Source organism: Chryseobacterium sp. TB1-D10, assembly GCF_059803555.1.
In genome coordinates this window covers 1-57,671 of the sequence record NZ_JAPFHB010000005.1, presented here as the reverse complement: position 1 = coordinate 57,671, position 57,671 = coordinate 1, and the positions used below count along the sequence as shown (strand labels likewise).

Here is a 57,671-nt window from a genome sequence, read left to right as displayed (position 1 = left end):
CCGTAGGTGAAATAATATCCTGAGGGCAGCTTTATTTGTTGTTCAAGTCTGCTTTGAATATCATCGACTACACTTTCTACATCCCGACCTTTGACATTAAAACCTACAACTATTCTTCGTTTCCCTTCTTCTCGACTGATCTGTGCCGGGCCGAGTTTATAGCCGATATTAGCCACTTGAGAAAGTGGGATCTGGTTTCCTGTATTGGTGGATATCATCAGATTATTGACATCATCGATATTGGTTCGCTGAAGACTGTCGAGTCTGACTACCAGATCAAAACGTCTTTCGTTCTCAAAAACCTGACCAGCAGATTTTCCTGCAAAAGCTGTACTTAAAGTATTGTTAACATCCTCAATACTTAATCCATAGTTTGCCATTCTTGTACGGTCGTACTCTACATTGATCTGTGGCAGCCCGCTGATGCGTTCAATTTGTGGAGCAGTAACCCCATCAACAAATTGAATGACTTTGCCAACCTTATCTGCGTAAATTGCAAGGGAATCCAAATTTTCACCAAAGATTTTCACCGCCACATCCTGACGGATTCCAGTCATCAGCTCATTAAAGCGCATTTGTATAGGCTGGTTTTTCTCGAAAAATACACCGGGAATCAATTCTAGTTGTTCTGAAATTTCGTCCGCTAATTCATCATAAGATTTATCACTTTTCCATTCTTTTTGTGGCTTTAAAACAATGATCAGATCTGTAGCTTCAAAAGGCATTGGGTCGGTAGGTACTTCGGCAGCCCCTGTTTTTCCCACCACCATTTTTACCTCATCAAATTTTTTGATAATTCTAGAAGCCTGCATTGAAGTCTCAATGCTTTGCGACAGGGAGCTTCCTTGAGGCAAGATGCAATGAAAAGCAAAATCGCCTTCCTGTAACTGTGGGATAAATTCGCCACCCATTCGACTGAATAAAAATAGGCTCACTGCAAATAAAAGTACCGTAACGGAAACAATTATACCCTTGATTTTGATAGCTCTTTTTAGTAATGGCTGATAGACACCCTGTAGTTTATTCATCAGCTTATCTGAAAAAGTTTCCTTTCGTGATATTTTTTTTGATAAAAATAATGCGCTCATCATCGGGATATAAGTCAGCGATAGGATCAAAGCTCCCAAAATAGCAAACCCTACTGTTTTTGCCATCGGTGTAAACATTTTCCCTTCAACACCGACCAAAGTTAAAATAGGAATGTAAACGATCAGAATGATGATCTCGCCAAATGCCGCACTATTTCTGATTTTTGAAGCAGAAAGAAAAACTTCTTCATCCATTTCAGTTTGCGTCAGTTTTTGAGTAGATTTCCGTAATCCTAAATGGTGAAGTGTTGCTTCCACAATGATGACAGCTCCATCGACAATCAATCCGAAGTCGATTGCGCCTAAACTCATCAAATTGGCACTGACCCCAAAAACATTCATCATCCCTAATGCAAAAAGGAGCGATAACGGAATCGCTGATGCAACGATCAATCCCGCTCTTAGATTTCCTAAAAATACGACCAAAACAAAAATAACAATCAATGCACCTTCAATCAGGTTCTTTTCCACTGTGCTGATTGCTCTTCCAACAAGATTTGTCCTGTCCAAAAATGGTTCTATTACAATATCATCCGGCAAAGATTTTTGGATCGTAGGAATTTTATCCTTAATCAGGTTTACAACTTCATTGCTGTTGGAGCCTTTTAGCATCATTACAATGCCACCAACAGCATCTACATTACCATTGTATGTCATAGCTCCGTAACGAACTGCACTTCCAATACGAACATCAGCTACATCCTTAATGAAAATAGGGACATTTCCTTTGTCATTCTTGACTGCTATATTTTTAATATCCTCGAGAGAAGTTACGACACCTATGCCACGGATAAAATAGGCATTAGGCTTTTTATCAATGTAAGCCCCTCCTGTATTTTGATTATTCTTTTCTAATGCCGTAAAAAGTTCTGTAATGCTAACTCCCATCGCCCTGAGACGGTTGGGATCAACAGCAACTTCATACTGTTTCAGCTCTCCGCCAAAACTATTGACTTCCGCAACACCGGGAGTTCCGTTCAATTGCCTTCTTACGATCCAGTCTTGCATTGTGCGCAGTTCTTTGGACGTGTATTTTTTTTCACTTCCTTTCTTCGGGCGAAGAATATATTGATAGATATCTCCTAAGCCCGTACTCACCGGAGCAAGTTCAGGCGAGCCAACCCCTTTTGGAATTTCTTCGGAAGCTTCCTTCAATTTTTCGCTGATTAGTTGACGTGCAAAATAAACATCAACATTTTCCTGAAAAACAACAGTAATAACCGATAGTCCGAATCTTGAAATACTGCGGGTTTCTTCGATATCGGGAATATTGGTAATGCTCTGTTCAATTGGGAACGTAACCAACTGCTCTACTTCCTGTCCTGCCAACGTGGGACAAACAGTAATGATCTGAACCTGATTGTTGGTAATATCCGGTACAGCATCAATGGGTAATCTCGTTGCACTCCACGAGCCCCATATTATCAACAACAAGGTCATTGCACCAATGACAATCTTGTTCTTGATGCTAAATTTTATGATTTTATCTAACACAGAAATTTAATTTAATTTTTTTTAGAAATTGCTATTGAATAATGAGCACAATCTGTCTGAATATCACTAGAAAACAGCAAATATAATATTGAAGACAATGCATTAACTACAGAGTCTTTCAAAAAATCGGTAAAAAATTAAATTTTGGGAGGTTGCCAAATGTGGTCGTAAACCTGATAGGCAATATTATTCTTGTGAAAAAGAATTTTTTTGGAAAAATAGAATTGAACCTGCAAAGGAATTTCTAGCAAAGGTTCTACCTTAAATGCAATAACACTTACATGGCTACAGTTGCACATGCAAAAAGGAGAACAAGTACCATCATTACTACTCGACTGGGAATTCTCGGTACTTATGGAAATCTCGCTATGATGACCTACAACACGCGACGTTTCAGCATCACTGCAAGGAATGATAAGCAGTGCGATGAAATAGAATGTCAATATGAGTCTTAAAACTTTCACTTTACAAAAGTATTAAATTTTAATTTATGTTTTACTTTTAGTAATAACTATCTTACAAGCGAGTGAAGAAAAAAAATGATTTTTTGTAATCAAAATATAATCGTAATATTGCGATATAATATTTTTGGAATTATGGGAGCTACTAAGACAGAACATTTTACAGATCAACAAAATCAAATTGCAACAATCGCAAAAGCATTAGGACATCCCGCACGAATAGCAATTATTGAGTATTTAATGAAAGTCAATGAGTGCATCTGTGGTGATATTGTGAACGAATTGCCATTAGCTCAACCAACCGTTTCTCAGCATTTGAAAGAACTGAAAAATGCAAGGATTATAAAAGGAAACATTTCCGGAAACGCTATCTGCTATTGCATAGACGAAAAGACTATCGAAATTTTAAACACTTATTTTTCCGCAATAGTACAAAGTGTTACCAAATTAAAATGCTGTTAGCATTTTTTTATCAAAATATATCGCAATATTGCATTTAAACTATAAAGATTCAATTATGAAATTATCAGAAGTAAAACAAATTTTACCAACATTAGAAAATGTTGAATTCCAATTAGAGAATGGTGCTTTTGTTCCTGAACATTTTCACGTTACAGAAGTAGGAATGATTAACAAAAATTTTATTGATTGTGGCGGTGTCATCCGTTCAGAGAAGGTTGTGAATTTTCAGCTATGGAATGCGGACGATTTTGAACATCGTTTGAAGCCTAACAAGTTGCTCACCATTATCAAACTTTCTGAAGATAAATTAGGAATCGAGGATTTTGATATTGAAGTTGAATATCAAAGTGATACTATCGGGAAATATGATTTAGAATTTAACGGAGAAACATTTGTTTTAAAAAGCAAGACAACAGCTTGTTTAGCTCAGGACGCTTGCGGAATTCCGACAGAAAAAGAAAAGAAAAACTTATCTAACCTTAGCGCAAATAATGGCAATTCTTGCACACCAGGTGGCGGATGTTGTTAAAATAATATCAATAAAAAAATCAATAAAAATGAAAATTGCATTATTCAGTGACATTCACGCTAATCTCCCTGCATTAGAAGCATTCTTTGCAGATGTTGAAAAAAGAAATCCAGATAGCATTTATTGTTTGGGAGATTTAGTAGGTTACAATATTTGGCCAAACGAAGTGGTCAATGAAATCCGTAAAAGAAAAATACCAACTATTGCAGGCAACTACGATTTTGGCATTGGGAGAATGAGTAATGAATGTGGTTGTGCCTACAAAACAGACGCTGAGAAGGACAACGGAAATATTTCCATTTCTTTTACCAATTCTTTGATGAAAGATGAAGAACGTGCTTACTTGCGTACACTCCCCGCACATATAAAAGTAGAATTTCAATTGAACGAAGACAAACTAAACCTGCTTTTAGTACACGGTAGTCCAAGAAAAATTAACGAATATCTTTTTGAAGACCGTGAAGAAAAAAGTATGCTTCGTATTATGGAACAGGCCGATGCCGACATTATGTGTTTCGGACATACCCACAAGCCATATCACAGGGTTTTAAATTCGGGTATTGACGGACAAGATCATTTTCGTCACGCAGTAAATATCGGTTCCGTTGGGAAGCCGAAAGACAATGATATCAGAGGCGGTTACGTGATGTTGACAATTAATGAGAACAGTTCTGTTTTAGACAAAGAAAGCATCAGTGTGGAATTTATCCGCTTCGATTATGACTTTGAAAAGGCAGCAAAAGCAGTAGAAGACAGTCCGCTTCCGAATGAGTACGCAGAAAATCTAAGACGTGGTTATTAATCTTTAAAATCTAAAAAAAAATGGAACTTCCAAAAGATCTACATTATTCTAAAGAACACACTTGGGTGCGAATCGACAATAAAACTGCAACTGTCGGTATTACAGCATTTGCTCAAAAGGAATTGGGAGAAATCGTATATGTTGACTTACCGAATGTTAATCATAATTTCAAACAAGACGAAGTATTTGGTTCTGTAGAAGCAATTAAAACCGTCAGCGACCTATTTATGCCTCTTTCATGAAAAATTATTGAAACTAATGAGCAACTTTTAAAAGAGCCAACGCTTGTAAATTCTAATCCATTTGATAATGGCTGGATGGTGAAAATTGAAATTGAAGACCTAAGAGAAACTGAAAATTTATTAACAGCGGAAAAGTACGCTCAACTCAATAATTAGACGATGCAACCAAAACTAAAATTCCTCGACCGCTTTCTTACCCTATGGATTTTTTTAGCAATGCTTTTGGGCGTTGGGTTAGGATATTTCTTTCCTGATATTTCTACTGTCACAAATTCTTTGTCTGTTGGCACGACTAATATTCCCTTAGCAATAGGCTTGATTTTGATGATGTATCCACCTTTGGCAAAAGTGGATTATACTCTATTACCAATGGCTTTTAAAGACAAAAAAGTAATGTCGGTATCATTACTACTAAATTGGATTATCAGCCCTATTTTAATGTTTGTATTAGCTATCATTTTTCTACGGGATGAGCCAGACTATATGATTGGTCTAATTTTGATCGGTCTAGCAAGATGTATTGCAATGGTAATTGTATGGAACGATTTAGCAAAAGGTAATCGGGAGTACGCAGCTCTGCTGATCGCATTAAACAGTATTTTCCAATTGGTGTTTTATAGTTTTTATGTTTGGCTTTTCATAAATGTACTACCACAAAAACTAGGCTTAGGAAATTTTAACATTGCGGTACCAATGAAAGATGTTGCCGAGAGTGTATTCATTTATTTAGGAATTCCATTTATTGCAGGATTTTTGAGCCGTTACTTCCTGATTAAATTTAAAGGAAAAGAATGGTTCAATAGAAAATTCATTCCGGCTATTTCACCTGTAACATTGTACGCTTTGCTGTTTACTATAGTATTGATGTTCAGTTTGAAGGGAGATAAGATTTTAGAGTTACCAATGGACGTTGTTAAAGTAGCCATCCCGTTAGTTATTTACTTTGTTCTCACATTCTTCATCAGTTTTTTCATTAGTAAGGCCTTGAAAGTGCCTTATGACAAAAATGCATCTATCGCATTTACGGCAACAGGAAACAATTTTGAATTATCTATTGCTGTTTCTATAGCAGTTTTTGGCATCCATTCTTCACAAGCATTTGTAGGTGTAATCGGACCATTGGTGGAAGTCCCGGTATTAATTTTATTGGTTAGGGTTAGTATATGGTTAAAAAGAAAATATTATTCTTAAACAAAATATTAGCTGAAACATTAAAAAACAAGTTCCGCAGTTTTTTCCCCTTTTTGCAAAAAAGGCAAGATCGTCTTTGGATATAAAACTTGGAAAGTTTGTATATACAAAGACACATCTTGCTCAAAAAAGCCGCTTATTTTTCGGAGTTCTGAAAAATAATTTATAGTACTGATAATCAGTAAGTTTTATTCTTTTATTATTTTATTGGGATTATGTAAAAGTAAAGCCTTGAAGTATGAAACAAAAATAATAATTGCTTGTAAAGTGAGAATTACCTATAGTATTGTAAATCAAATTGTAATGATTTTAACATGTACTTATTTTACGCAGGTGACTTGTATCTAATTTACGCAGGTATGAGATTGCACCTGTATTCGTATTACGCAGGTTAGATGATTTATATTATCCTATCTTTTGCAGATGACCTGTATCTGATTTACGCAGGTATGAACTCAAGCTGTATTTATTTTACGCAGGTTTAATAATTGGCATAATCCTTTTTTGCAGGTAACCTGTATCTGATTTACGCAGGTATGGGATTCCGGCTGTATTAGTATTACGCACGTATGAAGTACAGCTCTTTAAATTAATTCATATTCGTTAAGTTACAATGCCCTAAATCCAACATGAAAATCTATTGCACAGCAGAAATAACCTGCCCGAAAATAAGATAATCGCCATAAAAGTCTTAAAAAACGAGATTAATCTCAGGATTGCGAATAGCCTGTACTTGAAAAGGGTATTAATTTATAATAACCCATAAATGGGTTAAATTAACATCAGCATTTTCCCTATGAGCAGTAGATCCTAAACAGCTAAAATCTGTATTAGATTCTAATTCCGATAAAATTTCATCATTTTTCCAATTCTTGTCTGTTTGTGCCAATTCCGTAATCCATCGGTTTATTGTAGTCATCCAATGGTTAAAATTTTCTTTTTCTACAAAGCCTAGCAAACCACATTCATTTATACCTTTGCCGTGTTTTTCAGTTTTATACCTCTCTATCCCCCCATTATTATTATCTCCAATCACGTATTCTTTTTCTCTTGACTTTTCAGGTGAAGGTAACCGCTTACTTTCTACCGGAAAAAAGGTCGAAGTTGAAACATTTTGCTCATTAGGATAAAAATAAAAATCCGAAAAACCTTTACTTAGATTTGTAATATCCCGGTATTGCCCATTAATATTAAATGGATAATCATATTTTCTTATTAAAATTTGAGCTTGCTCGATGTATATTTGCGTAAAATCATCTTCATTTAGTTTTCTCTTTTTATAGAAATCAGAAACTACATATGACTTGAATTGTGGTACAACGGACTTCATCAGTTTATTGATAAGCAAAATAATATTAGTATTTGGAATACTAATCTGAGGGTTGGATTTATTAGATAAATTTTCCTCTGCTATCATTCTCTTGTTAAATTTGAAAGGTCAGAAAAACATTTATCCGCATCGCGATAAGCTGTAGAAGAAAGCCAATACCTGTATTGGTTTGGTTTCACAAAAACAACAGTATCTTTTTGAGGATACAGTTTTATTATCCTATTTATAGAAAGATGTGCAGAAATTTCGTTATTTGTTAGCCCTTCAATATTCAATTCAGATAAATCTTTACTGAATATGGGTTCTGAATTTTCATTATCATACTTAAAGACGGTTGCAATTAATGAATTTTCAAGCTGAACAACATCACTTAATCTAAATTTACGTTCATTATCTTCGTATATAACATTCAAGGCTCTGGAAAATTCTATGCCGAAGTTTGATATAATAGATTTTAATTTATTTTGCTTAATTGTTTGTAATGCCTTGGATTTTTCACCGTGAATAAAAAAATCTTGTTGATACTCTAAGCTATCTTTAATAACATTTAAGTCAAAATCCGAAAATAAGAAATCATCTTCAATTAATGGAAGATTTTTAAAATCTTTCAAAAGAAAGGTATTGTTTCTATTAATCAAAGTTTCAGAGCTTGTCGCAAGAAAATAAAATTTATAAAAATTATAATATTTCTCAAATGAACTGTAGATTCCTTTTAATAGAGCTGTGTCGTTGTTTATGGATTTGATAGAAATCAGTCTTCTTTTGAAAGAAAAGGATTTTTCATTATAAAAAATTGGAAACCTTTTTTCTCCAATATTTTCCCAGATTATTAGATTAGGAGCCAAAAAAGATTCTTCAGAAGGGACCTTAGAAAACTTGGTTTCTCTATCCATTTCTGTTAATAAATCATAATTAATTTCAACCTCGCTAATTGCTTCTGTAGGCAAAAAAGGAATTTTATAAATATGTTCAGGCGATAGATTTTGTTTACTACCAATCTCAAGTCCTTCCTCAATAACACTTTTATTTGCGATTAAAAAATCTTTCAATATCGGCAATCCCTGCACTTTTTCTACAAGATTTTTTGTTCTTCCACCTCCAAGCAAATTATTTTTCCAAATGAATTCATTATTGATAGCGGTTTGTCGGTTTACAAAATGCAAATCGTAGTCATCTATTTCAAAAACAATTCTGTCTTTGGTTGCCTTAGTCCTTCTCAATGTTAAGTGTAAAATATTTTTACTATAATCTGGTTTTTCATTTTTGATAAATATAGCGGCCGAACCAACTCTTGCTCCATTATCCCAGAGAGATTTGCCTTCAGCTAAAGCGGTAAAATCTAAAATTTGAACTGCATTGTAGTTTGAAAACAAAGCTTTCTTGTAATCATTGGAAGTACTATTATATAATAAGCCCGAAGATTTAATTATCAAACAAACCAATCCGCTATCATTTAAAAAATTAAATGATTCCGAAAGAAACTTTAACGCAATTTGTCCTTGTGGAATTTTTATTTTTTTATTATCGAGTTCCCATATATTAGAATAGCTTGAAATAGCACCCGTTTTAAATGGCGGATTACCAATGACCAAATCAAATTTTTTGTTCTTTATGGATTTGCACTCAAAAAAATCTGAATGAATTAGATTTTCTTCGGTTAAATCATCAAAGCGTAATTCATTGAGAATTTTAACGGGTTTTAATTCATTACATAAAGCAAGACTTAAGCTAAAAGAAGCTAATCTAACAGCTTGTTCTTCTTTATCTACTCCATAAATATTTTTTAATATTGACTTCAAAATACCAATATCAGGAGTTTTCATATTATTTTGAAGTCTCCAAATTTGAACCAAACGTTTAAAGGCGACCACTAAGAAAATTCCCGAACCACAAGCGGGGTCTAATATTGTGTGACTTTTTAAGTCAAAATCTTTATATTTTTTTAGTGGAATACATTCATCAACCAACAATTTGGCTAAATGTGAAGGCGTATAATAGAGGCCTTTTTCTTGCTTATCTTCTCCTAGAAATTCCTCATACAAACGACTTATCAGCTCGACAGGAATCAACTTAAACTCGAAATACCTCCAATCTGGAAAGTCTATTTCAAGTTGTTCGGAACTCAAACTCATTTTATCTGTTGCTAATAGATCAGCAACGATTGATAAATCTAATGCCTTAAGTTGTTTTTGTTCCCCGACTTCCCATTTAAATACATTTCCATTAAAATCTGTATTTAAATCTGAGAGAAGCTCAGCAAATTTACCCTGCTGCTTCAATACTTCATTAAAAGTGCTTGCATTATCGTATTTCTGGAAGTATTTTTTTGACAATAATTTATTACCTTTATTATCAATTCTCTCTTCCAAATACTTTATTAAAATAGCTTGAATAATAATCTTATTGACTATTTCAAAAGATGCATCTCCAAACTCTATTGTTAGTCTCTTTGCAACAAAACGTATATTATCTATCAGCTTATCATAAGCTGAGTTTTGAAACTTAAATTTATTTTTCAGCTCCTCTTGTTCCCAAAAAATACCACTTTTAATTTTTATGGCAAATTGCTCGTTGTATAGATTGTTAACTTTGCCAACCAGATGTAAGTCCTTTACCAAATATTCTGGTTTGTAATCTGTCGTTACGTGTTTGGTACAGTCAATAATTTTTATTTCAGTGTTATAGAACACACAAGCCAAAGGAGCTTCTCCACTGCTCCATATCCGTGTTTGGATTTCAGCTATCTCATTTTCTTCTGCTTCCTCAAAATTTCTGTCTGTAAAATCAAACAAATAAACTTGGGGCTTATAACTTCCGGTAACCTGCCTACGCAGGTAAACGGCGGAAGCATTGAGCTCATTTGCTTTTTCAATATGAAATTGAATTTCTGGGTCAGATATTGAGCTTTGTTGATTTGTTAAATGCAGACAATCGTCTTCCATAACAAAACCAAGTTTTGCTATGTCTTCTTGAAAATTAGTATTTTTAACTCTAGTATTATCCACGTTAATCAACTAGCAAAAGTACTAAAATCTTTGCTTTGTTTAATGGTTAATTTATGTTTTATTGCCTTCTTTTCGTCTTCACATCTGTATATGATTACACACTTATATTTTTCTATTTGAAAATTTGTAACAGCAGAGAGCCTGATTCAATCTTTTTAACCATTAACACATTAAAATTTAGTTCGTAATAAGGATCCCATTTGATTGTGATGAGCAAATTTTAGTAAGTTCCCATACTAAAAAACTTTCACTCAGTATTACTTCGTTGAATAAAGTTGCAGTAGTTTACAACGAAATAATTGCAGCTATGTACAGAGAAAAAAGCAAAACTACGCAAAAATGCTTCAGACTACTTTATAGTTTTATGTATTGTGAACGGAAATTTTTATAATGAAGGAACATATCTAATCCTTGTTCATTAAATAAGGAATTATCGACAAAAAAGAACTTCTGATTATTGTTAAAGTTAATTTATCAAAAGATTCTGCTTTTCATAAACTTCACTAAAAGTAGCTTGGTGTATTTTCTTAATTATAAGCTTTAAGTACCTATATAAGTTAATAGATGCATTACTAGTTGCAATACTTCACAAAAAAATAAATATTTTGATTACTTGGGATAATATTGAGGTGAAAAAAATATTTATACATCTTCAACTAAAATCTACAACCTTTTTTCAAAAACAAACAAAAGCCAAAGTCCGGAATTGTTTTAGAAATGGGGGTTGTTCCGCTTTCCGCAAAAATGCGTTTCCGACCGTAGGGAGGAATTGCATTTTTGCCGCCCAACTTTTGGTCAGGCGACTTTTTTATAGTTTTATGGGTTGAGAATGGAAATTTTTCAGATTAAGGAAAAAACCTCTGTTTTCAGTCAGTCCGTCTCGGAATAAGCCAAATAAAAGTGAGCAGCCCATTTGTGCCAATGCAGAATTGATATATAAATCCTGTTTTTCCAATGCCTCCGCTAAATTGCAACTTGGTGTATCATCTTTGGTTTCGGAATGCAAAAGCAGTTCTCCAAATTCTTCCGTCACATAAGGAAGATGCGACACTGTTTGATATTTTTCAGAATTAGGTTGTTTTATATTCTCAACTGTAGAAAGCAAAACCTGTCCAGAATATCGATTGTTTCCAAAATCTATCCAATATTTAATCTGGTTTCTGTATAGTCTCCTACCCTCTTTCAATTCATTCAGAATATCAGCAATTTCAAATCGTGATTTGACATTATCAACACACGAGATATAAATTGCGGACTGCATATTCTCTTGAATTCTTCCTAAAGAATCTCTTTCAAACTTTCTGACTTCGGCTTTCCAATTCGTTCCCGACCATCGGTTTGCCCGATTTATCAGTGCAACTGCCTTTGGTAGTCCTACTTCACATTCTGCAAAACGTTGTCTGCCTTGATTCGCTTCTGTGACAATATCATCATCCCACAACCGTACCTGTAATCCTGCGTGTCCCAATTCAATCAATGAATGGTTCATTTCCATCAAGGCGGTCAATACTTTTGAACCTGTACCTCCCGCACCTATGAGGTTTACCATTATAGGATTGGTAGGATTTAAAAGGTTATCATCGGTAAAATGGACTTTTGTTTTTTCAGATTGTATCATTAGAGTAGATTTTTTAAAGTTAGATTTGAATTAATTAGAATATCTGTAGGAAAAGCTTCTTTACTTTGAATTAAATTTTTCCAAAGATTTACACAATTGCCTTTTGTCGGATTATGGCTATTGACCAAATGGCTGAAATAAGAATTGAAAAAATAGTTTTCCCATTTATTCGTAAACTCTTCTAATGATGCAGAACTTTTAATGTTAACGTCGACCGTTCCCATACAAACACTACCACTTTCGTAAACATTAAAGAAAGGTGCGTGGAAAAGTGATGTTTCCTCTCTTGGGCGTTGGTCTGCCTCCAATGCGAATATTTTCATTCCCTGCTTATTAGCACACCATACTAAAGGTGGCACATTCGCTAATCCGTTTGGAATCGAAAGTTTATCTGTAAATAATAAATGTCGTTCCTGTGCTTTTGTGTACCAGATCACTTTTCCATTTTCCGATGTATCTATAAAGAGTATATTTTCAGAAATAACTCCACTTGGTCTTAGAAAATCTTTGTCTTTTTTATTTTGGATATTCAGCATTTTCGATAAACGCTGTGCTTCCCTTACGGTCAATGGATGGGCGTTGATGGGATTACCGTTGCGGTCAATATCAAAATATTCAACATAACCATCGGGATTATAATCTTCTGTCTCGTAAAAGACCAATGCTGATTTAGGATGGTAGAGTGTTCCAAAATTATTGGTTATGTCAGTTTCTTCATTTTCAGTTGTATTGATTGTATTTCTCATAGTTTGTCTTTTTAATTTGAATTACCTATTCTATGTGCGCATAAATTAGTTGAGTAATCGGCACAATTCGTTTAAGACCTTAAATAGCTGATTTTCGAAATCAAGGGTTTTATCCGATAAATCGCTTCCGTCAAAGGTTTTAAATATCATTGGCTCCTGTGTTTCAGCATATTCATTGAACTCGTTGTTGACACAGCTCATAAGGTTATCGTAAATTACTCCGTCACTCTCGGCAAAAAAGGAAATGTATTTATCCATTGCGACAACGGTTTCCTCGTTGTAATAATTATCTTCGTCTATATCTTCGGATTTGACCGCATTGTTGAAGTGGGAATTTCTGAAAATGCTTTCATTAGGGTAATCACAATAAATTTTAAAGGCTTTTTCTGCCAATTGAAGACATTCTTTATCAAACCTATCTTTCGGTCTAAAACGTTTCAAGCGTTGCTCAAAAAAAAGAAGATTCTTATGATTGGAAATTTTTTGTCCCATCATATCTCCAATGATTTCCGCCCGTTGAAGTTGTTTTTTACTGCTCTGACTATCTTCTATTTCTTCGTCCTGTTCAAGCCAATCGTTGAGCATTTCGTAATTATAATAGAGATAAGAATCTTCCAGCCTGTAATATGGGACATCTGCATTTCTATACAGATAAGTGCATACGGACAATAGTAAGCAAGCTGCTTTTCTATTTACCTTATTGTGGAGCAATTGATAAAGTGTTACAACAGGAACATAAAACAAGGTTGCCCCTGTGTTGCATCTCTCTTCTATTGCGAAGTAGGTCTTACTACCCTTTTCTATCAGCCGGATACTCTGCCAATTTTCACTCTTGGTTTTCAACTGCGCTTCAATATCTCTCAAAGCAAGGCTGATATTATAAGGATAATTAAAATGCTGTGTCGGCATCGTAGTTATATCATAATGCTTTGCTAATTGAGAAAGGGACTTATAAAAATCCCTTTCTATTTTAGCAGACTTACGTTTGGTCTGTTTTACGGTTATGTCATTCTCCTTTAATTTCGGCATAAAACAGGTTGTCAGAAAAGCATTGGAAGTTGAGAGATTGGAACGGATTTTCGTTGGTCTTTTTGAACTTCCGAGCTGTCTTTCATTTGATGCATCCACTCTGCGTATTCCCTTAGTTGTCGGTGCAGTTGTTTTTGTTTTTTCTTCGGGTGGTTGAATTGTTCCCGATATTGTTTTTCGTTGCATTCATTTTTTGTTAATGGTTGTTGGTTGATAGTTGATAACCTTTTAGCAACAGCTTTTGGCGGATGGTTTTATACAGTTCTTATTTCCTTAATCTAAAAGCTATCCACCATTTTCCTGTTATCCTTTTGTTCCAACTACACTCTCAAATTGGTATTCAATGGCATCATCCTTGATTTTCGGTGCTGAAATTTTTGAAGTGGTCAGAATCGGGTATGTATTGGCGTAAAAATTCATTACGGCTTCTACACGCCATTTTGGTTCGGGGTCGGTCAAGCGGATTTCCTGTCCGTTATCTTTTAATATAAAAACTCTTTCTAATAGTGTTGCGAGTAACATAATTTTTGATTTTAAAGTTAAATTTCGGTTGATTGAGGTTGACTTTCAGAGAAAAGACTTGGAGCAAAATGTCTTTCGTATTCATCCTGCTTTTTGAGGATTTTCTCAGCATATTCGGGAAATTCCGAACCTTTCGGAAGTGCAGTCCACGCTTCTTTATATTTTCCCTCTTTTTCGAGTTCTTCAGCTTTCTGTAAGGCTTCGCCGTACTTTTTGTCTTTGGCTTCCTTTTCTTTTTTCTCCTTGTCAGATTTTTCCTTTTCCATTGCCGATTTCTTCTTCGCTTCTTCTACCTGTTTCATAAAACTTTCCATATCTACCATTAAACCCGATACAGTTTGTAATGGAGTGGAAATATTCTCAAAAAAACCGTTATCCAAATCTTCGGCTGTTCCTCGCAAATTAAGGGGTGGAATCACCTTCCTTGCCTCGTCTCCGCATTGCTCATTGTTGAGCAATACGGAAAGAACGAAGTTCTTATCTGTAGTCGGTCGAAGTGAAATTTGCAGATCACCTGTAAGGTTGAGTTTGGCTATCTGTCTGAAAAAATTGGTTTGCATAATACTTTGATTTTAGATTTTGAATTATAAGTTTTAGATTTAGACCTTGAATTATTTTGTCAATTCCCATAATGAAAATTCTTTCGTCCAAAATTCTTCTCCTGTATGTTTTCCAAAAGCATTATAAATGGCGTTTCCATTTTTGAATACCTGCATTTGATAACAGTTCAGATTATTTTCGGGTTGAAGGAGCTTTTTTAATTCGTCAGTTTCCAATTCAATGAAAACGCTGTTTTTTTCAGAAAGCCATTCTTCTATTTCGGGATGTGATTCTTCCGAAAATCTGAAAAATTCGACACTATTGTCAGCATAATTCAACCATTTTAAACCATAGTCATTTTCCAAAGGCTTTACGGCTTCGAGCCTTTTCTTTTGGGTTTCTTTCCATTCTGCCGTAATGTGGATAATGGCAAAATCGCCATTATCCCATTCACTGTTGGTCATTGTTTTTATCAGTAAATATTCTGTTTGTTGAAGTGATGTTTTCATTTATGCAATTTTTTGTTTGTTATTATTTATTTTCCTGTCTAATAGGATTCTCATAATCTCCTCTTTGTAATCGTAATTTTCACCTTCAAATTCGTAACAATCTGTATCTATATTGTAGATGAAGTCTTGAAAGTCACATTGATTGAGAAAATAATCCTGTAAGATTTGGTTTTCGCATATGGTCTTGCCAAAAACCATACAGCCAGATTCTTCGTAATCCAATACAAATCCGACATTATAATGAGTTGCAATAATCCATAACGATTCAATATTTGGACTCCATCTTGTCTCATAATGGAAAGAACATTCATCAGTCTCATTACGATAAATTTCAAAGAAGTAACCGTTTTTGCTCTCAATAAAATCGGGTAACTGCCCGATATTTCCTTTACTTTCCTGTTCAATCATTTCTTGAAACAAAGCCAAAACTTTGTTCAAACTGTCCCTATCTCCATTGAATGTTACTTTATTGTTACACCAATTTGCCATAATATTTGTTGTATTAATTGTTGTTTTCGTAAATGTATGTTCCGCTTGTTTTGAAAGGTTCTTTTCCCTCCTTTAAATGGATTTCTGATTTGAATTTTCTTGAAAGACTTTTTGCATACCATATTACTGTCCTTCTCTCGCAATAGAATTGGGAAAAGACCTCCACCTTTTCCCAATCATTCTTATCACTTTTCGCTTTCATTTGAAAGTTATATTGTGCTTCCATATTTGAATGCTTTTAAAATGGTAAATCATCGTCCGTATCTTCCGAAAAAGCATTGGACTTCTGTGGCTGTGAAGCTGGTTGTCCTTCTGTGTCAGACTTTTTTCCACCTCCGTGTACTTTGATGTTAGAAGTATGGAAATTCAGTCCCGATTTTATTTCTCCATCTTTTCCAATCCACGCACTAGCACTTGCTCTGCCTATAAGCTCTACTAATGTTCCCTTCGTTAAAATCTTAGCTACGTTGGCACTTAGCCAATAGGAGCAGTTATAATAAGTGGTCTGTTCTCTTACTTCGCCTTGTTTGGTTTTAAATCTGTCATTGATGGCTACTGAAAAATTCACGACCTGTTTGTCATTTTTTAAAATGTTGATTTCTGCGTTTTTGGTAATTCTGCCTACGATGTTCATAATGTTAATTTTTGATTGTTAATAATTATTTTCGAGTTTGTTAAAATTTTCGATTTGATTGATTTGGTTTCGAGGACACTCGTTTTTTTTCTCTTTCTGCTTATATCCGATTGGAAAAGCAGAATTATTTGTTGTTTTATTTTGTTGTTTTTTCCGTTGATGTCAAAGACCGTCTGCGATTTAATTGATTCGTATAACTGAGGTTCCGTCTTTTTCTTTGCCGATGATCATAGGAAAGTAACAGGCATATAAAACCACAATCCTCCAAAGCTTTGGAGGATTGTGGCTCGAAATATTTTTGTCCGAAGGATTCAGGAGTGTCTGAAAAAATTATTGGAACTCGTGGAAAGAATTTTTATAGAAACCCAAAAATATTTTTTTAGGTGAATGATGCTGTCCTACATTTGCAATAGTAAAAAGCCAAACATCAGTTAGAAGTGATTAACTAGACGGTTTTGACGCCGGTAAAATCAAAATAAAACATTCGATAATTAGTTTGTCTAATGATTTGAATTGCAATATTCATTTAATTTTGGGTTAATAATTCTTGAATAAAAATACTTTTTTGATAAATTTTACGGAGTTTATTATTATTTTACGGATTTCCTTAATTTTCTCTCACTTGCTTTGATTATATTTGTCAAAATCACAAATAGATAGCTGGATTTATGAATATTCAAATACTTACCATCGTAATAAAAATCAATGTTGATTTTTAACTTGACTAGTTTTTTGCCTTTGATATATTCTATGAGCTATAAATCATAATAAAATTACACTGTGAATGAAATTTGAAATTCTACTAAATGAAATTTTTGATGACGTCAAATTAGACGACACTTTAAAAATCACCAACAACAAATCAGTTCTTGGAATAATTAACGATTTTGAAAATGGAGAATGGAGATATGATAAATTTCAAAAATTCATATGGAACAACATAAAGGAAACTGCATTAAGTCATAGTGAAAGGAAAGCACTTTTGGATGATGGAGAAGGTTCAATTTTAACAGAATCTGCAAAAAAATTACGTTTAATTGAGTCTGTTGATGCAATTGGAAGAGGTAGTGAGATTGCAGAAATTGTACTTTACGGAATAATGAAAAATCACTATTCTGCATTGCCAATTGTCCCTAAAATTTTTTACAAGCAAAATCTAAAAGATGAAGCTAAAGGTTCAGATAGCGTTCATATTGTTGTGGAGTCAGAAGATTCTTTTTCATTATGGTTTGGGGAATCAAAATTTTATAACAGTATAGAAAATGCGAGGTTAGATACAATTGTTGCTTCTGTAAAAGACTCTATAAGTCTAGATAAAATCAAAAAAGAGAATAGCATAATAACGAATTTAAGTGATATCAATGATTTTGATGAAATCTCTGAAGATTTGAGAATTAAAATAAAAGCTAGTCTTTCACAAGAGGAATCAATTGACAACATAAAGCCAATATTAAACATTCCAATATTATTGTTGTATGAATGTGAACAAACAAAACTTGGAACAAGTTTGACCGCAGAATATAAACAAGGTATTATTGATTATCACAAAGACAGAGCAACTCAATATTTTAAGAAACAAATTCAGAAATGTGCTGACGTACATTTATATGAAAAAATTAATTTTCACATAATTTTATTTCCAATTGCAGACAAGGAAAAAGTCGTAGATAAATTTATTCAAATCGCTAAAGCTTATAGAGATTAGTTATGCAAGAACAAGTTTTTGACAGATGCCATATAATTAATGGACTTTTAATCGATAACCAAGAAAATGAAGCAAGACAGGAGCTCATTAAATTGTTAGATTATCACAACACTAATCAATTAGCTTACAATCCATTAGTTAATCATTTAATAAGAGAAACAGGTCTTTTTCCATACTTAGAGTTAGAAACCTCTAATTGGGAAGAAAGATTTATCTATAATGCCTTTAAAGTTGATGTCGGCGAAGAAAATCCCTTAACTCTACATAGAGAACAATCTTTTTTACTTAAAAAGCTTCTGGAAGGAAAAAATATTGCTGTAAGTGCACCAACAAGTTTCGGTAAAAGCTTTGTAATTGATGCGTATATTAAAATTAAAAAACCAAATAATGTTTTAATAATAGTTCCAACATTAGCACTAACAGACGAAACTAGAAGACGATTATATAAAAAATTCGCTCACGAGTATAAAATCATAACAACCTCTGATGTTGAATTGTCAGATAAAAACATATTCATATTTCCACAGGAAAGAGCTATGAATTACATTAACATCGTGGAGTCATTTGACATTATGATAGTTGATGAATTCTATAAAGCCAGTAGTAAATTTGATAAAGAAAGGTCGCCAAGTTTAATTAGAGCGATGATTAAGCTTGGAGCAAAATCAAATCAAAAGTATTATTTAGCTCCAAATATCACGTCATTAGAAAACAATCCATTTACAGACGATATGGAATTTATAAGGCTTGATTTTAATACCGTTTTTTTAGAGAAACACGAACTATACAATCAAATCAAGAATAATGATGAAAAAAGCGAAGTACTCTTAGAAATCCTATCTAAAAATAAAGGAAAATCTCTGATTTATGCTGGTACATATTCCAATATTGATAGCCTAACTATTTTATTTCTTGCGACATATGAGCCAGTTAAAAATGAACTTCTTGAAATGTTTGCAAATTGGCTTTCTAAGAATTATGATTTCAATTGGAGCTTAACAAAATTAGTTAGTCGCGAAATTGGCGTTCACAATGGCCGACTACATCGTTCTTTAAGTCAAATCCAAGTAAAACTATTTGAAGAAGGAGAGGGAATACGAAATTTAATTTCAACATCTTCAATCATAGAAGGCGTTAATACATCTGCTGAAAACGTGATAATTTGGAGAAATAGAAAAGGAAGTGCAAAATTGGACGATTTCACTTATAAAAATATTATTGGAAGAGGTGGCAGAATGTTTAAGCACTTTATAGGTAAGATTTACATTTTAGAACAGCCACCAGAAGAAGGCTTAACTCAATTAAGCATTCCCTTTCCAGATGAAATACTAGGAGATTTAGAAGAATCAAAATATGATGGATTATTAACTAAAGAGCAAGTTGCAAAATTAAAGTTCTATAATGATGAAATGGCTGAGCTTGTTGGAGCTAAAGTCTATGAAGAACTAAAATCAGAATCCATTTTTCAATCGAGTAACTCTGATTTGATAAAGGCTATAGCAATTGATTTGACTAAAAATCCTGACGAATGGAATGGCTTATATTACTTGAATGAATTTAAGCCTGAAAATTGGGATAGACTTCTTTATAAAGTGATAAAGTTACAACCAGGAAACTGGGATTGTAGCTATAAAACCTTTGTCGAATTTATAAAAATAATGGCTTACAATTGGACTAAATCTATTCCCGAACTGCTAAAAGAACTTGAAGATTATGATGTTGGGATTGATACTTTTTTTCTACTAGAAAGAAATGTCACATATAAATTTTCAGCACTTTTAAATGATTTAAATACGTTACAAAAACGAATTTTAAAAAATAAGCAATATGATATTTCTAAATTCATAAAGTGGTGTTCAAACGCATTTCTACCTAAAGTTGTATTCCAACTTGAAGAATATGGTTTGCCTAGAATGATTTCAAAAAAAATTCACGAATCTAAAGTTATTGACTTCTATGATAGTGATTTAACCATACATAAAGTAGTTGAAAAATTTAACGAAATAGGAAAAGAAATGACTATTGAAAAAACAAATAATTTGGACGAATTTGATAAATATATTTTGAATTATTTCTTTGACGGAATAAAAATAATGAACGCCTAAATTAAAATTTATTTTCCGTAGTATTCATACAAAACCATTCATTCAAATCTATAAAATCCTTGTACACCAAAGAACAATCTTCTACATTTTTATACTTTTTTTGAATAGTTTCTCTAGTTGCATTTCCATTTGGGTCATTGTCCAAGAAAAGTGAAATTCTATCATATTCTTTCAACGATTCTTCAACTTTGAAAAGCATCGCCGTAGAATTGAGAATCAAACAATCTGAAATTGAACTTTCTGCACTTTCCAAATTTTTAAAAGTCAGATAATCAAAAAAACCTTCAAAAACTACAATTTCATTGGAAGTATTCAAATCATTTTTTATCAAAGTGACATCTTTTTTGCCCAAACAGATTTTTGAATATTTACTTCGGATTTCAACTCCTCCTGAATTATTAAAAAATCCGATTCCAAAATATTTCTTACCATTCAACATATACTCAATTTCTTTTACCAAATCTTTTTGTTCGCAAACTTTTCGGGATTTTAAGTATTGAATTAAAGCAGGGTGCTTAATTTCATTTACTTTTATGATTTGATAATTTTTTACTTGGACAGTATCTTCAATCCGAATATGATTTTGAACTGAGAAGTCAAATTTTTCAAGATACTTCAAAGCATCAGAAACTGAACATCGATTCATTTGCTGAACGATTGAAATCACATCATAACTTTTCCCGGTTCCGAAATCAAATGCTTTATTTTTAACGAAATCAACCGAAAAACTCGGGATTTTTTCTTCCCTGTCAAGCGCAAAGTACAATGCAGTTTTCCGATTCTCTTTAACAGGAAAAAGGCTGAACGATTCCAAAACTGTTCTTATATTCACTTTTTCTTTTACTTCTTCGCAATTCATTTTTTTTCTTTTTTAAAGCAAATTTTTTATCCACATTTTCCTTTTTAATAAAAAAAAACTTTTTAATTACTTTTAATATACTTTTAATGAGGCTTTGTATCCTCTTATGACAAAGGTTTTGAGCCGCTTTTAGGGTGAGCGCAATTCCGAATTCTGGTGAGTGCAATTCCGAAAATAGAGTGACCGTAATTCCGAAAAGACAACTGTTTTAGGGTGAGTGCAATTCCGAATTCAACTTTCTATTTTCATTCATTTTTAATACAATACTCGTAGTTATCCACATTTTTTTATGGTTATCCATATTTTTAGTGGGTTTTGAATTTCGGAGTGAGCGCAATTCCGAAATATCACTCAAAAATTTTGGCACTTTAACACTTTCTTAACCTCAGTGACCGCAATTCCGAATTCCGGGTGACCGCAATTCCGAATTCAAATAATTATCGGGTAACCATTTGGTAATAATTCTCCCATTTTTGTACGCCGATAAATTTGTATGAGATGTTCCTGAATTTCATTCAGAAATAATTTTCCTTGAAATTCCGTAGATTTAATTTCTTTCAATCGAGCCGTTCGGATAAATTCTTTGAATGCCTTTTCTATCAAAACTCTGGTTTGTGGAACGTTTCTGTATTGATGGGAAAACTGGAGCATTTCATTTTCGTGCAGACCATATCTTTTCCTGATGTAACTTAATCTTTGGGCTATTTTTTCCGTATGGTTCAGATAAGCTTCGCTTGATTCCAATTGTTCTCTTTTGTTTTGAGATAAATTGTTGTTCAAAATGGTTTTGGTTAAATAAGGAATAATAAAGATTGAATCTCCTCTGTACTTGTAATTGAAGGAAAGCGTATTGAATGTATTCAAACTGATTCTTGCAGGTTTTAAAAATTTGAAACAAAAATCCTTGGAAGTTTTATACTTCAATCCAAATTTCTTGTTCAATGTTGAGAGTTTTAAAAAGGCTCCGTTTTCAGGCAGCTTTGCAAGCCAGATAGCGAAAATAATATGCTTATTGTTCCTGATATTGTACACCAAATTGTACAAAACGTAATTATATTCCGGAATAACCATTAGTTTTTTAAGCCAATAACTGCTGATTAAAAACGTGGTGTAACCTCTCTGGTCATAACTAGGTATAGAAATTAGTCCACCAAAAGTTTTGATTTCCTTGCCTTTGGAATTAGTGGATTTGTACCAGCTCATTTTGAACTTCGTAAGAAATTCGTAAGCATCTATCACTTGCTTAGTAGAACCGCTTGGTGAAATTTTGCTGTTCCTGATTTTTAAGGAAGCGAAAATATTGTTCTCAGTTTCAAACTCCTCATCAAACAAGGAGAGTTGTTTAGGTCGGTCTTCCGGACGAAATTGCTCATTACTGATGGTAGAAACAATATTAAATATCACCCTAAGAGCATTGATGGGAATATCCGCAGCCTCGTGACCTTCGAAAATAAAATCGTCCACGAAATGGTTTCCCAACCGAATTCTCTCAGGATTTACTTCATTATTACTTTCAAAATTCTTGCGGATCAACCGTAAATCCTTTTCCGGTACAGCCATAATAATGCTTCAATTTGGTTTAAAATTTCAGTCTTTATTTTCCTTCCTTATATTCTAAATTGATTAAAATCGATTTGTAATTTTATATCAACTTGATTATCTCGCTTTCGAGCGTTTTAGTACCGTCCGCAATACTGTAATATTTGTAAATATTAATTCCTTCCCCTTGAAAGACCCTTTTCTCGACTTTTCCGAAATTTGGGATCTTCACTTTTTGAATTCCTTTGTATTCGGCAAGCATTCCGTTGATGGTTACTTTTTGACCGGGTTTTAAATCTGATAGTGTCATAATCTAATTTTTTCCAGTGGATTTTTATCCAGGACATTTGCCTAGCTTTCAAAGGTTACTGTTTTGGGATTTTGGACGTTTTATATCCGGAATGGATTGAAGTGAAAGTTGATGACTTTCTATTTGACTCTTCATAAAAGGTAACGTACTTTTCAATGAAGATTTCCAATTGGTAATGGGTCTATCAGAACTATTTTTCCAGCCATTGTTTTTCCAATTTTCATATTTCGATTGTATTTCAGAATCTAACTCAGGCTCGTAAATTTTTAATGTTTCTGCATACGTCATAAATTCTTCCAAAGAAGGAATATTTTCATCGTTCCCTTTTTGAGTTGTTGGTTGTGGTTGTAAGGATTGTTTTGTGTGCGATAAATGATTTTCAATTTCTTGATCATTGATGTTTTCAGAAAAAGTATGAAAGGGTACTTCTGTAAGTAATGAAACTCCGTATTCTTCTGTTTGTTGAATAAATTCTTCCTTTCCAATTTCTTTTTTACTCACCATTTCAGGGTTAGGAATTTGTAAAGGATAATCTCCTATTAACCTGTACTTACTCGCAAGTCCGCTTGTTGTTTGGTATTTAATTAATCCTAAATTCCGGAGTTTTTCTTTAGTGGATTTTACCGTTTTTCTAGTCACTCCTAATTCTATGCTTATGACAACATCAGAAATTTGAAAATCACAAGAGTCATTGTCAGAACCAATTTTCAGCAGGTATAAGTACATTGAAATTCCCGTTGGTCCAATTGATGTTTTTTGGTTAAAATCCCAAAACCGCCGCATTAATTCAAGGTAATGCATCTTTATTTTTGTGCAAAAAGCGATAATGCCTTTTCCTTATCAATGATGATAATGTTTCCGTTTTGAATGATGGCATCATCCAACAGTCCTGAAGATTTTATTTCCGAGGCTTTCGAAATAGAACATCCCAGCATTTTTGCAAGACCTTTCAATCCAAATTCATATTTTTTTTCCGAATTAATTTTTTTGGAAACCTCCAAAAATTCTTCAACAGTTAGTCGCCATATCGGAGTTTTGGGATCTATATTCTTCATTTGTTCTTATTTTATACATTTTTTCAATTCAGAGATCCAATTCCTTGCAGCAGCCTGCCAGCATTTCATTGGTTTCTCGTTACTCAATTTCCAGTTTTTAGATCGATAAAAAGAGAAAAAACGATCTGCTTCTGCAGATGGGAGATCCCGTTCAGTAAAATATAACTCAACTTCATTAAACACCGGAACTAAAAACCGAATATCATCTTGTGATAAGAATTTTTGACTGTGAGATATTTTTTTTTCGCATTCTTTTTCAATGTCAAAATCAACGATCTCGATCAAGCTTCCTTTGTATGAATTGTAACTTGGCGAGTACCGTATAAATCCTGCGCGACAAAGTTCTCTGATGCACTTATGGTAAGTTGCGATTGACCTGATCTTACTTAACTTCATCACATCTTCCCGGCTGATCCGAAAAGAATTCTGAAACCGGTTCAAACTCCAGAACTGGAAAAGTGAAACATACATACTGATATGAGAGGGATACAATCGATCATCTTCAATAACACGCTCAAAAAAAACGATGATATTTCTATTATTCTTCATAATTCCGTATTAAAAATTAATGTTTAACATCCGAGAGTAATTTTTGGATGTCTTTATAATTGTAATACAGGGAGCCCCCTATCTTGCTGTACGATAATGTTCCGTTGATCCTCAGATTTTGTAAGGTTCCTGAAGATATGTTAAGAAGCTTCTTGACCTCAGAACTCCGAAGCCATAATTTTTGCTCTGTCGTCTTACCCTTGAGTAATATTTCAATGCCTTCCAATAGTTCAATTTTGAATTGCTGAAGGTCTTCTTTGGTGATAATAGATATTGCCATTTGTCAATTATTTTGTTCGACAAAATTTCAAAATCACGCTTAATATCTTTCGGTAGTTTCTCGGTACTACCGAAAGATTCTCTTGTACATCCTTTGAATACAGAGTTTTAGATCAATGGTTACTGATGATTAAACTCAGTTTTTATTAAATTGGAAAAAAAACATCCAATGCATTGTGATAAGCAACATCTTGTTTGGATTATCATTCAATATTTATATCAATTTTTCATTTCTTCCCACTAAGGATCTTTATTTACCGATTTTTTTAAGAATTATCTTGATCGAATTCAAATTAGCTTGAAATACTTTCAACTATCGTATAAGTGGAAATCTCTTTGATAATGGTGTGTGTAAAGTTGCTCTATGAATAAATCACACAGAAGATCTTTCGGTAGCTTATCGATACTACCGAAAGATTTACAATTACAATTCCTATGAAATAGTATTTCATAGGCCAATTGTTGGAATTATAAACGATAAGGACTCTTAATTGACAGTACATCAAGATTAAGGCAGCTTAAGGTGTTATAAGTTTTAATAGGTGAAAATAGAAGATGGTCTTATTTGAAATTGGAGAATTATGTGTAGAAACTAATTGTTCTCCTATAGGTCTAAGTCATCCAAATACTGATTAAAATTATGCTGAAGCAATGACAAAAATTTTGTTCTATCCGTTTTTCTTAACCGTATTTCGCTGAATGTTTTATGATAATTCCCTAAACCAATATTTAGTGAATTTTCTGCCCAGCGGAAAATTTCCGCCAGATCTGAATGACCTCCATTAAAACACTTCATTTGATGAAGTGCATACAACAGCTCAATAAGGGCAACTTTCGGGGCTGTCCATTCCAGATTCTTAATATGGTCAATAGAGTTTTCTTTATCGTCTTTTGAATCAATTTTATTTGTTAAATATTGTTCTAAAAGATCATTTGCCATTATTTGAGACACAATATGGTCGTGGGAGGTGGAAAATCCCTCATCATAACTGTACAATTCCGGACTGAGCTTCAACTTAAAATCAAATTTGAACCGAACGAAATATTTTTTGTCCAGGTATGTCGATTTACGACGGTAATAACTGATAAATTCCCTTTGCTCATTATAGAAATATAAAAGATTGGATCTCTCGTTTTCATAATACGATCTTAACGCCTGCGAATCAGCGTAGGGTTTTGAGGCTTCTATGGCTAACACTTTGGAATAGTAGATATATACTGCTACGAACTGTGGTTTGGTATTTTTAAAGAAATATATTTCGTTACTCCAGTCCGGAAACTGATATTGGCGCAATAGGTCTTTCAATTGTCTTATAGCAGCATCTGTTTCCATCAGAATTTCTTCTGCCCGAATCACAATATCATTCTCACTTCTGTTGATTTGATCCACTGCCGTTGTAAGATCTTTCCAAAGTTGATCAACTTTTTTCTTAAAATTTTGTCCGTTCATACGTTTTTCAATTTATTGTTAACGTAAAAATCGGGCTAAAAAATAAAAAAATCAGGTCTTCTTTAATTCTTCCTGTCTCATTCTGATAAAATCTCTAGGCCTGATACTGTTGATTTCGAGAAAGTGTGCTGAGAAGATCTGCCTGTTCGCCATCCCACATATTTTGGCGAGTGTTTCAATTTTATAACTAAGATATATAGTTTCCTCTACGAGTAAATTGGTGATATATCTTATCCTTAAAGCTTTAAGGTATGTTGGAAATGTTACATCAAAGTGTACATTGAGTACATACGATAAATGCGTGCGGTTGCTTCCTATCATTTTGGCAACAATGTCAAGTGTTAAATTCTGCTGAAGAAATTGTTTTTCGTCTTCAAAAATCTTTAGATTTGTTTTGATTTCCTCGATAATTTCTGAACTGTATAATTCTAAACTGTTTTCATCAGATGAAGCGGGTGGTATGACGTCGAAACTAATGGTTTCTTTTGAGGTATTTAATTTTTCCAGCACTTCCTGATACCTGGCATTCAATTCCTTTTCTCTTTTCCTGAACCTCCAAATTAAAAAAAACAATATTACCAGTCCCGCACCAATGGAAGAATATAAAATAACTTGATGACCTCTGATCATCTGCTTCTTCTCTTCTATTAAATTGTCCGTATCATACTCGCTATAAATTTTGTCCGTGAGCATTACAAAGTCAGCATTAATAATAGAGTCGGCCTTTAACAACTGGTCCGCGTAATACATCTTCCGGTCAGAATTCCCATTTTTTTCAGCATCATCGATCAGATACAGGTAACTTGATCTGATCTCAGGGGTAATAAACCAAAATTTATTGACCAGCGAATCAACTTTATTAAAATAGTTTAACGATTCAGCTCTATTTCCCTTTGATCTATATAGTTTCCCTATATAAAAATAAACGCTCGTCAAGGAAGCGTAATCCTGATTGCTGCTCAGAATATCTTGAGACACTTTAAAGTGCTTCAATGCTTCATCTGCTTTTCCCTTTCTAAGTAACTGCACTCCTCTTCCTTTCTGGAAGTACCCAAACTCAATGACAAGCTCGCTGTTGTTATGAAGTCTTTCCAGCCCAATGTTAATGAGGGAGTCTTCCTTATGATATAATTTTAGATTTTTATAACACGTGCTTAAGCGATAAATACTGTTAAAATATCCTGATTCATTATTGTACCTGATGTTCCGATCTAAACTCTCTTTGGCATTTTTTTCAAAAAAATCAGCTGCCTCTTCAAAATGTACAGCTGCATATTTATAGTATCCCAAATAGCTTTTGATCATTCCCAAATGATAAATGATCTTATTCTTAAGGTACCCATCTTTTGAATTTTTTGAATATTTAAACGCTATCAGATATTCTTCTAAAGCTTTTTTGTATTGTCTTAGATTATAGTAATAAATAATTCCTTTTCCTGCGTAGGCTCTTGCGATCTGATCCTGGTCGTTTGATTTTACAGCGGTGACAATGGCACTGTCAGCGTAGGATAATTTTCTGCTGGTTTCTTTGCTGTAATAGATGGCTTCTTCGTAACCTCGGATAAGTTTTTTAAGGTTATGGTCATTTTTTGCTTTGTCAATGTACATTTTGACAAAAACCATTGCTCTTTCGTCATTCTCTGAGTAGGAATCGATCAATCGGGAAATCTCCTTGTAAGATTGTTGTTGTATCTCTTTACCTTGTGTCATAAACACAAAAAAAGTGAACAATAGTGGTAAAATTCTATTACAATAATACATTATGATAAGATATATTCAAATTTAATAAAAAAGACACAATTAAACGCTTGTTCAAACTCTACACTAAGTTCAATTAACTGATTATCAATAACATATAAATCAATTTTGTTGGTAGAATTGATCAATAGTGACATTTAATGTATCAATTGATGCAACAATAGTTTTTTTTAGTTCCCTAACCCTTCTAATTTCGACATCAGAATTCTAATCACTATCAACAACCGGCCGGGATAACTTTTAAAACCATTACTAAAAAATGAAAAAGTATATCTCACTTTTAAGTCTGACAGCTGCATTCTTTATGCAGTCTTGTGAAAGATCTGAGTCTGATTTAAATACAACAGAACAGAAACAACAAAATATGAAAGTTCAAAGCAATAAAGAATCTGCAAGGATTCAAAATGGCATTGCAGAAGAAAAAGATTCTGACAATATGGATACAGGTGATGATGATGAACCGAAAAAAGATAAGCAGCACTGGAGGATGGCGCAGGACACAATCTGATAAGGATGATTTCTGCTTAACTGATACAGTTTCAAAAATGGAAAATCACAAAGTAACCTTAAGCACCGGAAAGAGATGTACGGAAAGTGGAGAATGGGAGGTTGAAGGAAGGATAAGCACCGTAGTTTACCTTTCAAAAGGCGAAGTACTGCCCACCTACTGTGGGAAAAATGTCAAATGGATATTAGTCAGAAAAGGATAAATATTAAGATTATGAAAACCATCAAAACAAGATTTGTAGAATTCACAAGCTATTTTTTCATACTGCTGTTTTGTTACGCCAGCATCAGTAAGATAATGGATTTTAAAAATTTTCAGATCCAAATTGCACAATCACCTCTCCTGAGTGCCTATGCAGTTTTTATTACATACGGAATTTTGATCCTTGAGCTTTTGGTTTGTTTCCTTTTGATCTCTGAAAGAACAAGGTATATCGGTTTATATGGATCCTACATTTTGATGGTTTTGTTTACTGTCTATATTTATTTGATTCTTAACTATAGTGAATTTGTTCCATGTTCGTGTGGTGGCATTCTTGAAAAGATGGATTGGAACACGCATTTAATTTTCAATCTGATATGTATATTGATTGCTGTCTTTTCTATAATTTTTTCTGCAGACCATCAGATGATCAACAGAGCAAAGATGAGCTTAATCCTTGTAGTGACAGCTTTTCTATGCTCGGCAGGAATGTTTTTTCTGTACAAGCAGTCAGAAAATATTTTAAAGAGGGACAATGGTTTCCAAAGGAGATTTTTGCAGCATCCCATTCTGAAAGATGGTACTTATGATTTGAAACTGAATTCGTATTATATTGCAGGCTTCTACGGTGATACTTTATATTTGGGCAATTATACCGCACCTTTTTCGATTACAAAAATCACCGATTTGTCTTCATTGAAACAGCAGAATTTACGATTGGACCGAACAGACATCAATTTCAGATCGCCGATATTGGAAGTCGCTGACAGTATAACATATCTGTATGACGGAACAATACCTATCGTTTTTGCAGGACAAACCGGAAAGAATGAGCTAGCGGAACAAAATGTTGGAAAGACCTATTTCAGAAAAATAAAAAGCCTTGATTCAGATCATTTTGTAATCGGTGCTTTTCACCGTCTCAAACAGATACAGACTTTGGGGATTATTGCCAAAGGTCATAAGGATTCAATAAAGCTAAGACCCGATTTGCTTGAGAAAAAAAGTGAAGGATTTTTTGAACCTGACGGGCAGTTAAATTACGATGCTTTTACAGGAAAGGTGGTCTATGTCTATCATTACAAGAATCAGTTTGTCGTTACAGACTACAATCTGAAGTCAAAGAATGTCTACAAGACCATTGACACGGTCAAAACACCGCATCTGGGATTATCCGTCTTATCTGATGGAAGCCGAAAACTGAACAATCCGCTCATCGTCAATGAAGGATCATTTGCTTACAAGGGAGTGCTCTTTGTTCGATCGGACCGCAAGGGAAAACTTGAGAAGGAAAAGGGTAAAAGAGCCATCATAATTGATCTCTATTCTACACAAGAACAAAAATATCTTGGAAGCATAAATATAACGAACAGATCCGAAGAGCAGCGAATACAATTTGCGGTAAATAAAGACCAACTGTATGTAATTATTGAAAATGAAATAATCAGATATCGTTTTGCGCAAAACATCATTCAACATTTCATTTCAGGGGAAGCCGAAAACCTGAACAAAGAGTAGGCACCAACAACAAATTTTAACATCATGAAAAAAATGAGACAAATCGTATTGCCATTGGCTATCCTATTTATTGGAGCCGGTAGTGCGTATGCTACCAATGTAGCATCCAAATCTGCTAAAGCAGAAATTCCTGGTTGGAAAATCGATTCGGAAAACCCATCAGCAATGTGTGTTTTGACGGAGCAGCAATGTACGACAGACAATACAGGATTTGTATGTACAGTCAGTGATGCTTCCGGTGTTCACGACCTTTATCAAACAGGATGCGAAACGGAACTCTTCAGAATTCCTTAACGCCTTCATCAATTAATTTTTAAAAGAAGGGTGCTATTAAGCACCCTTTATGTATTTATGTATCCAAGAAATATCTTTATAGTCCTTTAAATGATAATTAAACCAGTCTAAAATCTTGACGGTCAGGTCTCTTTGTGTTTCTTGCTTTTTCATCGCATGACCCTCTTTATCATAGAATAATGCAATCACAGGTTTTTTATATTTCCTCAAAGCGATAAACATCGATTTTGTACCATCAGGGCTGACATTGCCATCGTCTGTCCCAGTCCATAAGAGCATTGGTGCGGTGACATTCTGAGCATACATGATCGGATTGTTCCTGATATATTTTTCAGGATCTTCAGCAACTGTTGATTTAAACCAGTACTGCCGTCCTTCATATCTATAATAATCGGGTGCATTAAAGTTATAATTATAGGCGTAATAGGTGCGGATCACATCAGAAACAGCCGCTCCTGAAACATAGGCTGCAAAACGATCGGAATGGGTGGCTATAAAATTGGTTTCATATCCTCCGAATGACTGTCCCATCAAACCAATTCTATTCATATCAACATATTTTATTTTTTGCAGTTCATCCAAAGCATTATTGATACTCTCCAAAGCAGATATTCCGGCACCTTTATCAGATTGTGAGATGTCGGCAAGCAAAACAGCAAACCCCTCCTCTATCAACAGCGGAATATTGTAACCTGTCGGATTTGCAAAAGATGGTCTCAAAAACCTTTTGGTGAGATAGTCCTGTTTCTCATAGATATGCATCACAACAGGATATTTTTTAGTGCGGTCAAAGTTCAGCGGCATATACAACGCACCGCTGATCTTCTCACCATCCGAACCCTTATAAGAAATCCTGATCATCTCAGTTTGCTCAAACTTTTGATCACCGCTATTTGACACATAAAGTTTTCTAGGATTTTCTTTTCCATCCCTTACAATTAATGTCGGACGCTTATTATAATTTTCAGCGATCCAATAATAATGTTCCCGTTGACCCAACTGCTTAAATTCAGTGATCTGATCAGGAGTAGAAGATAAAACTGAATGGAGTTTCTTATTTTTCAAATAGGCATAGGATACATTTTGATCACTCAGATTCGTGATCTTGACAACCAAAGGTTTCTTTAGATCCGCTGTCCTGAAGTCTCTTTTATTTCCAATATCAGTATAGACACGTTTAAAATCGATCAGTTCGATCATTGAGTTTTCTCCCTTAAATAGTTCCCTGACCTTTCTGTTAAAGAGATTCTGCTCAGCAATCGTATTGCCCCCGACCCAAAGGACATCGTTGTCTGAAGTAAAATAAGGCATCATTTCCCGAGAAACATCTACGTCCACTATTTGGAGTTTTATTGTATTATAGAGTTGCCAGTTATTCTCCTTTTGAATAAGGAGGTACTCACCGGTCGGAGAGATCACCATTTCTTTCTGCAAAACGGAGATAAGAGAGTACTCATCCGTAGCGGCATTCCACAAAAAAAGTTGATCAAAACCTTGTCCTCCTGCCTTATCCATCTTATCCACCTGATTTTTGTCGACCTGATTTATCAGATACAGGTCATTACCTATTGCAGTTTCCCCAAAATAACCGGAACGGGTCATCAAATTGGTTTTTGCAGTGAATGGGTTCCAGTCAATCTGAATAGCTTTAAGTATGGAGGCATTATGCGTCGCAAGGTCGAAATCTGTTCCATACCAAACATCCACCATTTCTTTTTTGGCTTTTAACTTTTTCTCTAGTTTGATAACGATCTGGTGATCGGAACGTGACGGACTGAGCGTCATCTGATCATAATCATTGTACTTACTGATGTCCATTACATATTGCTTTTTGTCCGGAGCAATGTAGTAGATCTTAGATTTACCATCGTTAAGGCTATGAACCACAAGACCATTTTCCTTAGTTCCTGACGGAACTACATTTTTCAGGTCTTCCGTTGTTGAAAAGACATTTACAAAAAGTCCCTTTTTCAGTAACAGAACTTCATTCAGATCACCCATCTTTCTTCTGACGACCGTTTGATCATTTTTTGCATATACATACTGAACATCAGCAATAGTTTGCCGGAGATTCAGATCGGTATCAAAAACTTCTAACAAACGGCCTTCCTTTTCTGTGTACAATACGATCAAGGCATTAGTCTTATCATCATATAGAAATTTGCTGACATTCTTCAAAGACTGGGATTTCCCTGTTTCAGGATCGAGGTATTCCAGCATTTCTCCGAATTGGATTGCCAGATGATTCCCAACAAACATCATTAAATTGATATTTTTCCTTTCCAACAGAATATCTTGATTCAATATACTCTGCAGTTTCAGATTTTTGGAACCATCGCCCAAAACAGAATACCAGGCCAGCCATTTGCCATTATCAGAAGATTCAGGGAAACGAATTTCCTCAGTTTCCCTTACCAACTTTGCAAGATGTTCATAGTTTTGAGCAGATAGTTTTCCGGTAGTCAGACTGACGAACATAGTCATAAGCAAAGCATATAAACTGTACTTCATTACATATCCAAAGGATTTGAACTCCTGTCCTTCTACATTCCAAATTTCTGAAAACCTCTTGTTAAATCTTAAAATACTTACACTTTTATCTCTCTTACTAATATCCATCATTCTGTGGCGTTAGATTCATGTTCAAAAGCATTTCTTTCTGTGGCAACGGAAAGAATTGGTTGGTTGCTTTCCAATTGACCTTTACAGGTTTGAGCTGATCCAGCTGTCCCCATCTTTTCAGATCTAAAAACCTGTTGCCGTGTTCTGCAAAAAACTCTTTTCTTCTCTCATTCTTTATCTCCTCCATCGCCTGAGACTGTGAAATCGAAGTAGTTAATGCAGTCAGTCCTGCCCTCTGTCTGGTGTAATTAATGAACGGTACTGCCTGAGCGGTCTTGTTTTGTTTCATAAGAGATTCTGCAAGCATCAGATAAACATCCTCCAACCTGTAAATGACGGAGTATTCAGTACTATTGGTCGTTGTAGTCACCTTGTACTTGGTCTGCTTATAATTCGTCTGGGAACCGAATACCACTGCTACAAAATATTGTTGTCTGCGGAGATCACCCATAGAAAAAGAATTGATAAGATCAGGGTTAAGGACAAAAGATGTTGGTGCTGAAACAAAATTGTAGAGCAATGCTTCATTGGTTGGGTCTGTGTTATTCTTAGGCTTCAATTGCCAGATGATATGCTTTCCTGTTTTCTGAAAAACTTTGGACAGGTCATTTTGAAAAACATAGTCCGCATTCTGAATGACTGCCTGACATAGTACTTCCGCTTCCTGCCAATTACCGATCAGCATCTTCATCTTGGCCAGCACCAGATATCCGACCCCCTTATTTATATAGATCCGCTCCGCATTACGATATTCTGTCGGCAGCAGGTTTACCGCCTCAGACATATCTGTTTCAAGCTTTATCAGAAACTGATCCTTTGGCATTCTGTTCAGTGTACTGTTGTACACATAGTCTGTAGTATCGGTATAAGGAATTTCTCCATAGATCTGGTACAGGTAAAAATAAATCAGAGAACGGATCATCAGAGCTTCCCCTTTGATCCTGTCCTTTGCCGATTCAGAAAGGCTCTTTGATCTTTCCACGCCTTCGATAATACTATTCGCCATATAGATTTGCTGATAGGCATTTGTCCAGACCAGACTGACTGTAGAATTCGTTGCAAGGGGCTGGTTGTTGTAAATATCCAGGATCGCATTCCCTGCGCTGGTAAAGACACAGGTAATATCATCGGAATAGGTTCCCAGCAGAGCACCTGAACCGTCTGATGTACCGCTGATCACAGAGCCGGTCCACAGACCTGAATACAAACCTGCCAGGGCGGCATCTGCCGTTTTTTCGTCTTCAAAGATCATTTCAGTGGCCAGTTGGTTATTCGGGAAATCAGTTTCCACAAACTTCTCGCAGGCAATCGTACTGAGTAGAGCGGCGAGCATCACGAGCAGATACATCATTTGATTAATTATATTTTTCATTTTCTTTAAATATTAAGAGTATAGTTTTTATTTGCATATCAAAGGAATTCAGTTTCACATCAGAACGTCACCTGAAATCCCAAAGAATACGTCTTCAAAGGCGGCAGATAACCTACCAGATAAAATTCCGGGTCCATTCCGAAATAGTTGGTGATGGTCAGAAGGTTTTGTCCCTGAAAATAGACCATCGCTTCCTTGATCCCCATTCTATCTACCGGTATCCGGTAATTGACCTGTACATTTTTCAGCCTGATGTAAGAGGCATCACTTACCGCAGCGGTAGAATTCTGAAAGAAACCATGCAGTGAAAGTTTCTGAGGATTATAGCCCGCTGAGTATTGCATATAGGTTCCTTCCGGATTCGAGGGCGACCATGCATCCAGAACCTCGACAGGCTGGTTGCTGAGTGTTCCCGGCATCAGCATCTGGCGGTTGTAATTCCAGTTCCTCTGTTTAACGAACTGCCACAGGAAGGAAGCTGACCATTGACCGAACCTGAACTGGCTTGACCATCCGCCAAACATCCGGACGCCAAGTTTTTCCACTGCCTTGTTGTCATCTGGAGAATTGATCTTTCCATCACCGTTGAAATCCTTGAACTTATATAATCCTGTTGCAGGATCGATTCCCTCATACTGGTACACTCTCGCAATAGTCGTCGGATAGCCAATAACATATTGATTGGAGTAGGTCGAACCTTCGAGGTTCGGAAACTCTACCAGCGTGTTTCGAGGAATACTCAGATTGAATGACGTATCATATCTGAACTTTCCATTTTTGAGTACCTGAATCGACGTGTCAAATTCCCATCCCGTATTCCTGATCTTTGCAGGAAGATTGGACTGTATCGAGGAAAACCCCGTAGTTGCAGGAAGTGGAATACCCACCAGCTGATTAGATGAAGTATTTTCATAATACGCTCCTGAGAAGTTAAAACGGTCTTTCCAGAATCCCAGTTCCAATGCCACTTCCTTTTTCACCGTCTTCTCCCAGCTGAAATTGGGATTGTACAATCGTGCAGGATTAAGCCCGGTCTGTCCGTTATAGATATTGGAAGAAATGATATAGGTGTTGAGGTATTGGTAATCCCCTATCTTGTCATTTCCTGTCGTTCCTATACTTCCCCTGATCTTACCTAAGGTCAGCCATTTGGAATCTCTCAGGAAATTCTCTTCCGAGAACAGCCACGCCCCTCCTACTGCCCCGAAATTCCCGAAGCGGTTGTTGGGACCGAAACGGCTTGAACCATCCCGTCTTCCTGTAAGGTTCAGGATATACCTTTTTTTAAGCTGATAATTAAATCGGGCAAATACTGCGGTATAATTGTACTCACTGCGTACCTGATCAGAGATGGTCTTTACACTGGCAGCGCCAATATTGTCGATCAGTGCATTGCTTTCAAATCCCCTTCCCGTTATCGCACCCTGATCAGATTGCGTCTTTTGAAGAGTAGTCCCTACCAAGGCCTCAAACTGATGGTTCCCGAACTGATACGTTCCGACAACTTGCGGTTCAAGTATGTAGGAAAAGTTCACCTGATTATTCTTTGATGAGGTCGAGTTCAGGCTCGTCTGACCCAATGCGGGGTTATTGATGGTGTGGGGCTTCAGTGATCTTTCCTCGAAATTCTGATAGCTGATCCCGGCATTCATCTTGACCGACAGAAATGGAAAAAGCTTGTAGGAGACGTTCAGCCCATTGTTAAAAAATGCGGTCTTATTGATATACTCACTGAGGAATGAGGCTGCAGGATTCGTAAAGGTGCCGTTCTCCCAGTTGATATTTCCGGACGTATTGTACAGTGCAGGTGCATTCGGACTTAAGGTGATGCTTTTCAGGGTCAGGTCATCGTTCTGAACATTGTTCTTCTGAAAGGAGAACGTGTTGACAAAATTGAACTCCAGTCTCCTGTCAGGCGTAAAATAAGAAAAATTGGCATTGACGTTATCCGTCCTGTACCTGAAATCGGCAGGAAGAACCGTTGACTGTTCATTATGACCATAGCTTATATTGTAGGAGGTGGTCTCAGAACCTCCGCTCAAAGACAACTGAACGGCATAAGCATCAGCTGTTCCGCCGATCAGTTCTTTCTGCCAATCGGTATACCTCGACTGGTCCCAGGTTCCGTTGATATCATACATCGTTGCAGGATATGGCACATTATCATTCTGAAATCCCTGTTTTCTCATGCTGATATACTGTTCCGTATTCATCAGCTCCATCGGTCTTGTGATCCTGCTTAAAGAATAGGAAGTGTTCAGTTTCAGTTCGGACCTTCCCTTCTTCCCTCTTTTAGTGGTCACAATGATGACCCCGTTGGCTCCACGGCTTCCATAGATAGCCGTAGCATCTGCATCTTTAAGAATCTCAAAGCTTTCGATATCATTTGGATTGATCGTATTCAAAGGATTGATCGATGACCAAGGAAGGATCCTGTTGGAATACAATGAAGGCGTTTCAGAAGCTTGAGGAACACCATCAATAATATATAGCGGTTCATTCCCTTCCCGACGGATACTGTTCTTACCCCTGATCTGAATATCAAATCCCCCTCCAGGTGTTCCCGAATTCTGAGTGATCGAAACCCCGCTCATCCTACCCTGCGCTGAAGCAAGGACATTGGTGACAGGTTGATTTTCGATGTCTTTGGCTGAGATCTTGGCAATGCTTCCTGTTCTTTCCTTATTTTTGACCTTATAATAACCTGCATTGAGAACAACTTCCTCAATTTCTTTTTCTTTACCTAATGAGATATTGACGGTTATTCTGCTGCCTAAAGTGATTTTTCGTTCGGGATAGTCCGGATGGCGGTAAATTATTACAGGGTTTTCTCCCGATACCTGAACACGGTAAACGCCTAATGCATTGGTCACAGCCACTTCATTACTACCCTCCTGGAATACAGAAACGCCTTTGACTGGCTGGCTATTTTCTGTGACACTGCCTGTAATGGTGCGCATCTGCCCTATTGCTACGCCGGAAACGAGCAAGGTGAAGCCAAAAGCCAATTGGATATGACTTAGGCTGCAAAAGTTTTTTTTCATACTTTTGAATAGGTTTAATTCGTTAGACTTTGCTCTTTCCTACGCTAGCGGTCAACTTTTGTGGAAAGGGCTTTTTGTTTTTCTTTGGTTACATTACACTTTCTGTTTCTTGAATATGTTTTTAGCGTTTTTATTTGATGATGCTTAGGATGAAGCTTCAGTAAGGACATAGCAAAAAATCCTGCCAGCACATCTTGAAATAATATGAATAAAATTGTGTCCTGTGTAAGCTGTAAAGCCGCAATGAGTTGTAAACTCAATGTAAGTGTCATTTCTAAATGAGAAAACATTTTATTGAAATCTAAAAACAGCTATAAAAGTCTGAATCACGTAGACGCTGAACTTTTTAACTTCAGTATTAAATTCCCCTCGTGCTGAAAAATAATTTGGAATATTAAAAGAAAGCGAGTACTTTTAAAGTGCGAGTTTAAAGCGTAATCTGGCTTTCCTTTTACTTTTAAAGGAATTTCGGAGTGTGTCGATAATAAGTCAGTTAGCCAATTCCTGATTTTGTAGGTAAATATGGCATAAAGCTGTAATTTTTTTCTGTTATGCTGGCGGACTACTCCGGTGGGCAAATAAGAAGAATGGTTGAAAATGTCGTCCTCATAAATATTATTTTATATATGGAACGATGCTTTTAGATATGAGAATTATACGCAAAAATAGCATGCGGCGGTCTCACACTCTAGAATCAGGGCGACCAACCCACTTTAAACCGAAGATTAAAGTTTCCACCTAAAGTATACGTGAGAACCGCTCGCATGCCGTATACAAAAGTAAGAAACTTTTAGACATGGAGCGATTTCACGAGGTTCTCGATGGAAAATTGGTCTTTTTGATTCGAGATACATCGTTCATTTTACCTTGTTGAAGGTTAATGATTTATTCGCTAAAGCAAAAATAATAAATATTTATTTAATACCCAACATATTGGGTTATTTTTTTAAAAATATATGGAACAAATTACTTATTTCGATACAACACAATTCGATTTGGATTTTATTAATCACGTCAGAAACATTCGCAAAGCAAAAAAACTAAGCAAAGATCAGCTTAGCCTAAAAATGGGTTTGGCCAAAAGTTTTGTTAGTAATGTGGAGTCATTAACCCAGAGACATAAATATTCTACTCGTCATATAACATTACTTTGTAAAGCCTTTGATTTTAAAAATATTTCAGATTTAATGAATTTTCCTACTCCTAAGAATGATAAAATTAGGATAACTGTAAAACAAATTTATAATGAAACTAGGACTAGGATTGTAGATAGTGAGATACTGAAAATTGAACCTCTTTAATTTACAGAAACCATAATCTATTCGCAACACAAACTAATAATCCAAAACTATATTTATGAATGGAATTAATTTTTCTCCTCAAATTTGGTGGAATGCTATGGATCGAGCTGTCGAATTCGCTAATCATATGGAAAAGATCTAATCCAAGATTTTAACTTCAAAAAATGGTTGCAAACCGGCGCTATTGAGCATAATTGCTTGGAAATTCATCTCGTTGCTCAGTTAGATGATGTATATGAATGAAAGTGTATATTTATTATGACGGCTTTTAATCAAGATTACGCCAATTTAACATTGATCGCATAAACACCTCTGTTACTTTGATATAACTCGTATGTTACTCGATCGTTTTCACGAATATCATCTATCAAACCTGAAGTATTTACGAAAACGTCATTACCACCCGTAGACGGAGCAATGAAACCATATCCTTTTTCTACGTTAAAAAATTTTACCTGTCCTTGTTGCATTGTGTATGTATTAAAAAATTATTTTACTTAATTGGAAATTGTCTGGTATTGTAAGGAACATCAAAACGATAATAAATTTTCGAAAATATGGATGATGAAATTTAGGAGTAAAATTTAAATTTCTAAAATTATATTACCTGAATATTAAATACAAAATTCAACTAATACATTGGGTTTTTAGACAAAACTGAACTCTCTTTTTGCACAATCCTCCTTACCATATAAATGTATGTCTAAAAAATAAGATGTACAATTATATTTCAAAGTATTCAATAATTCAAAGTATGAAAGACAATTCATTACAAGACAAAATCTACACAAAGGATGCTCTAAATAATTAACAGACTATGTTTAAAAACCAGAAACCTTATTTTCCAGGTTTAGAATCGTGGTCTTCAAATCCCCAATCATCATTTTTAAATTGGCATAATCCGGCATTAAAGGTTTATAGTCTTTAGGTAAAATTCCCATTACATAACTCCATATTTCAACTATATCCCCTAATGCAATGTCATAAGGTTCATAAAATAAATTATCAGCTGCTACCGTAATTGATTTTTTATTTCTCTTTAAAAATGTCTTATAAGTGATACCTTCCCTAGTCACAAAAACATAATCCTTATCAGGTTTGAGGTCATCCAGTTTTTCAACATATTCTCCGATGATTATCGATTGATCGGCAAAAGGTGGCATTGAATCGCCATCTGCCAGAAAGCCTCTGTATTTTCCATTTTTTAAAAATGGCAGAAGAATTCTCATAAGTTTTTCAATATACCCAGGATCATTGAAGCCTTTCAAATAACCCATTGAAGCTTTTTGTGGAACGATCTCAATGTAATTATTACCATCCTTATCCACAACAATAGGCAGGACTACCCGATTATTGGGCAAATTCAAAATATCATCAATTGGATATTTTCTAATGTCAACAGTAACTAAAAGATCAATGCTGATATTGTAATATTTGGAGATTCTTATCAACACATCAATTGGCGGTTCTGCCTTTTCATACTCATAAGAAACATATCTCGATCTGGTAAGAATGAGTTCATCCGCCAGCTTCTGCTGCGTTAGATTATTCTTACCTCTTAAAAACACGATGTTATCTGCAAAAATTGACATTGTCATAATTTATGACAACAAATATACACATTTTGTTTAAAAACGTGACTAAGTTTGCAATATGGAAAGAGCAATTGCGCATATGGATATGGACACGTTCTTTGTCTCCTGTGAACGGCTAAAGAACTCAATATTAGAGAAAATGCCGGTCATCATTGGAGGTGGCGACCGTGGCGTTGTGGCGTCATGCTCGTATGAGGCAAGAGAATTTGGTGTTCGTTCGGCAATGCCCATTAAGATGGCTTTGCGACTGTGCCCGGAAGCCAGAGTGATCAAAGGAGATATGGAATATTATTCCAATATGTCTCATCTGGTGACAGAGGTCATTCAGGAAAGAGTACCCGTGTTGGAAAAAGCCAGTATTGACGAATTTTATCTGGATCTTTCCGGAATGGATAAATTCTTTGGGTGCTACCAATGGACAAACGAAATTGCGGATGCGGTTACAAAGAACACAGGCCTGCCGATAAGTTTTGCATTATCTACCAACAAAACGGTTTCTAAAATTGGTACCGGAGAATCCAAACCTATTGGCAGGTTTGAGGTAAAGGAGGACAATATTCAAAACTTCCTGAATCCTCTATCGATAAAAAAGATTCCGATGATCGGACCTGAGACCTTTCAGCTTTTCTCACGGTTAGGAGTAAAGACTATAGAGACCCTCTCTGAAATGCCGGTCGATGTATTGCAGGAGTTGGTCGGAAAGAACGGCACGACCCTTTGGAAAAAAGCGCATGGAATCGATGAAACCCCTGTCGTTCCCTATTCTGAAAGGAAATCAATATCCACAGAGAATACATTTTCTCAGGACACCATCGATATTCAGAATATCAGAAGTGTGTTGTCGGGAATGGTAGAAAAGCTCTGTTATCAGCTAAGACAAGAAAAATGGTTGGCCTCAACGGTTTCCATCAAAATCAGGTATGCAAATTTTGATACAGAGACCAAGCAGTGCAGTATACCTTATACTTCGGCAGATCATACTTTACTCAAGTATGTATTGGAACTTTTCAAAAAAGTATATACCCGAAGAATGAGAATCCGATTGATAGGTGTCAGGTTTACAGGTCTGGTTCATGGACTGCATCAGATGGATCTTTTCGAGGATACAGAGGAATTGATATCATTGTATCAGACCATGGATTATCTCAAAAACAGGTTCGGAGCATCCAGTATTGGCAGGGCGTCTGGATTATTAAATTAAACAATGTATGTTTCTCAACTGCCACACTTATCACAGCCTGCGATACGGAACCATCTCTGTTGAAGACCTGGTTCAGCTGGCTGTTGACCACAAACTAAAGGTTTTGGCACTAACAGATATTAATACGGTCACAGGTATCTATCAATTTTATAAACTTTGTCAGGGACGAGGGATTAAACCGATCGTTGGGGTCGATGTGCGGGTTAATAATGAGCAGTACTTCGTCTGTATTGCCAAAAATCCAAAAGGCATTGCAGAGGTCAACAGGCTTTTGACGGCATACAATTGTGATGGCATTGAAATTTCCAGAGCTAATCCCGATCTGGAAAATACATTTGTTATCTATCCTGTACAAAATATGCCCGAAAAACTGTTGGAACATGAATTTATAGGAATAAGACAGGATGAATTAAACCTATTGTTCAATCCTGAATTTAAGGCTCTGATTCATAAAATGGTCATATTGCATCCGGTGACCTTTAAGACGGAAGAAGAATATGAACTGCATAAGGTTTTGAGGGCAATAGCAGGAAACACCCTGTTCACCAAATTAACAGAAGATGATCATTGTAAGAACAATGAGACCTTTATCGGTAAAAGACAACTGTTGGAGAAGTATTGTCAATATCCTGAGATCATTGAAAATACCAAATATATTGTCAATGCTTGCAGCTTCGATTTTGACTTTAAAACACCAAAAAATAAAAAATATTATACCGATAGCAAAGAGAATGATTTCAAATTGCTGACACAATTAGCCTATGAAGGATTGGAAATGCGATATTCTGTTGACAATATACAGGCAAAGGCAAGAGTTGAGAAAGAGCTTGGGATTATTGATCAATTAAATTTTTGTGGTTACTTTTTAATTACTTGGGACATTATCCAATACAGCAAACAAACAGGATTTATGCATGTGGGACGAGGAAGCGGTGCCAACTCCATTGTCAGCTATTGCATTGGAATTACTGATATCTGTCCTTTGGAACTGGATCTTTATTTTGAAAGATTTTTGAATCTTAACCGAAAGACACCTCCAGATTTTGATATCGACTGGAGCTGGATGAATCGGGATACCATACTAGAATATATTTTTAACAAATATGGAAAAGACCACGTCGCTTTTTGCGGCACTAATGTGGAGTTCAAGAGCAGATCAAGATTTAGGGAGCTTGGAAAAGTGTTTGGGCTTCCCAAAGACGAACTGGATCAACTCTCTAAAAAACCGAAAGATCAGCATGATCAGAATTCTATTGTCCACGAGGTATATAAATATGAAAGATTGCTTATAGGTTTTCCTAATCAAAGAAGCATGCATTCCTGTGGAATCCTGATTTCTGAGGAACCGATCACTAATTATTCTGCTTTAGAGTTCCCACCAAAGGAATTCCCGATCGTACAGTTCGATATGCATACGGCTGAAGAAATAGGCCTTGAAAAATTTGATATCCTCTCACAAAGAGGATTGGGAACCATTAAAGATACAGTCAAGTTGATTGAGGAAAAAAGAGGGATTATTGTCGACATTGAAGATACAAGGATTTCAAAGAATGAGACCAAGTGCAATGAATATCTAAGTATCGGGAAGACCATAGGTTGTTTTTACATAGAATCCCCCGCAATGCGTGGATTATTAAGAAGATTGAAATGTGAAAACTATAAGGTCTTGGTTGCAGCCTCATCTATCATTCGTCCAGGAGTGGCACAGAGCGGAATGATGCGCGAGTATATCTTCCGACATAACCATCCGGATCAATTTGAATATTTCCATGAGGTCTTTGAGAAAGAACTCGGTGAGACGTACGGGATTATGGTGTATCAGGAAGATGTGATCAAAATCGCTCTTCATTTTGGTGGTGTTTCTGCTGAAAACGGTGATGTTTTACGCAGGGCAATGAGTGGTAAAGGCCGTTCATTATCTGCCTTGCAGAAATTAAAGGATGACTTCTTTGAATCCTGTAAGAAAAAAGGACATCCTGAACAATTGTCCCAGGAAGTTTACAGACAGATCGAATCTTTTGCAGGATATTCCTTTTGTAAAGCCCACTCTGCCTCTTATGCGGTGGAAAGTTATCAGAGTCTTTATCTAAAGGCCTACTACCCTATTGAATTTATGGTATCAGCTATCAATAATGGCGGTGGATTTTATAGAACAGAAGTTTATGTGCACGAAGCTAAAATGGCAGGAGCGACCATTCACAATCCTTGTGTCAACCTCAGTGAAATTCAGACGACGGTCTATGGTACTGATGTGTACTTGGGATTTTTGCACATTGAAAAGCTTGAAGCTGCGGTCAAGCAATTTATTGCTGAAGAACGAAAAAACAATGGAGAGTACAAATCGCTTGAGGATTTTGTTAAACGAATAGCCATTGGTATTGAATCATTACAGACACTCATTTTTATTGGAGCCTTCAGGTTTACAGGAAAACAAAAACACGAACTGCTGATCGAAGCCAGATTCTTATTATCAAAAGGTCAGTATAAAACTAAGATCATTTCTTTATTTGATGAACCTCAAAAAGATTATAAATTACCAATTATTGAAAAGAATAAATTTGAAGACGCTTTTGATGAAATTGAAATCTTAGGCTTTTCTGTTTCCTTCTCTATATTTGACCTGCTTAAAACAAAATACAGAGGCCACGTTCTGGTAAAGGATCTTTTTAAATATCATAAGAAGCAGGTCAAAATGCTAGCCTATCTGATTTCAAGAAAACACGTTCCCATTAAAAAGAAAAATCATCCCGGAAAGAAGGATTATATGTATTTCGGGACTTGGATCGATGCCGAAGGACAGTATTTTGACACAGCTCATTTCCCTGATAGTCTCAGAAGGTTTCCGTTTAAGGAAGGCGGTATCTATCTTCTATTGGGAACCGTTGAGGTAGATTATCATTTTCCGACCGTTACCATCACAAAAATGGCAAAGATGCCACTGATCGCTGATCCCCGATATTCGATGGATAAGGAAAAATCACTGGAAATAGAAAGGAGTCTTCGGGAAGATGTGAGTGTTACTTTTAGAGAACCTTATCCACAGGAACACGAAATTGAATTGCCTCGTAAGAAAATGGGATATTATTTTTAAAACAAAAATTATTATTGGAATTTGATATTCAAATAAATGAATTATAAACTCATTTTAATTTGTATTATCTAAAGAAGAAATTTCTCCGATATCTTCCAGAACTCTCACCTGGAAACTTATGTCTTAACAGATCATACATCTTTTCACAATCAGGACAAGCCTATCGAGGTCTACAAAGTACTTGGTGAAAAGTTAGATGATGCAAATTTTTTAGATTATGTGGTTGATCTGAATGCGCCTAATAAATATGGATTCTATCCTTATGCATCAAGCGTTGCTTTCAAAGATTTTCTAAAAATGAAATGATGAATTTTATATCTCTTTTAAAAGGTGAAAACCATTAGATATGACTTTAGATTAATTATGGCTATAATTAAACCAGTATCAAAAGCTAAAAGAAAAAATTATATGAATGCTGAAAAAATATTCTGACAGGGATCTCTATTGTCAGGAATTTTGACCTATTGCGGGGTAATAACTATTCCGTCGTGTTTGTAAAACCAAGATACTGAAATTTACTACGTCTTGAAATATTTTAATAAAAGTTAGGCATATAAAAACTAAAAAGTTAGATTAGTCTAATATTTATTATATTTGTAAAAAAAATATGAGTAAGAGATATATAACTATTATTATAATTTTCTATCTTCTTTTTCTGATTGTACAAGCCTGCGATAAACTTCAGCCTGCAGCGATAGATGAGAGTGAATTACTGGATGGTTCCATTGGGGGATTATCTTATGCTGAAAACCAACAATTTCTGAGAGGTGATATCGCCTTTAACGATGAAATTTTCACAGTGGGGAAAGGTCTTGGTCCTACCTTCGTGGCAACAAGTTGTGGAAGCTGTCATGCTGGTGATGGAAAGGGAACTCCCTTTACTACGCTTACACGTTTTGGACAGATTGACGAAACAGGCAATTTATTTTTGCATTTAGGTGGTCCTCAATTGCAAAATAGGGCGATACCGGGTCATACTCCGGAAGCAATTCCTCCCGGAGCAACATTTTCAAAATTTACACCGCCTGCCAATACAGGATTAGGTTTTATTGAATTGGTTTCTGATATGGATATTTTGGCAATGGCTGACCTTTTTGACACTAATAATGATGGCATCTCAGGAGTCCCCAATTATATTCAGCTTCCGGCATATCAGGTACCATTCTCCTTTGCTGTACCAAAAGGAGGGAAGTATATCGGAAGATTTGGTAAAAAGGCATTCACATACAGTTTACTACAACAAACCGTTAATGCTTACAATCAAGACATGGGCATTACTTCAACTTTTAATCCTCAAGATGTTTATTCGGGAATGAATATTGATCCCGAAGTTTCTGATAAGACCATCGTCGATGTTGTATTTTACCTTCGTACATTGAAAACACCTATTCAACGAGATGCAGAAAACAGTACTGTTAAACAAGGAAAGACTATATTCTCTCAGATAAGTTGTAATAAATGTCATGTCCCGGAACTGAAAACCTCATCCTCTTCAATTTCACCATTATCCAATAAAAAGTTTTATCCGTACACAGACTTATTACTTCATGATATGGGTGCTTCTTTGGATGATAACTATACAGAAGGCACGGCAAAAACTTATGAATGGCGTACCCCTGCATTGTGGGGGTTGGGTTTATCCCCAAAATCACAAGGCGGGCAATACTTCTTAATGCATGATGGAAGGGCAAAAAATATAGAAGCAGCAATACAGCTGCACGGAGGTGAGGCTTCAACCAGCAGAACCAAATACACCCAATTGCCATTACAGGAAAAAGAAGCTGTTATTAAATTTTTAAAATCTCTATAATTAATTATGGACAGACTTGAATTTCTCAAAAAATGCAGTTTAGTATGTTTAGGCTTTACTGCAATCCCTCCAATTCTTTCAGGGTGTATAAGCAATAAAATGATAACAGGAACAATTAAGGACGATTATATCATATTGCCTTTAAAGGATTTTACGGATACAAAATATCCTGACAAAAAAATATCTTATGTAATCATTCAAAATGAAGCTCTCAAATATCCCATTTGTGTATTTCGTTTTTCGGAAACTGAGTATGAAGCATTGTGGATGCAATGTACCCATCAGGGTAGCCCGTTACAAGTATTTGGAGATAAGCTACAGTGTCCCGCACATGGTAGTGAATTTTCCAACAAAGGCTTAGTACAAAATGGTCCTGCTGATCTGACCTTAAGAAAATTTCTTATATACAAAGAATCGGATTTTTTGAAAATTTCTTTAAAAAAAACAGTATGAAAAAAATTATCTACCTTATTATAATTTTAATTTTTCAAGAAGCCACAGCACAGATAGATCCTGAATTATTAAAAAGAATACCTGTAGACAGTACTCGCTCTCTGAACATGGATGCCGTATACAAGCGTCCCTTTTTAGGATTAGGGAAAGCACCTGTTTCTATTGGTGGCTATGCGGAAGCCAATTGGCAGCATATCAGCACTGATGGTATATTTGATGGACATCAATTTCAATTACGTAGAATGACACTTTTCGTATCTTCTACAATTTCCTCAAAAATTAAATTTCTGAGTGAAATAGAATTAGAAGAAGGGGGTAAAGAGATTAATATTGAATTTGCTGCCATTGATGTAGAGTTTAATCCTTTGCTTAATTTGAGAGGAGGAATTATTATGAATCCAATTGGTGCTTTCAACCAAAATCATGACGGTCCGAAATGGGAGTTTACCGATCGTCCTATATCTGCTACAGAAATGTTGCCTGCCACATTCAGTAATGCTGGTTTCGGATTTTATGGAAAAATGTATAAAGCCGAGTGGATGTTCGGATACGAGGTTTATCTCTCAGGAAATTTTGACAATTCAATTATTGACAATAATCAAAACAAAACATACTTGCCTGCTGCCAAAGGTAATCCTGAACGTTTTGAAGAAATTAACAGCGGTATTCCTCTTTTAACAGCAAAAATTGCCACAAGACATGAAAAAGCAGGAGAACTTGGAGTATCTTATATGGGAGGTGTTTATAATAAATTTCAGGATGATGGTCTTCAGGTTGACGATAAAAGAAGTGTTCGGGTATTTGCATTGGATTATAATAATACACTTCCAAATCTGGGAACTTTTATTACTGCAGAATGGGCTTGGGTAAAAGTAGATGTTCCGGAAACTTATACACAACAATATGGAAATAGACAACATGGAGGATTTGTAGATATTGTCCAGCCAATAATTAAAAGAAAAATCTTGGGCTGGAAAGATGCGATTGTTAACCTTGCATGCCGTTTCGAATATGTAGATTGGAATGTAGGATATTTTAAAGAAAACAACAGCAAAATTGGAGATAATTTATGGACTATTATGCCTGCAATCAGTTTCAGACCCAATGCACAAACTGTTTTTAGACTTAATTATAGGTTTCAGAAACAGAAAGACATTTTTGTGAACCCTGCAGCAACCACAACAGGATTCAGTTTTGGAGTTTCAACGTATTTTTAATGCTTTAATGCTTTTACTTTAGTTTAAGAAAACTCTGTCTTCTGTACAATCTGTAGTAAATAGTGGCAGCATGAACATTAACAGCCTGAGCGACTAGTTCTACAGATCTTCCACTCTTGAAAAGTCTGTTTAATATCTTCAACTTGTTATTTTTTATTTTTGAAAGAATCCTGCTATAATATTAATAGTAAATGCTACAATAAAAGTATTAAATGCAAAAGCTAATATACCATGTATCCACGCTAACCGCCGTATCCTTTTCGACGTTATTTCTACATCTGAAACCTGAAAAGTCATCCCGATAACAAATGAAAAATAAGCGAAATCAAGGTAATCTGGTTCATTGTCTTCCGGAAACCTCAACCCTTCAGGCTTGATTTTTCTTCCACTGTCATGATCTATATCACAATAGAAAAAATGAGCGTATCTAAGTGTGAATACGGTGTGTAAGAGCCACCAGGATCCTGCAACGCAACCTAAAGGAATAAGTATTTCTGCATAAATTCCCTGATCTGTCTTGCCTGATGTTTCTTTTAAAAGTAAGATGATTGCAAGCAAACTGGCAAAGGCCGCAACAACTACAAAGCAAAATATAAGGGTTCTGCCTGAATCTTGCGCATGAGCTTCATGTTTCACATCTGAAGGATGAGAAGTGAGGACTGTTATCCAGGATAGTATAAGGCTTACAGTGGCGAATCCCAACCAGGTAATCATCAAAGTTATTGATGTTTCCATAGTACTTCGCAACAATAATAAAAATAGCAACGTTGCCGATGCAAGTGAAATATATAATTTATAATGTGAATCCAGATGGTTGATCCTATGAGCTACTATTTTTAGATTTTTTTTAATATTCATATCATCGCAGTGATAGGTTGATTTTGTAATTAAGTATTTGGATCTGGAATATTTTCGTAAAGTGCCAAAAAGCACCAATACTCTTTTGTAAGAATACCGCAATTATAGAGTTCAAAACTAAATTTTATCAATAGCGGTTTAATTAAATATCACCAATTAGAAAGGCGTTATTAAGAAAATAAATTGAAATACAGAATGTATTTTCCATTTATTAAAAAAATATACTGAATTTCGATGAAATTCAGTATATTAAGAACTATGCTATTTACTTCTTACTCTCATCGTGATGTTCTTTCTCATGATGGTGTTCTTTCTCATCGTGATGTTCTTTTTCTTGATGATGCTCCGGTTCATTCGCGTGTTCAGGACCTTCGTGATGCTCCTTGTGCGGATGATGTTCTTTGTGTTCATGATGTTCCGGATGCTGGTGCGTCTCTTTTTTTTGATCTTCGTTACTCATAACGTTTTAATTTAAAAGTGAATACTAATTTATTAATGTTGTTTGTATGTTAAAGGCAAATAAGATGCCAAAATTAAGATACAACACATTGATTTTAAATATCTTACATTATTTTAAAACATATTGATTTGAAACATCTAATTATTATTAAATGCCCCATTAAATACGTGATATGTTAAAATTTTACTCTAAAAAAAATATTATTTTTATCTGTCCATAGTTGACCATTGATCGTTTTAGGAAGTAGATTGATTTAGTTGGTACTTTGATGATATTTAAAATGATGTGTTTTGACAGGATGAAAATATTTCTTAAATCCATATGTTATAAGAGATAGTACCAGGATACCAAAAACTATCAAATAGAATATATCTTCTGAAGAGAGTCTATGCTTTCCCCTCCTGATTATTCGTCTTCTAACTCGTCTTTTAAATCCCATAATATCTCACTTTAAAAAAACAGCTTGTAATTCAAACCAAAACTTTTCTGCCGATAACTCTGCTGGAAATAAGGAGAAATCATAGATAATGTTTTTTCATTTTCACTTTTAAACAAAGTTTTGATCTTAGGATATAACCAATATGCTATTTCGGTGGAAAGAATTCCGATACCGGCACCAGACAGTACATCCGTAGCCCAATGCTTATTATTTATTATTCTATACACACTAGTAAAAATGGCAAACGGATATCCTGAGAGACTGATCCAATAATTGCTGTCCCTATATTCCCTGAACATAAACTGCGCTGTTGAAAATGCGATCGCTGCATGACCTGAAGGAAATGACATATGATTTGACTGATCAGGCCTCTCCCTGCCGATCATTAACTTTGCTGGAATAACTATCGCCGAAGAAATAGCTTGCGATGTTGCCAAAATAATCGTGCGATCCTTTAAATTATGTTTCCCCTGAACCCCCGCAACGTTTAATCCATAAACGATCGCAACAGGTACAAATAAAGTATAGTTGTCTAATTTTGAATTGTTTAATCTGTGATCGCTTACTTCCCTTCTTAAATTATAATCAAATTTTTTGATTTCAGGAATTGCAAAACCAATTGCACCTGCAGATATTAAGCTAACCGGAACAATCATTTTTTTATAATCCAAGGTATTATCTCTTATTATTAAAGAATCTTGTTGAGCAGTTTTTCGTAATGACAAAATATCCTGAGCATGAATACTTACAGAAAATTTGAGTAAAATGATCAGTATTGTAGTTTTTTTTACAGAAGTCCACATAAAAATAATATTTCTAAGTTTTTAATGTCGTATCAAATACTAATAGTTTCCAACTTTATATCATACCATTTGATGTAAGTTACCTGTTCCCATAAAGTATGGGAACTCAATCTATTGATATGACTTGAGAAAAATCTTTCTTAGAAATGTAATATTCTAACGAGACAGAACACTACATTTTGCTCTTTTAAAATTTCATTCTTTGAATTCTAACTGCATTCAGTATTGCTATCAAAGCAACTCCCACATCAGCGAATACTGCTTCCCACATCGTAGCAAGGCCACCAGCTCCGAGTACAAGTACGATAGCTTTTACGACAAAGGCAAGAATGATATTCTGCCACACAATTCTTTTGGTCTTCTTCCCAATATTGATTGCCATAGGTATTTTTGATGGTTTATCGTCCTGGATCACAACATCGGCAGTTTCGATGGTTGCATCGCTACCAAGTCCACCCATTGCTATTCCAACATCACTTAATGCTACAACAGGCGCATCATTTACGCCGTCACCAACAAAAGCTACACTTTCATTTCTAGCTTTGATTTCTTTTACCTTGTTGACCTTATCCTCCGGAAGCAGGTCTCCAAAAGCATTGTCAATACCAATTTGTTCTGCCACATACTTTACAACAGTTGTTTTATCACCGCTTAACATAGTCGCTTTTACATTCAAACTATGAAGTTTTTCAACTGCTTGTTTTGCATCGTCCTTGATTCGGTCGGCAATGGTAATGAAACCTGCAAATTTCCCATCATAAGCAATTGCTATGACCGTGTATACAATTTTGGAAGGATCTACATCATAACTGATATTGAATTTATCCAGTAGTTTAAAATTACCAACCAGGATTTCTTTTCCATTAGCTCTAGCTTTAAGACCATGCCCTGCAATTTCTTCAGTATCCTCTAAATTGATTGAATTGTTGATTTCTCCTACAAACTCATGAACAGCAGTAGCAACAGGATGGGTACTTTTACTTTCAACAACATTGACCAATTGGAGAATCTCATCCTTATCAAATTCCTCTTCAATGGTAACGTCCTGAACTTTGAAAACACCCTCCGTCATAGTTCCGGTTTTATCCATTACCACATTCTGAATCTCAGCGATTTTATCCAAAAAGTTGCTTCCTTTAAATAGAATACCGTTGCGGCTCGCGGCTCCGATACCTCCAAAATAGCCAAGCGGAATAGAGATCACCAATGCACACGGACAAGAGATCACTAAGAATATCAATGCTCTGTACAACCAATCTCTGAAAACATAATCATCAACAAAGAAATAAGGTACAATGCAAATCAAAACAGCTAACGCTACTACGATCGGTGTATATATTCTCGCAAATTTTCTGATAAAAAGTTCAGTTGGAGCTTTTTGAGCTGTTGCATTCTGTACAAGTTCGAGGATCTTGCTGAGTTTGCTGTCCTCATAAGCCGTATTAACCTTAACCAAAGCTACACTGTTCATATTGATCATTCCGGCTAAAACTGTTTCCCCTTTATTTTTAGAATCAGGTTTGCTCTCTCCAGTTAATGCTGCGGTATTGAAAGACGCAGAATCGGAGATCAGTTCTCCATCCAATGCCAGTTTTTCACCTGATTTTAGCTGAATAGTATCCCCGATTTTTGCTTCGGCAGCTTTGATTTTTTTAGGCTGATTATTTTCAATAATCGTTACCTCATCAGGACGTTGATCTAAAAGAGCCTTAATATTGGTCTTAGCTCTCGACACAGCCAGAGTCTGAAAAACCTCTCCTACTGCATAGAACAACATAACCGCTACTCCTTCAGGAAATTCTCCGATAATGAATGCTCCAATTGTTGCAATGCTCATAAGGAAAAATTCTGAAAACACGTCACCTTGTTTGATACTCTCAAAAGCCTCTTTTAAAACAGGTAGACCTACCGGTAGATAAGCAACACCGTACCAGACAATTCGTACCCAGTCTTTAAACCATTCCGGTTTGATGTAATTGTCCAGTGCAATGCCAATTAATAAAAGTACCAATGAAATAATCGCAGGCAAGAACATCTGAAAAGCCGTTTTATCAGTTTCTCCATGATCATGTCCATCATCATCTGAATGTTGATGCTCTTCCTTTTTTTTCTTTGGAATGCGGTCTCCGTCTTCTTCAACTAATTTTTTTGCTCCGGCATTTTTATAGATTTTGCCTTCTTGCGGAGTACAGCACAATTGCTTACCATTCTCGTCGTAGGTGTGTTTATGTTCCATAATAATATTTATTTAATGATTGTAAGGTTACGTGTTATATATCTTTATCGGGTTGGCTTCCTAATTTTATAATTTTTTTGTACCAGCCAAATTTGTTAATACTTAAGATAAACAAGGTTAGAACGGTTGCTAAAAATGATAACAGAAACATATTCAGCGCAAGTGCAGATCCTATTGCCGATGCAGCCCATAAAGCTGTGGATGTTGTAAGCCCCTGCATACTTTTGGAACTATCTTTAAATGCCAGTCCTGCTCCGATAAATCCTAAACCGGCAGGTATCGCAGCCAACATTCTTGCTATTGCAGATTTGTCATCTGTTAAATGAGAGGCAACCGCCACAAATAGACAAGAAGCCATACACAGAACGCCAAAAGTACGAACTCCGGCATCTTTGTGAGCCGTTTCCCTTTCGAAACCTATTAATGCACCAAAAAAAAGTGCTAATAATAATTTTCCGGCAAGTAAAAGTTCAAATTTTATATCCATTTTACATCACGTTATCTAGTTGTGGTTATATTTACCTTTTTTATCTGCTTCTGTTTTAATCCGTCATTCTTGAAAAGATAGTAGGCTGACTGATAATTTGCTATCGCCTTTTTCACATACTGCTCAGATAGCATCTCTGGATTTTGTTTATTATTCTCCTTATCATACAAATACGTCTCTGTTTTTTGCTGCGGACCTAGAATAACCAATTTGTTGTTTTCCATATATCCGAGTTTCTGATAGGTACTTACAAATATTCTTGGAGTATAAGTTTCGCTTAAAACATTTTTACCATAAAGATTACTCTCATACGTCCATCCTAAAAGTGAGAAAAGTGTTGGATACAGGTCGATCTGAGAGCACATTTTTTCAATTCTGAATGGTTTCTTGTTGTTCAAGTTGACAATCATTGCTGGGATATGATATTTTGCAACATCGATGTCGTTTTTGCCGGCACTACTCGCACAGTGATCAGCAACAATGATCACAATCGTATTTTTGTACCAGGGTTTATTCTTTATCTTTTTAAAAAACTGCCCGATCGCATAGTCAGTGTATTTCACGGCTCCTTCCCTTCCCGATCCCGAGGGTATATCGATCTTTCCTTCGGGATATGTATAAGGTCGATGATTGGAAGTGTTCATTACAAAATCATAGAATGGTTTGCCTACTGCAAATTTTTGATCCGCCTGCTTGATCACCTGATCATAAAGATTTTCATCACTAATACCCCAGGCATTTTCAAAAGTGACCTCCTTGTCTTCTATTGATATTCTTGGAGACTGATAATCTTCCCCTACAAAAGAATTTCTTTTCCGGTCAACAATTGTGTATCCATTATTACCGAAATAATTATTCATATTATCAAAATAACCATCACCACCATATAAGAATGAAGTATCATACCCCTTTTGACTGAAGATCGATCCTACAGTGGTCACATTATCATTTTCTTTCCTGCGGACAATACTATTCCCCGGTGTAGGCGGAACGGCAAGTGAAAGTGCCTCCATTCCTCGCACGGTTCTTGTTCCGGTAGCATACATGTTGGTAAATAAAATGCTTTGATTGGCTAATGAGTCCAACGTAGGTGTCAGATTCTGGTTGTTGCCAAATGTTTTCATAAAGTCTGCACTGAAACTTTCCAATGTGATCATAATAACATTGGGCTTCTCATAGGAGTCAGCTCCCTTAATGTTACGTAAGATTGAGAAATCATTTGATAAGTAATCTGAGTTAGATTCCTGGAGATCAGTTCTCACAATATTAAACGCCACCCTATTATCGATGAGTTTATAGAAGTGTTCATAATTGATCTCGTTATTTTTATATGCAGAAAAAAAAGAATAGATTCCTGATTTTGACAGCTCATTCCTATATCTGTTTTCACTATTCTCTGCTAAACTGTTGTCAATAAAAAATGCGTAAATGACTGAAATGAAAAGCAATCCGAAAAAGATAAAGAATCTTTGTAAAAAAGGTGTACTGCCCTTAAAATTATCTGTGAAGTAATGCCTTTTATAGAAAAATAAAAATACCAAAGAGGTCATTATTAACATGGCCGTAATGAGCAATGGCAAAGGATATGATTCATTAATATTATTGATTACTTCATAGGTATAAACCAAATAATCAACTGCAATAAAATTAAACCGACTTTCAAATTCCTGCCAGAATGTTACTTCAGCAAAAAATGAAAACAACAATATAAGCACAGCTACAGTAAAACAAAAAAAAGTCATAGCTCTATTGAAAAGCGAATTATTATACTTCTGAGGAAATAAAAGTAGGTATAGGCTGTACGGTAGCACAAAAAACACCCCTACCCCTATATCAAATAAAAATCCCAGAGCAAATACATTCAGCAATGAAAGAAAACTGATCTCTGCCTTTTGAAGACTGGCAATAGAAAATCCTATCCTGAGGACAAAGGAAAAAATTATATATAATAAGAAAAAATTAATGAGCAGGCTATAAGTGCTTCGCGTAATTTTAATTAGTTTCATAAACAAGCTTTATAAGTGATTACACCATTAATTCTTTAGAAATCAATTTTCTTTGATAATGAACTAATCATTTAGATTTCATTCATTTTCAATCTACTCTGATCGTTCATCTACAAGTGTATTTCAGTTTCATCATAACCTTCATATTCGATCTGAAAAGTGGTATGGGTTATTTTAAAATCTGTCGTTGCTTTATCTATTAATATTTGCAGGAGTTCATTGCGATTTTTGTTATCATCTGCAACAACATGTGCACTCATGGCATTAACGCCTGATGTAAGCGACCAGACATGTAGATCGTGGATTTCCTTGATTCCCGAAAGTTCTTCCAGTGAAGATCGAAGCTTGCTGATATCTACATCTTTCGGTGTACCTTCCAGTAAGACATTAACCGCTTCCATAAGCAGCTTCAAGGTTCTGGGAATGATCAATAGACCTATAGCCGCAGAAATGATCGGATCTGCATAATACCACTGTGTTGTCAGCATGATCACGCCCGCGACCATTACTCCTACCGATGTCAGCATATCCGACAAAACTTCAAAATAAGCACCTTTCATATTAAGACTTGCGTTGGAATCCTTTCTGATGATAAGGATACCGATGATATTCACCACAAGTCCAATTCCTGCAACAATCATCATGGAGCCACTTTGTACTTCAGGAGGATTTTTAAATCTCTGAAATGCCTCGTATAAAACAAATATTGAAATACCCAACAGAACAACAGCATTGATCACAGCAGCCAAAATTTCTGTTCGATAATACCCAAATGTCTTTTTAGGACTTGCCTTTCTTTCACCAATTTTGATGGCAATAAATGCTAAGAGTAAACCGACAACATCTGTTAGCATATGCGCGGCATCTGCTAGTAATGCTAGACTTTTTGTTGCAATGCCTCCAATGACTTCAGCTATCAGATAAGTCCCACTAAGTGCCAGAACGATAAGTAAGTTTTTCTTATGCCTACTAGATGCTGATACAATCTGTTTATTTGTGTCGCTCATAATTATACGTTTTTACTAGATTGACTCTACATTTCGAAGTAAGTATTGTTTTCTTTTTTAACAGGAATTTCTTTCTCTTTGATCATCTGTAGAATATTGATTTCGATGGTTTGTGCAATAGACGTCATTGGCGTATCTACAGGTGTATTCTCGAAAGGATCCTGCATGATGATCGCTGTTTTCTCAATGGATATAAATATCAGAGGAATAATGATCGTTGTAATAATTTCTAAAGTAAGCTGGGAATCTTCCAGACCGAAAGGAAGGATAAATGCAAAGACATAAATCAGAGTGTGGATAAGAATACTATACGCCCTTGGAAATACTGTATTTTTTAATCGTTCGCATTTCCCCATATTGTCACAAAGCCTCATGATAACTTCATTGAGCTGAACTTCCTTAAAATCAGAAATCAAACCTTTTTGAGCTATTTGTCTAACGTGATAAGAATGTTCATCCAAAATTGCATTGGGTATATTGACCGCATCAATTTGATGCGCATTCAAATACTCAACTACTTTATTGGAAAATGGCTGTTTTCTTAATGCTTCACCCAACGCATAAACCCAGACGATTTGTCTGTCTGCAAATATTTTAACGTCCGCACCATCTTGAGGGACGAACTGATTTACTAAGCGGATAAAAGATCTTGAATCATTGACGATGGCTCCCCACACAGTTCTCGCTTCCCACCACCTTTCATAAGACTGCGCCGTCCTGAATGCAAGAAGCAATGAGACAGCAGTTCCAAGAATTGCGGGAATACTTAGGGGAATGGTTATTTTAGTGAAGATAGGATGCAGATCCAGCAAACCTGTACCTACAGCCAGTATAACAATCAGTAATAT

At 35.4% G+C, this 57,671-nt stretch carries 52 protein-coding genes and 1 pseudogene (1 of these 53 running past the window's edge); 16 read left to right on the top strand and 37 right to left on the bottom strand.

Annotated elements, in window-relative coordinates; all coding sequences use genetic code 11:
* On the bottom strand, positions 1-2,582 hold the 5' portion of the coding sequence (locus OPU68_RS08270; protein WP_498473538.1) for a CusA/CzcA family heavy metal efflux RND transporter. Its footprint begins 1,783 nt before the window's first position; 2,582 of the gene's 4,365 nt are visible here — the first part of the coding sequence; it begins with the start codon at positions 2,580-2,582; its stop codon lies beyond the left edge, outside the window.
* 137 nt (positions 2,583-2,719) lie between these two features.
* Positions 2,720-3,046 carry a DUF6660 family protein gene (locus tag OPU68_RS08265; protein ID WP_498473537.1) on the bottom strand — a complete coding sequence of 109 codons (327 nt, stop codon included), beginning with the start codon at positions 3,044-3,046 and terminating at the stop codon, positions 2,720-2,722.
* A gap of 132 nt (positions 3,047-3,178) precedes the next feature.
* Between OPU68_RS08265 and OPU68_RS08260 the strand changes: the two genes are divergently transcribed.
* The 5 genes and pseudogenes from OPU68_RS08260 (at position 3,179) to arsB (ending at position 6,269) form a co-directional block, all read left to right on the top strand.
* On the top strand, positions 3,179-3,505 hold the full coding sequence (locus tag OPU68_RS08260) for an ArsR/SmtB family transcription factor (RefSeq protein ID WP_168638729.1): 327 nt from the start codon (positions 3,179-3,181) through the stop codon (positions 3,503-3,505).
* Between the two features lie 55 nt (positions 3,506-3,560).
* On the top strand, positions 3,561-4,034 hold the full coding sequence (locus OPU68_RS08255) for a DUF6428 family protein (protein WP_116035074.1): 474 nt from the start codon (positions 3,561-3,563) through the stop codon (positions 4,032-4,034).
* 28 nt (positions 4,035-4,062) lie between these two features.
* Complete coding sequence (locus OPU68_RS08250; RefSeq protein WP_116035075.1) at positions 4,063-4,836, top strand: metallophosphoesterase family protein; 774 nt, start codon at positions 4,063-4,065, stop codon at positions 4,834-4,836.
* 20 nt (positions 4,837-4,856) lie between these two features.
* Positions 4,857-5,234: pseudogene (gcvH, locus tag OPU68_RS08245) on the top strand (glycine cleavage system protein GcvH).
* Between the two features lie 3 nt (positions 5,235-5,237).
* Entirely contained in the window at positions 5,238-6,269 is a 1,032-nt protein-coding gene (gene arsB, locus OPU68_RS08240) for an ACR3 family arsenite efflux transporter (protein ID WP_116035077.1), read from the top strand.
* Positions 6,270-7,014: 745 nt separating this feature from the next.
* Here arsB and OPU68_RS08235 read toward each other — a convergent pair.
* The 11 genes from OPU68_RS08235 to OPU68_RS08185 form a co-directional block, all read right to left on the bottom strand.
* A complete protein-coding gene (locus OPU68_RS08235; RefSeq protein WP_498473536.1) occupies positions 7,015-7,686 on the bottom strand; it encodes a hypothetical protein in 672 nt (223 codons plus the stop codon).
* Complete coding sequence (locus tag OPU68_RS08230; RefSeq protein WP_498473535.1) at positions 7,683-10,604, bottom strand: HsdM family class I SAM-dependent methyltransferase; 2,922 nt, start codon at positions 10,602-10,604, stop codon at positions 7,683-7,685. Before OPU68_RS08230 ends, OPU68_RS08235 begins: the two co-directional genes overlap by 4 nt.
* An 808-nt stretch (positions 10,605-11,412) precedes the next feature.
* On the bottom strand, positions 11,413-12,219 hold the full coding sequence (locus OPU68_RS08225; protein ID WP_498473687.1) for a PRTRC system ThiF family protein: 807 nt from the start codon (positions 12,217-12,219) through the stop codon (positions 11,413-11,415).
* A gap of 2 nt (positions 12,220-12,221) precedes the next feature.
* Positions 12,222-12,968: a PRTRC system protein B gene (locus OPU68_RS08220; protein ID WP_498473534.1), complete on the bottom strand. Its 747-nt coding sequence runs from the start codon at positions 12,966-12,968 to the stop codon at positions 12,222-12,224.
* Positions 12,969-13,013: 45 nt separating this feature from the next.
* Positions 13,014-14,183, bottom strand: a complete 1,170-nt coding sequence (locus OPU68_RS08215; RefSeq protein WP_498473533.1) for a hypothetical protein — start codon at positions 14,181-14,183, stop codon at positions 13,014-13,016.
* 117 nt (positions 14,184-14,300) lie between these two features.
* A complete protein-coding gene (locus OPU68_RS08210) occupies positions 14,301-14,519 on the bottom strand; it encodes a PRTRC system protein C (protein ID WP_498473532.1) in 219 nt (72 codons plus the stop codon).
* Positions 14,520-14,536: 17 nt separating this feature from the next.
* Positions 14,537-15,079, bottom strand: a complete 543-nt coding sequence (locus OPU68_RS08205) for a PRTRC system protein E (protein WP_498473531.1) — start codon at positions 15,077-15,079, stop codon at positions 14,537-14,539.
* A gap of 51 nt (positions 15,080-15,130) precedes the next feature.
* Complete coding sequence (locus tag OPU68_RS08200) at positions 15,131-15,568, bottom strand: hypothetical protein (protein WP_498473530.1); 438 nt, start codon at positions 15,566-15,568, stop codon at positions 15,131-15,133.
* Complete coding sequence (locus OPU68_RS08195) at positions 15,569-16,057, bottom strand: DUF1281 family ferredoxin-like fold protein (protein WP_498473529.1); 489 nt, start codon at positions 16,055-16,057, stop codon at positions 15,569-15,571.
* 13 nt (positions 16,058-16,070) lie between these two features.
* Complete coding sequence (locus OPU68_RS08190) at positions 16,071-16,283, bottom strand: addiction module toxin RelE (RefSeq protein ID WP_498473528.1); 213 nt, start codon at positions 16,281-16,283, stop codon at positions 16,071-16,073.
* A gap of 12 nt (positions 16,284-16,295) precedes the next feature.
* Entirely contained in the window at positions 16,296-16,691 is a 396-nt protein-coding gene (locus tag OPU68_RS08185; RefSeq protein WP_498473527.1) for a single-stranded DNA-binding protein, read from the bottom strand.
* Positions 16,692-17,475: 784 nt separating this feature from the next.
* Here OPU68_RS08185 and OPU68_RS08180 point away from each other — a divergent pair.
* Positions 17,476-18,396 carry a HamA C-terminal domain-containing protein gene (locus OPU68_RS08180; protein ID WP_034975984.1) on the top strand — a complete coding sequence of 307 codons (921 nt, stop codon included), beginning with the start codon at positions 17,476-17,478 and terminating at the stop codon, positions 18,394-18,396.
* 2 nt (positions 18,397-18,398) lie between these two features.
* Complete coding sequence (locus OPU68_RS08175) at positions 18,399-20,501, top strand: DEAD/DEAH box helicase (protein ID WP_498473526.1); 2,103 nt, start codon at positions 18,399-18,401, stop codon at positions 20,499-20,501.
* 1 nt (position 20,502) lies between these two features.
* On the opposite strand, the gene OPU68_RS08170 is transcribed toward OPU68_RS08175, so the two are convergent.
* The 9 genes from OPU68_RS08170 to OPU68_RS08130 form a co-directional block, all read right to left on the bottom strand.
* The gene (locus OPU68_RS08170; protein ID WP_498473525.1) at positions 20,503-21,360 is read right to left on the bottom strand and encodes a DUF8464 domain-containing protein; all 858 of its coding nucleotides are present in this window, start codon (positions 21,358-21,360) and stop codon (positions 20,503-20,505) included.
* 429 nt (positions 21,361-21,789) lie between these two features.
* Positions 21,790-22,920: a hypothetical protein gene (locus tag OPU68_RS08165; protein WP_498473524.1), complete on the bottom strand. Its 1,131-nt coding sequence runs from the start codon at positions 22,918-22,920 to the stop codon at positions 21,790-21,792.
* 82 nt (positions 22,921-23,002) lie between these two features.
* Complete coding sequence (locus tag OPU68_RS08160; RefSeq protein WP_498473523.1) at positions 23,003-23,209, bottom strand: hypothetical protein; 207 nt, start codon at positions 23,207-23,209, stop codon at positions 23,003-23,005.
* 48 nt (positions 23,210-23,257) lie between these two features.
* The gene (locus OPU68_RS08155) at positions 23,258-24,010 is read right to left on the bottom strand and encodes a hypothetical protein (protein WP_498473522.1); all 753 of its coding nucleotides are present in this window, start codon (positions 24,008-24,010) and stop codon (positions 23,258-23,260) included.
* Between the two features lie 2 nt (positions 24,011-24,012).
* Complete coding sequence (locus tag OPU68_RS08150; RefSeq protein ID WP_498473521.1) at positions 24,013-24,264, bottom strand: DUF3853 family protein; 252 nt, start codon at positions 24,262-24,264, stop codon at positions 24,013-24,015.
* 6 nt (positions 24,265-24,270) lie between these two features.
* On the bottom strand, positions 24,271-24,813 hold the full coding sequence (locus OPU68_RS08145; RefSeq protein ID WP_498473520.1) for a hypothetical protein: 543 nt from the start codon (positions 24,811-24,813) through the stop codon (positions 24,271-24,273).
* Positions 24,814-24,829: 16 nt separating this feature from the next.
* Entirely contained in the window at positions 24,830-25,093 is a 264-nt protein-coding gene (locus OPU68_RS08140; protein ID WP_066439470.1) for a helix-turn-helix domain-containing protein, read from the bottom strand.
* A 603-nt stretch (positions 25,094-25,696) separates the two neighbouring features.
* Positions 25,697-26,542 (bottom strand): RteC domain-containing protein, encoded by an 846-nt coding sequence (locus OPU68_RS08135; RefSeq protein WP_498473519.1) that lies wholly within the window; start codon positions 26,540-26,542, stop codon positions 25,697-25,699.
* 51 nt (positions 26,543-26,593) lie between these two features.
* Positions 26,594-28,252, bottom strand: a complete 1,659-nt coding sequence (locus OPU68_RS08130; RefSeq protein ID WP_498473518.1) for a hypothetical protein — start codon at positions 28,250-28,252, stop codon at positions 26,594-26,596.
* Between the two features lie 307 nt (positions 28,253-28,559).
* On the opposite strand from OPU68_RS08130, the gene OPU68_RS08125 reads away from it, so the two are divergent.
* The 3 genes from OPU68_RS08125 (at position 28,560) to OPU68_RS08115 (ending at position 30,821) form a co-directional block, all read left to right on the top strand.
* Positions 28,560-28,808: a hypothetical protein gene (locus tag OPU68_RS08125; RefSeq protein ID WP_130868010.1), complete on the top strand. Its 249-nt coding sequence runs from the start codon at positions 28,560-28,562 to the stop codon at positions 28,806-28,808.
* A 213-nt stretch (positions 28,809-29,021) separates the two neighbouring features.
* Positions 29,022-30,527, top strand: a complete 1,506-nt coding sequence (locus OPU68_RS08120) for a MauE/DoxX family redox-associated membrane protein (RefSeq protein WP_498473517.1) — start codon at positions 29,022-29,024, stop codon at positions 30,525-30,527.
* Between the two features lie 24 nt (positions 30,528-30,551).
* Positions 30,552-30,821 carry a DUF6520 family protein gene (locus tag OPU68_RS08115; protein WP_130868008.1) on the top strand — a complete coding sequence of 90 codons (270 nt, stop codon included), beginning with the start codon at positions 30,552-30,554 and terminating at the stop codon, positions 30,819-30,821.
* A 36-nt stretch (positions 30,822-30,857) separates the two neighbouring features.
* Here OPU68_RS08115 and OPU68_RS08110 read toward each other — a convergent pair whose 3' ends face one another.
* Genes OPU68_RS08110 through OPU68_RS08095 form a run of 4 tightly spaced genes read right to left on the bottom strand, consistent with a single transcriptional unit; the run spans position 30,858 to position 38,149 of the window.
* The gene (locus tag OPU68_RS08110) at positions 30,858-33,443 is read right to left on the bottom strand and encodes an alpha/beta hydrolase family protein (protein WP_498473516.1); all 2,586 of its coding nucleotides are present in this window, start codon (positions 33,441-33,443) and stop codon (positions 30,858-30,860) included.
* The gene (locus OPU68_RS08105) at positions 33,430-34,815 is read right to left on the bottom strand and encodes a RagB/SusD family nutrient uptake outer membrane protein (RefSeq protein ID WP_498473515.1); all 1,386 of its coding nucleotides are present in this window, start codon (positions 34,813-34,815) and stop codon (positions 33,430-33,432) included. The genes OPU68_RS08110 and OPU68_RS08105 overlap by 14 nt, the downstream gene beginning before the upstream one ends.
* A gap of 59 nt (positions 34,816-34,874) precedes the next feature.
* Positions 34,875-37,859 carry a SusC/RagA family TonB-linked outer membrane protein gene (locus tag OPU68_RS08100; RefSeq protein ID WP_498473514.1) on the bottom strand — a complete coding sequence of 995 codons (2,985 nt, stop codon included), beginning with the start codon at positions 37,857-37,859 and terminating at the stop codon, positions 34,875-34,877.
* 44 nt (positions 37,860-37,903) lie between these two features.
* Positions 37,904-38,149, bottom strand: coding sequence for a hypothetical protein (locus OPU68_RS08095; protein WP_498473513.1), 246 nt, complete (start codon positions 38,147-38,149; stop codon positions 37,904-37,906).
* A gap of 666 nt (positions 38,150-38,815) precedes the next feature.
* On the opposite strand from OPU68_RS08095, the gene OPU68_RS08090 reads away from it, so the two are divergent.
* Positions 38,816-39,160 carry a helix-turn-helix domain-containing protein gene (locus OPU68_RS08090; protein WP_498473512.1) on the top strand — a complete coding sequence of 115 codons (345 nt, stop codon included), beginning with the start codon at positions 38,816-38,818 and terminating at the stop codon, positions 39,158-39,160.
* Positions 39,161-39,438: 278 nt separating this feature from the next.
* Here OPU68_RS08090 and OPU68_RS08085 read toward each other — a convergent pair whose 3' ends face one another.
* Together OPU68_RS08085 and OPU68_RS08080 are read right to left on the bottom strand one after the other, a co-directional pair.
* Positions 39,439-39,630 (bottom strand): cold-shock protein, encoded by a 192-nt coding sequence (locus tag OPU68_RS08085; protein WP_498473511.1) that lies wholly within the window; start codon positions 39,628-39,630, stop codon positions 39,439-39,441.
* A gap of 351 nt (positions 39,631-39,981) precedes the next feature.
* A complete protein-coding gene (locus OPU68_RS08080; RefSeq protein WP_498473510.1) occupies positions 39,982-40,752 on the bottom strand; it encodes an XRE family transcriptional regulator in 771 nt (256 codons plus the stop codon).
* Positions 40,753-40,813: 61 nt separating this feature from the next.
* Between OPU68_RS08080 and dinB the strand changes: the two genes are divergently transcribed.
* The 5 genes from dinB (at position 40,814) to OPU68_RS08055 (ending at position 48,527) form a co-directional block, all read left to right on the top strand.
* Positions 40,814-41,956 (top strand): DNA polymerase IV, encoded by a 1,143-nt coding sequence (dinB, locus tag OPU68_RS08075; protein ID WP_498473509.1) that lies wholly within the window; start codon positions 40,814-40,816, stop codon positions 41,954-41,956.
* A gap of 7 nt (positions 41,957-41,963) precedes the next feature.
* Entirely contained in the window at positions 41,964-45,047 is a 3,084-nt protein-coding gene (locus OPU68_RS08070) for a DNA polymerase III subunit alpha (protein WP_498473508.1), read from the top strand.
* Between the two features lie 607 nt (positions 45,048-45,654).
* A complete protein-coding gene (locus OPU68_RS08065; protein WP_498473507.1) occupies positions 45,655-46,857 on the top strand; it encodes a di-heme oxidoredictase family protein in 1,203 nt (400 codons plus the stop codon).
* A gap of 6 nt (positions 46,858-46,863) precedes the next feature.
* Complete coding sequence (locus OPU68_RS08060) at positions 46,864-47,310, top strand: QcrA and Rieske domain-containing protein (RefSeq protein WP_168638749.1); 447 nt, start codon at positions 46,864-46,866, stop codon at positions 47,308-47,310.
* Entirely contained in the window at positions 47,307-48,527 is a 1,221-nt protein-coding gene (locus OPU68_RS08055) for a hypothetical protein (protein WP_168638750.1), read from the top strand. The genes OPU68_RS08060 and OPU68_RS08055 overlap by 4 nt, the downstream gene beginning before the upstream one ends.
* Positions 48,528-48,540: 13 nt before the next feature.
* Here the strand turns inward: OPU68_RS08055 and OPU68_RS08050 are convergent, their stop codons facing one another.
* The 9 genes from OPU68_RS08050 to OPU68_RS08010 form a co-directional block, all read right to left on the bottom strand.
* Entirely contained in the window at positions 48,541-48,669 is a 129-nt protein-coding gene (locus OPU68_RS08050; protein ID WP_498473506.1) for a hypothetical protein, read from the bottom strand.
* An 11-nt stretch (positions 48,670-48,680) separates the two neighbouring features.
* Positions 48,681-49,262 carry a DUF1345 domain-containing protein gene (locus OPU68_RS08045; RefSeq protein WP_498473505.1) on the bottom strand — a complete coding sequence of 194 codons (582 nt, stop codon included), beginning with the start codon at positions 49,260-49,262 and terminating at the stop codon, positions 48,681-48,683.
* Between the two features lie 388 nt (positions 49,263-49,650).
* Entirely contained in the window at positions 49,651-49,845 is a 195-nt protein-coding gene (locus OPU68_RS08040) for a hypothetical protein (protein ID WP_168638752.1), read from the bottom strand.
* Positions 49,846-50,295: 450 nt separating this feature from the next.
* On the bottom strand, positions 50,296-51,087 hold the full coding sequence (locus tag OPU68_RS08035; protein WP_498473504.1) for a phosphatase PAP2 family protein: 792 nt from the start codon (positions 51,085-51,087) through the stop codon (positions 50,296-50,298).
* Positions 51,088-51,274: 187 nt separating this feature from the next.
* Entirely contained in the window at positions 51,275-53,323 is a 2,049-nt protein-coding gene (locus OPU68_RS08030; protein ID WP_028123477.1) for a heavy metal translocating P-type ATPase, read from the bottom strand.
* A gap of 34 nt (positions 53,324-53,357) precedes the next feature.
* Complete coding sequence (locus OPU68_RS08025) at positions 53,358-53,810, bottom strand: MgtC/SapB family protein (protein WP_028123476.1); 453 nt, start codon at positions 53,808-53,810, stop codon at positions 53,358-53,360.
* An 11-nt stretch (positions 53,811-53,821) separates the two neighbouring features.
* Entirely contained in the window at positions 53,822-55,552 is a 1,731-nt protein-coding gene (locus OPU68_RS08020; RefSeq protein WP_498473503.1) for an LTA synthase family protein, read from the bottom strand.
* A 374-nt stretch (positions 55,553-55,926) separates the two neighbouring features.
* Positions 55,927-56,823 (bottom strand): cation diffusion facilitator family transporter, encoded by an 897-nt coding sequence (locus OPU68_RS08015; protein WP_498473502.1) that lies wholly within the window; start codon positions 56,821-56,823, stop codon positions 55,927-55,929.
* A 26-nt stretch (positions 56,824-56,849) separates the two neighbouring features.
* Positions 56,850-57,671, bottom strand: an 822-nt coding sequence (locus OPU68_RS08010; protein ID WP_498473501.1) for a bestrophin family protein, incomplete at its 5' end; no start/stop codon positions are given.

Bases quoted from the DNA above. Each gene is read 5' to 3' on its own strand.
- OPU68_RS08235 (WP_498473536.1), bottom strand. From the start codon at position 7,686: ATGATAGCAGAGGAAAATTTATCTAATAAATCCAACCCTCAGATTAGT.
- OPU68_RS08145 (WP_498473520.1), bottom strand. From the start codon at position 24,813: ATGAAGAATAATAGAAATATCATCGTTTTTTTTGAGCGTGTTATTGAA.
- OPU68_RS08090 (WP_498473512.1), top strand. From the start codon at position 38,816: ATGGAACAAATTACTTATTTCGATACAACACAATTCGATTTGGATTTT.
- OPU68_RS08120 (WP_498473517.1), top strand. From the start codon at position 29,022: ATGAAAACCATCAAAACAAGATTTGTAGAATTCACAAGCTATTTTTTC.
- OPU68_RS08110 (WP_498473516.1), bottom strand. From the start codon at position 33,443: ATGATGGATATTAGTAAGAGAGATAAAAGTGTAAGTATTTTAAGATTT.
- OPU68_RS08210 (WP_498473532.1), bottom strand. From the start codon at position 14,519: ATGTTACTCGCAACACTATTAGAAAGAGTTTTTATATTAAAAGATAAC.
- OPU68_RS08020 (WP_498473503.1), bottom strand. From the start codon at position 55,552: ATGACTTTTTTTTGTTTTACTGTAGCTGTGCTTATATTGTTGTTTTCA.
- OPU68_RS08100 (WP_498473514.1), bottom strand. From the start codon at position 37,859: ATGAAAAAAAACTTTTGCAGCCTAAGTCATATCCAATTGGCTTTTGGC.
- OPU68_RS08150 (WP_498473521.1), bottom strand. From the start codon at position 24,264: ATGAAGAATATAGATCCCAAAACTCCGATATGGCGACTAACTGTTGAA.
- OPU68_RS08030 (WP_028123477.1), bottom strand. From the start codon at position 53,323: ATGGAACATAAACACACCTACGACGAGAATGGTAAGCAATTGTGCTGT.
- OPU68_RS08035 (WP_498473504.1), bottom strand. From the start codon at position 51,087: ATGTGGACTTCTGTAAAAAAAACTACAATACTGATCATTTTACTCAAA.
- OPU68_RS08095 (WP_498473513.1), bottom strand. From the start codon at position 38,149: ATGTTTTCTCATTTAGAAATGACACTTACATTGAGTTTACAACTCATT.
- OPU68_RS08135 (WP_498473519.1), bottom strand. From the start codon at position 26,542: ATGAACGGACAAAATTTTAAGAAAAAAGTTGATCAACTTTGGAAAGAT.
- OPU68_RS08195 (WP_498473529.1), bottom strand. From the start codon at position 16,057: ATGGCAAATTGGTGTAACAATAAAGTAACATTCAATGGAGATAGGGAC.
- OPU68_RS08180 (WP_034975984.1), top strand. From the start codon at position 17,476: ATGAAATTTGAAATTCTACTAAATGAAATTTTTGATGACGTCAAATTA.
- OPU68_RS08190 (WP_498473528.1), bottom strand. From the start codon at position 16,283: ATGGAAGCACAATATAACTTTCAAATGAAAGCGAAAAGTGATAAGAAT.
- OPU68_RS08140 (WP_066439470.1), bottom strand. From the start codon at position 25,093: ATGGCAATATCTATTATCACCAAAGAAGACCTTCAGCAATTCAAAATT.
- OPU68_RS08080 (WP_498473510.1), bottom strand. From the start codon at position 40,752: ATGTCAATTTTTGCAGATAACATCGTGTTTTTAAGAGGTAAGAATAAT.
- OPU68_RS08200 (WP_498473530.1), bottom strand. From the start codon at position 15,568: ATGAAAACATCACTTCAACAAACAGAATATTTACTGATAAAAACAATG.
- OPU68_RS08055 (WP_168638750.1), top strand. From the start codon at position 47,307: ATGAAAAAAATTATCTACCTTATTATAATTTTAATTTTTCAAGAAGCC.
- OPU68_RS08250 (WP_116035075.1), top strand. From the start codon at position 4,063: ATGAAAATTGCATTATTCAGTGACATTCACGCTAATCTCCCTGCATTA.
- OPU68_RS08115 (WP_130868008.1), top strand. From the start codon at position 30,552: ATGAAAAAAATGAGACAAATCGTATTGCCATTGGCTATCCTATTTATT.
- OPU68_RS08215 (WP_498473533.1), bottom strand. From the start codon at position 14,183: ATGCAACGAAAAACAATATCGGGAACAATTCAACCACCCGAAGAAAAA.
- arsB (WP_116035077.1), top strand. From the start codon at position 5,238: ATGCAACCAAAACTAAAATTCCTCGACCGCTTTCTTACCCTATGGATT.
- OPU68_RS08125 (WP_130868010.1), top strand. From the start codon at position 28,560: ATGAAAAAGTATATCTCACTTTTAAGTCTGACAGCTGCATTCTTTATG.
- OPU68_RS08205 (WP_498473531.1), bottom strand. From the start codon at position 15,079: ATGCAAACCAATTTTTTCAGACAGATAGCCAAACTCAACCTTACAGGT.
- OPU68_RS08070 (WP_498473508.1), top strand. From the start codon at position 41,964: ATGTTTCTCAACTGCCACACTTATCACAGCCTGCGATACGGAACCATC.
- OPU68_RS08025 (WP_028123476.1), bottom strand. From the start codon at position 53,810: ATGGATATAAAATTTGAACTTTTACTTGCCGGAAAATTATTATTAGCA.
- OPU68_RS08045 (WP_498473505.1), bottom strand. From the start codon at position 49,262: ATGGAAACATCAATAACTTTGATGATTACCTGGTTGGGATTCGCCACT.
- OPU68_RS08085 (WP_498473511.1), bottom strand. From the start codon at position 39,630: ATGCAACAAGGACAGGTAAAATTTTTTAACGTAGAAAAAGGATATGGT.
- OPU68_RS08165 (WP_498473524.1), bottom strand. From the start codon at position 22,920: ATGGCTGTACCGGAAAAGGATTTACGGTTGATCCGCAAGAATTTTGAA.
- OPU68_RS08130 (WP_498473518.1), bottom strand. From the start codon at position 28,252: ATGACACAAGGTAAAGAGATACAACAACAATCTTACAAGGAGATTTCC.
- OPU68_RS08065 (WP_498473507.1), top strand. From the start codon at position 45,655: ATGAGTAAGAGATATATAACTATTATTATAATTTTCTATCTTCTTTTT.
- OPU68_RS08260 (WP_168638729.1), top strand. From the start codon at position 3,179: ATGGGAGCTACTAAGACAGAACATTTTACAGATCAACAAAATCAAATT.
- OPU68_RS08060 (WP_168638749.1), top strand. From the start codon at position 46,864: ATGGACAGACTTGAATTTCTCAAAAAATGCAGTTTAGTATGTTTAGGC.
- OPU68_RS08220 (WP_498473534.1), bottom strand. From the start codon at position 12,968: ATGAGAAATACAATCAATACAACTGAAAATGAAGAAACTGACATAACC.
- dinB (WP_498473509.1), top strand. From the start codon at position 40,814: ATGGAAAGAGCAATTGCGCATATGGATATGGACACGTTCTTTGTCTCC.
- OPU68_RS08015 (WP_498473502.1), bottom strand. From the start codon at position 56,823: ATGAGCGACACAAATAAACAGATTGTATCAGCATCTAGTAGGCATAAG.
- OPU68_RS08255 (WP_116035074.1), top strand. From the start codon at position 3,561: ATGAAATTATCAGAAGTAAAACAAATTTTACCAACATTAGAAAATGTT.
- OPU68_RS08185 (WP_498473527.1), bottom strand. From the start codon at position 16,691: ATGAACATCGTAGGCAGAATTACCAAAAACGCAGAAATCAACATTTTA.
- OPU68_RS08175 (WP_498473526.1), top strand. From the start codon at position 18,399: ATGCAAGAACAAGTTTTTGACAGATGCCATATAATTAATGGACTTTTA.
- OPU68_RS08160 (WP_498473523.1), bottom strand. From the start codon at position 23,209: ATGACACTATCAGATTTAAAACCCGGTCAAAAAGTAACCATCAACGGA.
- OPU68_RS08105 (WP_498473515.1), bottom strand. From the start codon at position 34,815: ATGAAAAATATAATTAATCAAATGATGTATCTGCTCGTGATGCTCGCC.
- OPU68_RS08040 (WP_168638752.1), bottom strand. From the start codon at position 49,845: ATGAGTAACGAAGATCAAAAAAAAGAGACGCACCAGCATCCGGAACAT.
- OPU68_RS08155 (WP_498473522.1), bottom strand. From the start codon at position 24,010: ATGCATTACCTTGAATTAATGCGGCGGTTTTGGGATTTTAACCAAAAA.
- OPU68_RS08170 (WP_498473525.1), bottom strand. From the start codon at position 21,360: ATGAATTGCGAAGAAGTAAAAGAAAAAGTGAATATAAGAACAGTTTTG.